The sequence below is a fragment of the Idiomarina sp. PL1-037 genome, from assembly GCF_034422975.1.
Taxonomy (GTDB): domain Bacteria; phylum Pseudomonadota; class Gammaproteobacteria; order Enterobacterales; family Alteromonadaceae; genus Idiomarina.
This window is the reverse complement of sequence record NZ_CP139873.1, coordinates 1,721,245-1,778,036: the sequence shown is the minus strand read 5'-3', so window position 1 is coordinate 1,778,036 and position 56,792 is coordinate 1,721,245. Positions and strand designations below refer to the sequence as shown.

General features: G+C 45.8%; 58 protein-coding genes (2 of these 58 only partly in view). 33 read left to right on the top strand and 25 right to left on the bottom strand.

The features are described 5' to 3' along the window. Together U0358_RS08325 and cydB are read left to right on the top strand one after the other, a co-directional pair. A protein-coding gene (locus U0358_RS08325; RefSeq protein ID WP_322405985.1) for a cytochrome ubiquinol oxidase subunit I crosses the window boundary here: on the top strand, positions 1–1,174 show its 3' portion. It extends 215 nt beyond the left edge of the window; 1,174 of the gene's 1,389 nt are visible here — the last part of the coding sequence; its start codon lies off the left edge, out of view; it ends in the stop codon at positions 1,172–1,174. A gap of 3 nt (positions 1,175–1,177) precedes the next feature. Beyond that, positions 1,178–2,179, top strand: coding sequence for a cytochrome d ubiquinol oxidase subunit II (cydB, locus tag U0358_RS08320; RefSeq protein WP_322405983.1), 1,002 nt, complete (start codon positions 1,178–1,180; stop codon positions 2,177–2,179). Positions 2,180–2,265: 86 nt separating this feature from the next. Here the strand turns inward: cydB and U0358_RS08315 are convergent, their stop codons facing one another. Both U0358_RS08315 and U0358_RS08310 read right to left on the bottom strand, forming a co-directional pair. Then, complete coding sequence (locus tag U0358_RS08315) at positions 2,266–2,481, bottom strand: hypothetical protein (RefSeq protein WP_322405981.1); 216 nt, start codon at positions 2,479–2,481, stop codon at positions 2,266–2,268. 20 nt (positions 2,482–2,501) lie between these two features. Continuing rightward, the gene (locus U0358_RS08310; RefSeq protein ID WP_322405979.1) at positions 2,502–3,335 is read right to left on the bottom strand and encodes an acyl-CoA thioester hydrolase/BAAT C-terminal domain-containing protein; all 834 of its coding nucleotides are present in this window, start codon (positions 3,333–3,335) and stop codon (positions 2,502–2,504) included. A 185-nt stretch (positions 3,336–3,520) separates the two neighbouring features. On the opposite strand from U0358_RS08310, the gene U0358_RS08305 reads away from it, so the two are divergent. Both U0358_RS08305 and U0358_RS08300 read left to right on the top strand, forming a co-directional pair. Then, a complete protein-coding gene (locus U0358_RS08305; RefSeq protein WP_322405977.1) occupies positions 3,521–3,733 on the top strand; it encodes a DUF1653 domain-containing protein in 213 nt (70 codons plus the stop codon). A 12-nt stretch (positions 3,734–3,745) separates the two neighbouring features. After that, complete coding sequence (locus tag U0358_RS08300; protein WP_322405975.1) at positions 3,746–4,279, top strand: DUF1543 domain-containing protein; 534 nt, start codon at positions 3,746–3,748, stop codon at positions 4,277–4,279. A 183-nt stretch (positions 4,280–4,462) separates the two neighbouring features. Here the strand turns inward: U0358_RS08300 and U0358_RS08295 are convergent, their stop codons facing one another. Genes U0358_RS08295 through U0358_RS08285 form a run of 3 tightly spaced genes read right to left on the bottom strand, consistent with a single transcriptional unit; the run spans position 4,463 to position 6,619 of the window. Beyond that, positions 4,463–4,780, bottom strand: a complete 318-nt coding sequence (locus tag U0358_RS08295) for a DUF3325 family protein (RefSeq protein WP_322405973.1) — start codon at positions 4,778–4,780, stop codon at positions 4,463–4,465. Next, positions 4,777–5,118 (bottom strand): hypothetical protein, encoded by a 342-nt coding sequence (locus U0358_RS08290; protein WP_322405971.1) that lies wholly within the window; start codon positions 5,116–5,118, stop codon positions 4,777–4,779. Before U0358_RS08290 ends, U0358_RS08295 begins: the two co-directional genes overlap by 4 nt. Beyond that, positions 5,105–6,619 (bottom strand): PepSY-associated TM helix domain-containing protein, encoded by a 1,515-nt coding sequence (locus U0358_RS08285; protein WP_322405969.1) that lies wholly within the window; start codon positions 6,617–6,619, stop codon positions 5,105–5,107. Before U0358_RS08285 ends, U0358_RS08290 begins: the two co-directional genes overlap by 14 nt. 224 nt (positions 6,620–6,843) lie before the next feature. Between U0358_RS08285 and U0358_RS08280 the strand changes: the two genes are divergently transcribed. Next, entirely contained in the window at positions 6,844–8,895 is a 2,052-nt protein-coding gene (locus U0358_RS08280; protein ID WP_322405967.1) for a TonB-dependent receptor, read from the top strand. A 3-nt stretch (positions 8,896–8,898) separates the two neighbouring features. Here the strand turns inward: U0358_RS08280 and U0358_RS08275 are convergent, their stop codons facing one another. After that, the gene (locus U0358_RS08275; RefSeq protein WP_322405965.1) at positions 8,899–9,567 is read right to left on the bottom strand and encodes a haloacid dehalogenase type II; all 669 of its coding nucleotides are present in this window, start codon (positions 9,565–9,567) and stop codon (positions 8,899–8,901) included. 169 nt (positions 9,568–9,736) lie between these two features. On the opposite strand from U0358_RS08275, the gene U0358_RS08270 reads away from it, so the two are divergent. The 3 genes from U0358_RS08270 to U0358_RS08260 all read left to right on the top strand — a co-directional run bounded on the left by U0358_RS08270 (position 9,737) and on the right by U0358_RS08260 (position 16,422). Further along, positions 9,737–12,112 carry a TonB-dependent receptor domain-containing protein gene (locus U0358_RS08270; RefSeq protein ID WP_322405963.1) on the top strand — a complete coding sequence of 792 codons (2,376 nt, stop codon included), beginning with the start codon at positions 9,737–9,739 and terminating at the stop codon, positions 12,110–12,112. A 270-nt stretch (positions 12,113–12,382) separates the two neighbouring features. Further along, complete coding sequence (locus tag U0358_RS08265) at positions 12,383–14,698, top strand: hypothetical protein (RefSeq protein WP_322405961.1); 2,316 nt, start codon at positions 12,383–12,385, stop codon at positions 14,696–14,698. Further along, positions 14,698–16,422 carry a toxin-antitoxin system YwqK family antitoxin gene (locus tag U0358_RS08260; RefSeq protein WP_322405959.1) on the top strand — a complete coding sequence of 575 codons (1,725 nt, stop codon included), beginning with the start codon at positions 14,698–14,700 and terminating at the stop codon, positions 16,420–16,422. The genes U0358_RS08265 and U0358_RS08260 overlap by 1 nt, the downstream gene beginning before the upstream one ends. An 86-nt stretch (positions 16,423–16,508) precedes the next feature. Here the strand turns inward: U0358_RS08260 and U0358_RS08255 are convergent, their stop codons facing one another. After that, entirely contained in the window at positions 16,509–17,444 is a 936-nt protein-coding gene (locus U0358_RS08255; RefSeq protein ID WP_322405957.1) for a D-2-hydroxyacid dehydrogenase, read from the bottom strand. Between the two features lie 206 nt (positions 17,445–17,650). Here U0358_RS08255 and U0358_RS08250 point away from each other — a divergent pair, with 206 nt between their 5' ends. Together U0358_RS08250 and U0358_RS08245 are read left to right on the top strand one after the other, a co-directional pair. Continuing rightward, entirely contained in the window at positions 17,651–18,694 is a 1,044-nt protein-coding gene (locus tag U0358_RS08250) for a hypothetical protein (RefSeq protein ID WP_322405955.1), read from the top strand. A gap of 10 nt (positions 18,695–18,704) precedes the next feature. Then, positions 18,705–19,274: a LemA family protein gene (locus U0358_RS08245; protein ID WP_322405953.1), complete on the top strand. Its 570-nt coding sequence runs from the start codon at positions 18,705–18,707 to the stop codon at positions 19,272–19,274. Positions 19,275–19,346: 72 nt separating this feature from the next. On the opposite strand, the gene U0358_RS08240 is transcribed toward U0358_RS08245, so the two are convergent. Then, entirely contained in the window at positions 19,347–20,162 is an 816-nt protein-coding gene (locus tag U0358_RS08240; RefSeq protein ID WP_322405952.1) for an NAD-dependent protein deacetylase, read from the bottom strand. A 157-nt stretch (positions 20,163–20,319) separates the two neighbouring features. Here U0358_RS08240 and U0358_RS08235 point away from each other — a divergent pair, with 157 nt between their 5' ends. Further along, on the top strand, positions 20,320–20,946 hold the full coding sequence (locus U0358_RS08235) for a YiaD family glycine zipper/OmpA-like lipoprotein (RefSeq protein WP_322405950.1): 627 nt from the start codon (positions 20,320–20,322) through the stop codon (positions 20,944–20,946). A gap of 38 nt (positions 20,947–20,984) precedes the next feature. On the opposite strand, the gene U0358_RS08230 is transcribed toward U0358_RS08235, so the two are convergent. From U0358_RS08230 to U0358_RS08220, 3 genes are read right to left on the bottom strand one after another with little or no spacing between them, the layout of a single operon-like run. After that, on the bottom strand, positions 20,985–21,572 hold the full coding sequence (locus U0358_RS08230; RefSeq protein ID WP_322405948.1) for a DUF938 domain-containing protein: 588 nt from the start codon (positions 21,570–21,572) through the stop codon (positions 20,985–20,987). A 1-nt stretch (position 21,573) separates the two neighbouring features. Next, positions 21,574–23,082, bottom strand: a complete 1,509-nt coding sequence (locus tag U0358_RS08225; protein ID WP_322405947.1) for a PH domain-containing protein — start codon at positions 23,080–23,082, stop codon at positions 21,574–21,576. Further along, entirely contained in the window at positions 23,075–23,617 is a 543-nt protein-coding gene (locus U0358_RS08220) for a PH domain-containing protein (protein ID WP_317497166.1), read from the bottom strand. The genes U0358_RS08225 and U0358_RS08220 overlap by 8 nt, the downstream gene beginning before the upstream one ends. 107 nt (positions 23,618–23,724) lie before the next feature. On the opposite strand from U0358_RS08220, the gene U0358_RS08215 reads away from it, so the two are divergent. Continuing rightward, positions 23,725–24,930 carry an IS256 family transposase gene (locus U0358_RS08215; RefSeq protein WP_322405945.1) on the top strand — a complete coding sequence of 402 codons (1,206 nt, stop codon included), beginning with the start codon at positions 23,725–23,727 and terminating at the stop codon, positions 24,928–24,930. Positions 24,931–25,052: 122 nt separating this feature from the next. Here the strand turns inward: U0358_RS08215 and U0358_RS08210 are convergent, their stop codons facing one another. The 4 genes from U0358_RS08210 to U0358_RS08195 form a co-directional block, all read right to left on the bottom strand. Next, entirely contained in the window at positions 25,053–25,460 is a 408-nt protein-coding gene (locus U0358_RS08210; RefSeq protein ID WP_317497165.1) for a BON domain-containing protein, read from the bottom strand. A 73-nt stretch (positions 25,461–25,533) separates the two neighbouring features. Further along, entirely contained in the window at positions 25,534–25,830 is a 297-nt protein-coding gene (locus U0358_RS08205; protein ID WP_317497164.1) for a hypothetical protein, read from the bottom strand. Between the two features lie 11 nt (positions 25,831–25,841). Then, positions 25,842–26,213, bottom strand: coding sequence for a phage holin family protein (locus tag U0358_RS08200; protein ID WP_322405942.1), 372 nt, complete (start codon positions 26,211–26,213; stop codon positions 25,842–25,844). Then, complete coding sequence (locus tag U0358_RS08195; RefSeq protein ID WP_317497162.1) at positions 26,200–26,457, bottom strand: ElaB/YgaM/YqjD family protein; 258 nt, start codon at positions 26,455–26,457, stop codon at positions 26,200–26,202. The genes U0358_RS08200 and U0358_RS08195 overlap by 14 nt, the downstream gene beginning before the upstream one ends. 233 nt (positions 26,458–26,690) lie before the next feature. Here U0358_RS08195 and U0358_RS08190 point away from each other — a divergent pair, with 233 nt between their 5' ends. Next, a complete protein-coding gene (locus U0358_RS08190; protein WP_081423223.1) occupies positions 26,691–26,831 on the top strand; it encodes a DUF3149 domain-containing protein in 141 nt (46 codons plus the stop codon). A 16-nt stretch (positions 26,832–26,847) separates the two neighbouring features. Continuing rightward, complete coding sequence (locus U0358_RS08185) at positions 26,848–27,162, top strand: antibiotic biosynthesis monooxygenase family protein (protein ID WP_317497161.1); 315 nt, start codon at positions 26,848–26,850, stop codon at positions 27,160–27,162. Here the strand turns inward: U0358_RS08185 and U0358_RS08180 are convergent. Next, positions 27,159–28,154: a branched-chain amino acid aminotransferase gene (locus U0358_RS08180; RefSeq protein WP_322405940.1), complete on the bottom strand. Its 996-nt coding sequence runs from the start codon at positions 28,152–28,154 to the stop codon at positions 27,159–27,161. The genes U0358_RS08185 and U0358_RS08180 overlap by 4 nt on opposite strands. A 104-nt stretch (positions 28,155–28,258) precedes the next feature. On the opposite strand from U0358_RS08180, the gene U0358_RS08175 reads away from it, so the two are divergent. Both U0358_RS08175 and arfB read left to right on the top strand, forming a co-directional pair. After that, positions 28,259–28,558, top strand: coding sequence for a baseplate wedge protein 53 (locus U0358_RS08175; RefSeq protein ID WP_317497159.1), 300 nt, complete (start codon positions 28,259–28,261; stop codon positions 28,556–28,558). Positions 28,559–28,600: 42 nt separating this feature from the next. Then, complete coding sequence (gene arfB, locus U0358_RS08170) at positions 28,601–29,011, top strand: alternative ribosome rescue aminoacyl-tRNA hydrolase ArfB (RefSeq protein WP_317497158.1); 411 nt, start codon at positions 28,601–28,603, stop codon at positions 29,009–29,011. Here the strand turns inward: arfB and U0358_RS08165 are convergent. Next, complete coding sequence (locus U0358_RS08165; protein ID WP_011234794.1) at positions 29,008–29,202, bottom strand: hypothetical protein; 195 nt, start codon at positions 29,200–29,202, stop codon at positions 29,008–29,010. The two genes, arfB and U0358_RS08165, sit on opposite strands and share 4 nt — an antisense overlap. Beyond that, complete coding sequence (locus U0358_RS08160; protein ID WP_322405939.1) at positions 29,183–29,602, bottom strand: hypothetical protein; 420 nt, start codon at positions 29,600–29,602, stop codon at positions 29,183–29,185. Before U0358_RS08160 ends, U0358_RS08165 begins: the two co-directional genes overlap by 20 nt. A 133-nt stretch (positions 29,603–29,735) precedes the next feature. On the opposite strand from U0358_RS08160, the gene U0358_RS08155 reads away from it, so the two are divergent. Beyond that, the gene (locus U0358_RS08155) at positions 29,736–30,392 is read left to right on the top strand and encodes a flavin reductase family protein (RefSeq protein WP_317497156.1); all 657 of its coding nucleotides are present in this window, start codon (positions 29,736–29,738) and stop codon (positions 30,390–30,392) included. On the opposite strand, the gene U0358_RS08150 is transcribed toward U0358_RS08155, so the two are convergent. Then, positions 30,382–31,563 carry an MFS transporter gene (locus U0358_RS08150; protein ID WP_317497155.1) on the bottom strand — a complete coding sequence of 394 codons (1,182 nt, stop codon included), beginning with the start codon at positions 31,561–31,563 and terminating at the stop codon, positions 30,382–30,384. The genes U0358_RS08155 and U0358_RS08150 overlap by 11 nt on opposite strands. A gap of 135 nt (positions 31,564–31,698) precedes the next feature. On the opposite strand from U0358_RS08150, the gene U0358_RS08145 reads away from it, so the two are divergent. Further along, the gene (locus U0358_RS08145) at positions 31,699–32,013 is read left to right on the top strand and encodes a YebG family protein (RefSeq protein WP_322405938.1); all 315 of its coding nucleotides are present in this window, start codon (positions 31,699–31,701) and stop codon (positions 32,011–32,013) included. A 76-nt stretch (positions 32,014–32,089) separates the two neighbouring features. Continuing rightward, positions 32,090–33,001, top strand: coding sequence for a M14 family metallopeptidase (locus U0358_RS08140; RefSeq protein ID WP_322405937.1), 912 nt, complete (start codon positions 32,090–32,092; stop codon positions 32,999–33,001). A gap of 28 nt (positions 33,002–33,029) precedes the next feature. Here U0358_RS08140 and U0358_RS08135 read toward each other — a convergent pair whose 3' ends face one another. Then, positions 33,030–34,280 (bottom strand): DEAD/DEAH box helicase, encoded by a 1,251-nt coding sequence (locus U0358_RS08135; RefSeq protein ID WP_322405936.1) that lies wholly within the window; start codon positions 34,278–34,280, stop codon positions 33,030–33,032. 188 nt (positions 34,281–34,468) lie between these two features. Between U0358_RS08135 and U0358_RS08130 the strand changes: the two genes are divergently transcribed. Genes U0358_RS08130 through U0358_RS08120 form a run of 3 tightly spaced genes read left to right on the top strand, consistent with a single transcriptional unit; the run spans position 34,469 to position 37,428 of the window. After that, positions 34,469–35,968, top strand: a complete 1,500-nt coding sequence (locus U0358_RS08130) for a methyl-accepting chemotaxis protein (RefSeq protein ID WP_322405935.1) — start codon at positions 34,469–34,471, stop codon at positions 35,966–35,968. After that, positions 35,955–36,497, top strand: a complete 543-nt coding sequence (locus U0358_RS08125) for a DUF6436 domain-containing protein (RefSeq protein WP_322405934.1) — start codon at positions 35,955–35,957, stop codon at positions 36,495–36,497. The genes U0358_RS08130 and U0358_RS08125 overlap by 14 nt, the downstream gene beginning before the upstream one ends. 28 nt (positions 36,498–36,525) lie before the next feature. Next, the gene (locus tag U0358_RS08120; protein WP_322405933.1) at positions 36,526–37,428 is read left to right on the top strand and encodes a sensor domain-containing diguanylate cyclase; all 903 of its coding nucleotides are present in this window, start codon (positions 36,526–36,528) and stop codon (positions 37,426–37,428) included. Positions 37,429–37,501: 73 nt separating this feature from the next. Here U0358_RS08120 and U0358_RS08115 read toward each other — a convergent pair whose 3' ends face one another. Next, positions 37,502–39,181, bottom strand: coding sequence for an isovaleryl-CoA dehydrogenase (locus U0358_RS08115; RefSeq protein WP_322405932.1), 1,680 nt, complete (start codon positions 39,179–39,181; stop codon positions 37,502–37,504). Positions 39,182–39,314: 133 nt separating this feature from the next. Between U0358_RS08115 and U0358_RS08110 the strand changes: the two genes are divergently transcribed. From U0358_RS08110 to U0358_RS08095, 4 genes are all read left to right on the top strand, one after another. After that, positions 39,315–40,673 carry an MBL fold metallo-hydrolase RNA specificity domain-containing protein gene (locus tag U0358_RS08110; RefSeq protein ID WP_322405931.1) on the top strand — a complete coding sequence of 453 codons (1,359 nt, stop codon included), beginning with the start codon at positions 39,315–39,317 and terminating at the stop codon, positions 40,671–40,673. A 54-nt stretch (positions 40,674–40,727) separates the two neighbouring features. Continuing rightward, the gene (locus tag U0358_RS08105; RefSeq protein WP_317497146.1) at positions 40,728–41,246 is read left to right on the top strand and encodes a porin family protein; all 519 of its coding nucleotides are present in this window, start codon (positions 40,728–40,730) and stop codon (positions 41,244–41,246) included. Positions 41,247–41,345: 99 nt separating this feature from the next. Beyond that, positions 41,346–42,935, top strand: a complete 1,590-nt coding sequence (locus U0358_RS08100; RefSeq protein WP_322405930.1) for an EAL domain-containing protein — start codon at positions 41,346–41,348, stop codon at positions 42,933–42,935. Between the two features lie 46 nt (positions 42,936–42,981). Beyond that, complete coding sequence (locus tag U0358_RS08095; protein WP_322405929.1) at positions 42,982–43,677, top strand: 2OG-Fe(II) oxygenase; 696 nt, start codon at positions 42,982–42,984, stop codon at positions 43,675–43,677. Positions 43,678–43,715: 38 nt separating this feature from the next. Here the strand turns inward: U0358_RS08095 and U0358_RS08090 are convergent, their stop codons facing one another. Beyond that, entirely contained in the window at positions 43,716–46,490 is a 2,775-nt protein-coding gene (locus U0358_RS08090; protein WP_322405928.1) for a M16 family metallopeptidase, read from the bottom strand. Positions 46,491–46,705: 215 nt separating this feature from the next. Between U0358_RS08090 and udk the strand changes: the two genes are divergently transcribed. Next, complete coding sequence (gene udk / locus U0358_RS08085; RefSeq protein WP_286822964.1) at positions 46,706–47,338, top strand: uridine kinase; 633 nt, start codon at positions 46,706–46,708, stop codon at positions 47,336–47,338. A gap of 1 nt (position 47,339) precedes the next feature. Next, positions 47,340–48,560, top strand: coding sequence for a NupC/NupG family nucleoside CNT transporter (locus U0358_RS08080; protein WP_404398994.1), 1,221 nt, complete (start codon positions 47,340–47,342; stop codon positions 48,558–48,560). Positions 48,561–48,598: 38 nt separating this feature from the next. Here the strand turns inward: U0358_RS08080 and tesB are convergent, their stop codons facing one another. Further along, a complete protein-coding gene (tesB, locus tag U0358_RS08075) occupies positions 48,599–49,459 on the bottom strand; it encodes an acyl-CoA thioesterase II (protein WP_322405927.1) in 861 nt (286 codons plus the stop codon). 259 nt (positions 49,460–49,718) lie between these two features. On the opposite strand from tesB, the gene acnA reads away from it, so the two are divergent. After that, positions 49,719–52,388: an aconitate hydratase AcnA gene (gene acnA, locus U0358_RS08070; protein ID WP_317497199.1), complete on the top strand. Its 2,670-nt coding sequence runs from the start codon at positions 49,719–49,721 to the stop codon at positions 52,386–52,388. A gap of 45 nt (positions 52,389–52,433) precedes the next feature. Here the strand turns inward: acnA and U0358_RS08065 are convergent, their stop codons facing one another. Both U0358_RS08065 and folK read right to left on the bottom strand, forming a co-directional pair. After that, entirely contained in the window at positions 52,434–53,141 is a 708-nt protein-coding gene (locus U0358_RS08065) for an SDR family NAD(P)-dependent oxidoreductase (RefSeq protein ID WP_317497140.1), read from the bottom strand. Next, the gene (gene folK / locus U0358_RS08060; RefSeq protein WP_317497139.1) at positions 53,138–53,509 is read right to left on the bottom strand and encodes a 2-amino-4-hydroxy-6-hydroxymethyldihydropteridine diphosphokinase; all 372 of its coding nucleotides are present in this window, start codon (positions 53,507–53,509) and stop codon (positions 53,138–53,140) included. Before folK ends, U0358_RS08065 begins: the two co-directional genes overlap by 4 nt. Positions 53,510–53,654: 145 nt before the next feature. Here folK and U0358_RS08055 point away from each other — a divergent pair, with 145 nt between their 5' ends. The 4 genes from U0358_RS08055 to asnB form a co-directional block, all read left to right on the top strand. After that, complete coding sequence (locus tag U0358_RS08055) at positions 53,655–54,143, top strand: hypothetical protein (RefSeq protein ID WP_322405926.1); 489 nt, start codon at positions 53,655–53,657, stop codon at positions 54,141–54,143. After that, complete coding sequence (locus U0358_RS08050; RefSeq protein ID WP_317497137.1) at positions 54,136–55,572, top strand: sodium:solute symporter family protein; 1,437 nt, start codon at positions 54,136–54,138, stop codon at positions 55,570–55,572. Before U0358_RS08055 ends, U0358_RS08050 begins: the two co-directional genes overlap by 8 nt. Before the next feature lie 113 nt (positions 55,573–55,685). Next, complete coding sequence (locus tag U0358_RS08045) at positions 55,686–56,753, top strand: aspartate/ornithine carbamoyltransferase family protein (protein WP_317497136.1); 1,068 nt, start codon at positions 55,686–55,688, stop codon at positions 56,751–56,753. An 18-nt stretch (positions 56,754–56,771) separates the two neighbouring features. Then, positions 56,772–56,792, top strand: partial view of an asparagine synthase (glutamine-hydrolyzing) gene (gene asnB, locus U0358_RS08040; protein WP_322405925.1) — the 5' portion only. Its footprint extends 1,995 nt past the window's final position; the window shows 21 of its 2,016 coding nt (coding positions 1–21); the start codon lies at positions 56,772–56,774; the stop codon falls past the right edge of the window.

Sequence of the window (56,792 nt, the reverse complement as noted above, 5' to 3'; positions counted from 1 at the left end):
CGGCATTGTGATGGGTTATCAGATTGGTACCAACTGGTCGGTATTTTCCGATAAAGCCGGCCCGGTTATCGGCCCGCTAATGGGTTACGAAGTGCTGACGGCCTTTTTTCTTGAAGCTGGTTTTCTTGGCATTATGTTATTTGGCATGAATAAGGTCGGCGAGAAGCTGCACTTCTTTGCCACCCTGATGGTGGCGGTGGGCACGGCTATTTCAGCCTTCTGGATCTTATCAGCAAACAGCTGGATGCAGACGCCCGCTGGTTACATCATGAATGACGTCGGTCAGTTTGCTGCGAAGGACTGGTTTGAGGTGGTGTTTAACCCGTCCTTCCCTTATCGGCTGGCGCACATGCTGCTGGCAGCCTACCTGACCGTGGCCTTTGTAGTCGGTGCGGTGGGTGCCTGGCATTTGCTGAAAGACAAAACCAACGCCGCAGCCCGTAAAATGTTCTCCATGGCCATGTGGATGGCACTCATTGTGGCTCCGCTGCAGGTTCTTGTCGGAGACTTCCACGGACTGAATACGCAGGAGCATCAACCGGCGAAAGTGGCGGCAATGGAAGGGCACTTCCATACCGAAGCCCGGGCACCGCTGTATTTATTCGGGATGCCGAACCAGGAAACTGCGGAAGTAGACTACGCCCTGAAAGTGCCCGGTCTTGCCAGCATTATTCTTAAGCACGACATAGACGCAGAAGTAACCGGTCTTGACCAGTTCCCGCGGGAAGACTGGCCGCCGGTGGCTACCGTATTCTGGGCCTTCCGGATAATGGTCGGCGTGGGCATTCTGATGGTGCTTGCCGGACTCTGGTCAGGCTTCCAGCGCCTGCGCGGCAAACTGTACGACAATAAAACCTTGCTGCGCTTCAGTCTATTCATGGGACCCATGGGCTTTGTGGCGGTCATTGCCGGCTGGATAGTCACCGAAGTGGGGCGTCAGCCCTGGGTGGTCTATGGCCTGCTGCGCACCGCCGATGCGGCCTCGCCCATTGATAAAGCTGGTGTGGCAGGCAGCCTGATAGCCTTTATTGTGGTGTACTTCCTCGTTTTTGGTGCGGGCACCTTCTACATTCTGCGCAAAATGGCGGGGAACCCTGAACAGGTCACCATTCCTGACTACGCGAAGCATAAGCCGACCATGGCCGCTGAGCGCATCTACGATGAGGAGGTGTAAGCTATGGATTACGCACTGATTTGGGCCATATTAATTTCGGTCGCCGTATTTGCTTACGTCGCCCTCGATGGCTTTGACCTGGGGATAGCACTGCTGTTTCCCTGGTTCAAAAAAGAAGAAGACCGTGACGTGATGATGAACACCGTGGCGCCGGTCTGGGACGGTAACGAAACCTGGCTGGTGCTGGGCGGTGGTGGTCTGCTGGCGGTGTTCCCGCTGGCTTACTCGGTGCTGATGCCGGCGCTTTATATGCCGGTTATTGCTATGCTGCTGGGGCTTATTTTCCGCGGCGTGGCTTTTGAGTACCGCTTTAAAACCAAACGCGCCAAAGGCATCTGGGACTTATCCTTTATTACCGGCTCGCTGATAGCGGCCATGAGTCAGGGCATTATGCTGGGCGCTATGCTGCAGGGCATTCAGGTAACCGGACGGGAATACTCCGGCGGCTGGTTCGACTGGCTGACACCCTTTACTCTTTTCTGTGGCATGGCGGTGGTTATCGGCTACATGATGCTGGGTGCGACCTGGTTGGTGATGAAAACCCGCGGCGACCTGCAGCGTCAAAGCTACCGTGCCGGCTGGTACACCACGATATTGCTGGTGGCCTGCATTGCCTTTGTGAGCCTTTACTTACCTTATGTTGATATGTTTATTGCCGAGCGCTGGTTCACTTACCCGGCCTCCGTTGGCCTGTGGGCTTTGCCAATATTGCTGGCGGTGATGACCATTGGTTTACTGCGCTCGCTGCATAGAAAACAGGAAGGACGCCCCTACCTATGGGGTTTGGGCATGTTCCTGCTGGCTTACACCGGCTTCGCGGTCAGCATATTCCCGTATCTGGTACCCCGCAGCATTACCCTGTGGGAAGCCGCAGCACCGGACAACAGCCTGAAGTTTCTGTTGGTCGGTGCAATGTTCCTGCTCCCCACGATCTTCGCTTACACAGGTTATACTTATTGGGTCTTCCGGGGTAAGGTCGACCCGGACAGTGGATATCACGATTAGCAGATATAAGTTCTTTCAGGAAAACTCTTCTTAAACTCATGGGCGGCCGGAAAGCCGTCCATTATTTTAATTGCTGCCAGGGAGAGTCAAGATTGCTCATTTTTCGCTTTCTCTTTGCGCGCTTCCCACCAGTGATAAAGCGATGAAATAAGTAGTGCTATGAGAAAATCTTTAAACTCTGTACTGTGTAGAGTGAACTCACCCGCTTGAAAGGACTTGACGATGGTACCGCCCACATAGTAACCACCAATAATAACCAGCGCCAAGTATATGGTCGAAAGTATTTTATTATCTGTTTTCATATCTGCAACTCATAGCATTCTCAGTGTTTCTGAAACCATCCTCGCATGACAGCCAGTGCGGAGTCATCAATACTGTCGCCATTTTCTTTTCGTAGGCCGTGGTCAAGTTCTTCAAAGTACCGATAGCCAACGTTCTCCGTGCTACTCAGATTTTCTATCATCACCTGGGTTTTCTCTGGGTCTACTGAATCGTCCTGTCCCGATTGAACAATGAGCAGAGGTGTTTTTCCGCGTTCGATGATGTTGATTTGCTTAAGGGTAAGCATTTCTTTCCACCACTTGTAGCCATGCTGGCTTGAATTAACGGTAAAGGGCTCATTTGATGTTTTTATTTGTTCTGCAAACTCGCGAAACTCGGCAAGTACCGATGCTGTAACCTCTGCGGGTGTCGATGCTTTTATATTGTGCTCAATATCGTCCTGAAACGAATTACCGCCACCATTAAATGCGATAGTGGCGGTAATGCCGGGGAACGCTTCGCGCAGCATGACGGCAATAACGGCTCCCTCGCTGCCACCCAGAACGTAAATCGATTGATAACCTTTGTTTAGGTGTTCCAGCACCTGTTTAGCGTCACTGACCCGTTGTGAAGGTGAATCATTGTCGGTGTAGACTTGCGGGCATTCGCTGGTTTCTGGTGTCAGCCCCCATTTCTCAATGAGCAGAACATCGGCGTCGGGTCGCACTTTGGGTAAAACTTCATTAACAGAATTGTTTGTTAATGCGCTCCGGCAATCAGAACCTTGCAATATAAGCAGTAGGTTATTTGCTGGCTTTGTTCTTGAACCAAGGTGATAGGTGATTTTAGAGTCAGCTGGTGACGGGCGTTGCAGTGCCTGTGTTTCAAACGTCAATTCTGATGCAGCTATTGAATAGCCGCTGAAAATTAAAGATATAAGAGTGAGAAATAGATTAAAGCTGCGCATGAATTAAATACCGGTTAATTTTCCATTACAAAGGAGATTATCCGCTAAACGACAACTTTTGGTAACATGTTTTCAAAGTATTTTAGTAACCATAAGCATTGGAATAAACCCAAATGACCATAAAGCCGGGTATTTACAAACACTACAAAGGCGGACGTTACCGCGTTATTGATGTCGCTCGCCATAGCGAAACTGAGGAGTGGATGGTGCTTTATCAGCCCCTTTACGGTGAGCAAAAGCTTTGGGTTCGACCCTTTGATATGTTCGTGGAAACGGTCAACATAGACGGCCATAACGTGCCCCGATTCTGTTTTATTGGCAATTAGTAAGGGAAGACAATGAACGAAACCGATAACAAACTCTTTTTAGTTTATGTGGGCGGCACGGCGCCTGGAGCCAACATTGAGTTGCATGACATTCGCTTTGTAGTAGGGCAGAGCATGGAAGAGACTTATCCGGCTATTCGAAAAGGCTGGTTCGGCACGCAAAAAGGACTGCACCTGGACAGCTTTGTTCATTTGCACCATGTGGATGGCTATCGCATTCAGCTTACCTCTAAAGCGCCTGAGAAACCTGCGGAAAAACGCTTGTATTTCGTTAACTTCGGTGGTTATTTTCCGAACAAGCTGGCCGAGTATCATGACTTTACAGTAGTGGTCGCAGACTCACCGCAATCCGCAAAGCAACTGGCTCGCGCACAAGTTTCCAAAGCTGGCTTAGCGGACGCTGAGCAGATTCATAAAGACGACTTACTGGCGGTGGACGACTGCTTGTGCGTTGATTTGGTAGATAACCACTATGTGACGCTTGAGTTTGACGGTGAACAACAGCCGTTGGTACCGGACTGGAAAGGGTATCAGCCACTGCCATAAACTGTCGATATATGAAGCGAAATGATGTCCTGGTTCAGAACGCACTGGGAATAATATGTTGCGGTAGCAGGGCTATTTGCCGGTTGTGTGTTTTACTAACGCACAACCGGAACATAAAGCCTGTTTGTCACTACGCTGTCACCGTTAACAACAACCTGAAATAAGTCACCGTAGTCATCTTCTTCAAGTGTTTTGGCGGTTCCGCCTGCGGCTTTTATTAACTCCGAGACCGTGTTGCTGTTGAACCGCTAATAGCGCGGAAATAAGCAGTGAGGCGAAAGTCAGAATACCAAACCAGACCAGTATTCCGTCTACAGGGTTTGGCATTAAGCTTGTGCCGGCCAGTGCAAGACCGAGCAACATAAAGCCTACAACTTTATAGAGCCGCTCGGCACGCTGGCTTAATGGTTTCAAATGAAATAGCTTTCGGTGCCGGGCTGTGACAATACACAATAACCAAAATCCCGTAATGCTCAGAAGCCAAAGGATAATCGATATCATGATGTCACCTCTGTTGAGGTTGGCTGGTTTGAATTATGTGACTGCAGTTGCGTAAAGCCAATAGTCAGAGCAATGCCACACAGCAACAGTATGAGACTTGTTTTCAGTAACTTGCGAGTAGCAATAATCCACATAACCAGACCGCAGTAGACGCCAAAGCTCAGTAGCATCATCCACATTAAGCTTGTGGCTTTATTCCAGCCAAAAGCCCATAAAAACAGTTCAGGCGTGAAGACTGTAACAATAAGCGTAAAAATAAACCCACCGACTGTTGCTAGCAGAACTCGATAACTTACGGACAGTTTAGACGGCGCATTTGCTATTTTATCTTTCAACATTATTTTGCGTCTCCTTTGAATTCCATTTGCGAAACAGATACCAGGTAAGCCCTAAAAACGCGATTGCGGTTATAATGAAACTGATATCCATGCCAAATAAAGGCCAGTCGCGCGGGTACTGATAATTCAGAAGGTGCCGGTCGACAGTAATAAAGCTGATAAAGGGCAAGCTTAGGTAGGCAAGAGCATTAAGGAGTGCGCCGTCTCGCCAGGTTTTTTTGGCGCCGCGAAGCAGCGGATAGCAGACCATTAACAACCAGCCAAAGAAGAACCAGGCAATTTCAAGTTCAGCCCGGTTATCGGCCGCTACTGGCAGTAACCGATTACTCAGAAAGTAGGTGGCAACGGCAAGGGGAAGGCCCATAATAAAACCTGCATTTAACCCGCTTACTAAGTAATGACCGAATGACAGGTTGCCACTGGCTTGCAGTTTCTTTTTGCGTTTTTCAAACCATAAGACCAGACCGGTGGCTATCATTAAGGTGCCCATAATTCCTGAGAAGAAATACAGCCAACGCAGCTGAGTATCGGCAAAGCGACCGGCGTGTAGGCTTATCATGGTACGCCGTGTAAGCTCCGCACTATTCTCAACGCGCTGGACATGCAATTGCTCACCCGTTACGGCTGAATAAGTCAGCCTCGTATAGTCTGACATAAGCGATTGGGTACGCGCTTCGTGAAAAGTGACGGTGGCATTCGTATCTCCGGGATAATTCACTCGAACTAAACGAATGGGGTTACCCTTTATATGTTCCCGCGCTTTAAAATAAAGCTCCTGCAAGTTATTCAAATCTGCGCTTTCGCCACTAGCCTGTAGCTTAGAAGGCTGAGACTGTAAGGCGTCAAAAAACTCACTTCTGTCGCTATAGCTTAATGACACGGCCGAGGACATATACATCAGCATTAATGTCACTAAGCCGGTGTAGGTGATCATAATATGAAAAGGTAAAGCGAATACCGACGTAATAGTATGCCCGTCGAGCCAGCTGCGCGGACCTTTAGCTGGCTTAAAGGTGAAAAAGTTTTTGAAGATCTTTTTATGTATGACTACGCCGGTAATTATAGCTATCAGCATAAGCATGGCGCATAGGCCGACCAGCCAACGGGCAATATATACCGGCATATAGTGAAGATCGAAGTGAAAACGATAAAGGAAGTTGCCGCCGCGGGTTTCACGTTGCTCAATTTTTTTACCATCGCCGTCAAGAACGGCGAACTCAAAACCACGGCCATTACTGGAGTTCGGGTCACGCCAGAATACTTTCGTGGCGGTGGAGCGCTCGTCGGGCAAAGTAATAGACCAGCCTGGCGAGTCAGCGGCTTGCTCTTCAAGGTAGTCTTGTGCTTGTGCAACTGCTTTTTCGGGCGTTGCATGTTGCTTTACATCGGGAAGCATCCATTGTGTAATCTCGAACTGAAAATAGGCTAATGTTCCGGTCAGAAAAACCGCAAACAGTATCCAGCCTACAACTAATCCAGCCCACGTATGGAGCCAGGTCATACTGTCTCTGAATCGTGCTTTCATGATGGTAAAAGTGTTTTTTTAGTTTTTGTCAGAGCAGTATTAAACCATAAAATACATAGTAATGAAAATCATTATCATTTGTATTGTTACTGATTGGCTTAACTTTGTCGCCAGATTCAGTCTTTTGCTCTCAAATTTTCACCGCGAGCGCTTTCTGTAAGGTAAACTGCGAAAAATTTTGAGAAGGGATAATTCCGTCAATGAAGACTTTCAAGCTCGCGTTTCTTTCTGTGGTTGTTTCAGGTGCTTTGTTTAACTCCGCGCAGGTAGCTGCGCACGATGGTATTGAACGAATATTAGTTTCAGGGCATCAGGCGAATTTGCTGGGGCAGGCCATGTCGGCTTCTGAAGGTGTGCTGGGGCAACCTGAAATAGAAATTCGGCCTATGTTGCGCACCGGCGAGTTAATGGAACTGATTCCGGGAATGAGTGCAACTCAGCACAGTGGCAGCGGCAAAGCGAACCAGTACTTTTTACGTGGCTTCAACCTCGACCACGGCACTGATTTCGCCACTTATATTGATGGTATGCCAGTTAATATGCCAACTCATGGACACGGTCACGGCTATACCGATATTAACTTTCTGATTCCTGAGCTGATTGAACAGGTGACCTATCAGAAAGGTTCTTATCACGGCGACGTGGGTGATTTTTCCAGTGCCGGCAGCGTGGGTTTTAGTACCCAGATGAAGCGGAAAAAAGGCCTTGCAAAAGTGAGCCTGGGTGAAGACGCTTACCAGCGAGTTTTGCTGGCTGACAGTGTTGCTCAGAACAGTACTAGTACAACTTTATACGGGCTTGAGTATCAGACTTATGATGGCCCCTGGACGGATATTGACGAGGACGTTGATAAAATTAATGCGGTCGTACGTCACAGCATCCGTACTTCTGAGGGCGTGCTTACCTTTGGAGCTATGGGTTACGAGAATGAGTGGAACAGTGCTGACCAAATTCCTTCCCGGGCGGTTAGTCAGGGCATTATTGATGAGCTGGGTTCTATTGATGACGCTCTAGGCGGCAAAACTCACCGCTACAGCGTCAATGCCATTTACACAACGGCTGACTACGCGCTAACCGCCTATGTTATCGACTACGAGTTATCGTTATTCTCAAACTTTACGTATTACCTTGATGATCCTGTGCTGGGCGACCAGTTTGAGCAAGTTGATGACAGAAAAATTTACGGGGCATCAGGTAGTTGGCATCCGGACAATAATCTTACTCTGGGTTTTTCAACCCGCTACGACGATATTGGCGAAGTCGGTTTGCACAAGTCGCAACAACGGGAGCGACTGGGTACGGTAAGAAGCGACAAGGTAAAAGAATGGAGCACCGGCGTTTATGCCAGCTACGACTATCAGTGGACCAGCAGGCTGAGAACGAACCTGTCATTGCGTTATGACTACTTTGATTTTGACGTTAACTCCATAGTTGATACGAATATCTATAACGTAGCTCTTGCTCCGAACAACGGTGAAACTTCGGATGACCTCTGGTCTTTTAAAGGAAGTGCCAACTATTTATTAACTGACGACGCGGAGCTGTATTTGTCAGCGGGGCAGGGCTTTCATTCCAACGATGCACGAGGCACGGTGACAAGTGTTGACCCGAATAATGGCGACGCCGTTGATGCGGTTGATCCATTGGTCAGAACCTTTGGTTATGAAGTTGGTGTGCGCTGGCGACCTAGTGCGAAATTTAACAGTTCACTGGCACTGTGGTCATTAGAACAAGACAGCGAATTATTGTTTGTGGGAGACGCTGGTAATACAGAAGCCAGCCGTTCATCAAAACGGCAGGGCATCGAATTGGCTGCCTATTACAATTACAGTGACCAGCTAAGCTTTGATCTTGAATACGCTTATACCGATGCTGAATTTGATGACAGCAAGGTACTTGAACAGGAAATACCCGGTGCGATGGAAGACATTCTTCAACTGGGCGTGACAAAACGCTTTGATGATAACTGGTTTGCAACGGTTCGTCTGCGCTATTTGGGAGAGCGCCCCTTGGTTGAAGATAACTCAGAGCGTTCCGACAGCTCGACGGTTGTAAACTTTATGCTGGGTAAAAAGTGGAACGCATGGGCGATGAACTTACAGGTTCTTAATGTGTTTGACAGCAATGATCATGATATAGACTACTTTTATGCATCCCGGTTGCCGGGCGAGCCAGCAACCGGTGTGGAAGACTTGCATTATCACGTAATGGAGCCAAGAACCGTTCGCTTTGAACTGTCGTACGAGTTTTAAACCTTATTTTATATTTTCAATCAGCTGCGAAAGCGAGCTTACGGTAATGGTAGGCTCGATTCCCCAAGGGTCAAACTGAGCCTCTTTAGTCCGCTTTACCCAGGCGGTTTTCCAGCCAGCGGCGTTAGCCCCGATAATGTCAAAACTGTTACTGGAGATAAGCCAGGTGCTCTCGGCCTGACTGCCCGTTTTATCAAGAAAATGTTGATAGACTTCCGGGTCAGGCTTGAAGCTTTTAATGTCTCTGCAGCTTATAACGTCTTTAAAATAGCTGCTCAATTCGGCTTTCTCCAGTAACCCGGAAACGGCCTCCTGGCTGCCATTGGAAAAAGCAAAGCAACCCATACCCGATAAGCTCAACTTGCTAAGCGCCGTCCTGGCATCATCAAATGCAGGCAGACGCGTATAGGTATCAAGCAAGTCTTCTTTTTGCTCTTCATTTAAAGGCGAGCCGTATTCGTTGTTGGTAAATTCGAGGGCTTCTTTAGTGCAAACGGCAAAATCCTGATATTGCCGCATAAGTCCGCGACGAAATGAATATTCTAATTGCTTATCACGCCAACGACTCGAAAAACTCTCTGCTTTGTCTGTGCCAAGGTATGAACTTAAAGTTGAAACCACACCTTGCGCGTCGATAAGCGTGCCATAAACGTCAAAAGCCAAATTCGTCAAAACTACACTCCAGCTACTTAAAATACAGGTTCTTCTTCTACGAAAAAAACGATGATTTAGCTCGCTACTTGTTTTGCTAATACGAATTATTGTTATTTGTATTTACATTTGTAAATAGCATGGGTAGCATACGCAACCGCTTAACTCACAAAATTAAGGATAAACAGAAATGGACAAACTTGTACCCAGCTCACTGGCAATACTTATTGCATCGGCTCTAGGAAGTAGTGTCTTAGCAGACGAATACACGGTTCCTGACGATATTGAGCGTATTGTCGTAACAGCCGCTGGATTTGAGCAGAAAATTACCGAAGCACCTGCAAGTATTTCTGTTATCTCAAATGAAGAAATACGCTCGCGCTCGTTCACTTCATTGCTCGATGCGGTGAAGTATCAGGAAGGTATCGACATAGGAACCAGCCGCGACAAAACCGGCCAGGGCAGTATCAGCATGCGCGGTTTAACCGGCGACTACACCTTAATTCTGGTGGACGGTATACGACAAAACAATCATGGTGATATTTATCCGAATAATTTCGGTGGCAATGCCTTTAACCATATTCCTCCACTGGAAACCATTGACCGAATTGAAGTTATCCGTGGTCCGGCTTCCACCTTATATGGCGCCGATGCGCTTGGTGGTGTCATTAACGTCATTACTAAAAAACACACGGAAGACTGGTCAGGTGCTGTAACCTTCGGGCGTAGCATGCAAACTAACGAAAACTTTGGTGATGATTTTACAACGGATTTCAGTGCCACAGGTCCGTTAATTAAGAATGTTTTAAGTCTGGGAGTCCGTGGAAGCCTGTATGACCAGCAAGCGTCTTCGCCAGAATTTGAGCCGGCAGTTGACCCAAATGGCACGGTACATGTTCGTCAGCTGGGTTTTGGCAGTGGCGGGCGTACTGTTGACAACAAAGACGAGCACTATGGGTTTTCATTGTCATACACGCCAGCAAAGAACCATCACATAAAGTTCGATTACGATGACTCACATCAGTCTTACGACAACACGCCTTCTTATGATGTAGAAAACGACACCATTACCTACCCCTTGGGCACAAAAGACAGTATTGAGTCTCTTTGGCAGACGCGTGGGGGAAATGTAAACCCTCGTGCAGGCTACGCGGCGGATCAGACTTTTGATCGAACCTGGTGGTCATTAGCACATGATGCTGACTGGTCGTTTGGTACCAGCATGATTTCTTTATCCTATGTAGACACACAAAATAATGGCAGAACCTTGCCGTTAAGCGTGGATGAGCGTTTATTGCTGCAGGAAATGTACGATGGCACGGGTGAATATGCTGGTTTGGACGAAGATGAGCGACGCTCAATTGCGGAGGAAACTTTTTTACCAAGACCTGCTCGCCAACTAGACAGCAGTCAATATACCGTTGATGCACGACTGGACATTCCTGTTTCAGGCTTTGCGGGGCATCATAACCTGGTTATTGGTGGTCAGCTTATTGATGGCGAACTGGAAGACGGTGTATTTGGTTTAGAGGAGGGAAATGCTGGCGCCATTCAAGAACAGAAAATGTACTCCCTGTTTGTGGAAGATAACTGGATGCCAATTGCCGACTTCACGTTGACCGGCGGTGTTCGTTACGACGACCATGATGTTTTTGGCAGCCAGGTATCGCCGCGTCTATACGCAGTTTATAACCTGAGCCCTGCATGGACGCTCAAAGGTGGCGTTAGCACCGGTTATAAAACGCCAAAAACTACCGACTTGTATGATGGTATCGTTGGGTTCGGTGGACAGGGAACTATGCCTTTTGCCGGTAACCCGGAGCTGGAGCCTGAAACCAGCATAAATTCTGAAATTGCACTTTACTGGAACTCAGACAACGGTGACCATAACTTTAACATCACTTACTTTAATACGCGCTTCGAGGATAAAATTGCTTATGGTGATGCAGTCGTTAGTTGTGAAAAAACTGGTGGTGAGCGTCCCTGCGTCAACTTAGGTGAATATAACAAACTGGGCTATGACACCTGGTATCAGCGTATCAATATTGACGAAGTGGATGTACAGGGCGTTGAAGTGGCTGGTCACTATACTATTAATGAGACGTGGTCAGTACGAGGTAACTACACTTGGACCGACAGCGAGCAGAAAAGCGGTAGCCAGATTGGTCAGCCTTTAACGAATACAGCTGAGCACATGGCCAATGTATGGCTGAACTGGAGCGCTTCAGATAACCTTGCCATCTATTTACAGGGGGAGTTCCGCTCAGATCGTTACCGCGGTTATGACAGTGTTACCGATAAACAACTGTACTTCGAAAACTACAGCTTGTTTAACCTGGGTGCTAACTACAAGTTAACCGAGTCGGTAGATTTGAATCTGCGCATCAATAATTTATTTGACCGAGATTTCACAACCTACTCAACAACTTATACGGACCTTAACGGTGATGGTGAATTTGAGTATGTCACCGGACGAGGCGCCGTTAGCGAAGTTGTTTTCACGGATGATTACAATGTGAAAGATAAAGCCAGAAACTTCTGGTTTGGTGTTACCGTTAGCTTCTAAGTTACCAACAGGTAAGGCCTTATTACTCAGAGCCTTACCTGTTTTTCTGCGGCTTTCACCGGCATTCATGTCGATAATCACGTTCTGGTACCCGCTGGAAGCATCACATCGTTTAAATTGAAAGCCACAGTCAGGAAAATTCTGTTACGTGCGATATTGAGTTATCAGTGTAAAGAACTTGTTAAGGTGCAAGGGCTGTGTTGAGCCAGGATTTAATACTGCTTATCATATGACTTTATTCATATTTGTTTATAAATTTTAAGGAAGCTTATGTTAGGGCGCCTATCATTCGTGGCTTTTTCGGCTCTGCTCGTTGTCGCTTGTTCAGAAAGTGGTCCTCCAACGACCTTATCCTTTAAACCGGAGGACGGTGAACAGCGGCGTTACCAACTGTACTCAGATACCAATATCAAAGTTGAGAGCAGTTACGGTAAACGTTCAGAAAGACTCAAAACTATGATGTTACTGGACTATGAAGTGTCCGATAAATCCGATGTCTACAGCATAAGCATGAAGCCTCAGTTTATGCGAATGGAATTTCCGCAAGGAGATTTTACGAGCTTTGAAGATGATAATCGCGGAAGTTCTGGTGATAGCATTCGGAAAATGATGGATGCCGGATTCACGGTTGATATTGATAAAGACACTAGCGCAATGGTGGATTTTATCATTCATGAGGAGCCGGAAAACTTTGGTAAGCAGGGGTTGGATCCTTTACAAGAAATATTAAACGACGAGTTCGGACGTCCGGGGTTTATTACTGGCTTAAAAGTTGAAAAAGGCGCGACGCAGTTAGTTGAATTAAAAAGTCCTTTACCTGAAATGACCTTTAAGGTTGAAGATTTTACCAACAGCACTGTGACACTGTCTGCTACTGGTGACAATAATGAAGCGCGTGTTTTTGGTTATGTCATTTTAGATCGCGCGACCGGCTGGACTGAGCGCTTAACCATGATTATGGATATGCCGCTTCCCGAAGAATTGCCTGTATCCAACGGCTCAATGCGAATGGTAACTTCGATGTTTCCGGAAGACTGGTTGTACGGCCAGGATCTCGAGCACCTGCGTTACTTAGAACCTTTTGAAATAGACAATACAGATTTTAGTGAATTGAACCCAAATGATAGAGCCAGTGATGCTGAGGTGTTTGCGAATAATGCCGGGCAGTTAGAGTTATATAGCGGCCGGGTTTCTATGAGATATATTCACCCGGGGGTGAGTTTTGAACAAATGGGGTCAATGTCGATTAAAGTGAAAGAGCTTACAGCCAAGGATCATGACGGTAATCCGCTGGATATTGACTTGTACGAAAGCGCTATTTTCACCTACGCGGATATCAATAATGAGAAAACAGAGACGACAATACACGCGCTTCCTCTGGGGTGGACAGATGTCGTTGACAACCTTGGGCAAATGACATCAATAGAAGCGACTCTGGAACGCTACGAGACAAGTTATGAAATTGTTGACTTCCCGATAGGAAAAGAAGGCTCGAGCATTAATATGGAGGGGGCTGAAGCTATCTTGGTACCGACCGAAGACGATAACGTTTTCGAATTAACATTAACGTCAACTAACGATGCTTACTTCGATAGTCAGGTAAATGGCGTTAGTGGTGCTGTATTGTCAACTTTTTCAAAAGATGAAAGCTCTCCGCAGTGGGTTTCCGATGCTGAAAGCCGGGCTTTGGCTATTACGAGAAGCGGCCGTTACTCAGTGAAGATGCAACTGACCTTTGAGAATGAGCTGCCTGAAACAATTGAGCTTAAATTTAACCATGTTACAGACAATAAAATTTCTGAGAAGAAAGTTATTTTTTATGATGAAGAAACGCTCCGAAGTGATACGACGATAGCGCCGGTTGATACCGTTCCTTTGTTCAAATCCGATGAGATGGAATTTTCGATTAACGATCAGGAGCTTAAATTCTCTATGTCTGCGCTGGATGAATTAGAGCCCACCAGTTTTGACCGCCCCCAGTTGTATTTAACTTTAAGTCCAGAACAGGCGGCTGTTTGTAAACTGAACGCAAAAGCCCGGAGTGAGGGCAATAAAAGTGAGTTGGTGATGAGAGAAAACGCTGATCCCAACAGACGTAATGTTGTTTCGCATTTAAAAATGCCGAAAAAAGTGGTCTATCAATTAATGACAGACGACGGTGTACAGCGTTTTATCTATGATACTGACATTGCCTTAAAACTTCGTTGTGACGGCCAGCCGGAATGGCAGTCAGTCGATATCGCTTTAGGTGAAAAAAGCTGGATGATTCCGGTTGAATCTTTGCTGGGTGAAGATTGGGAAGAACAGCATGCAGAAGTGGCTATGAGTGAATTCTTAAGAAAGTATCGTTTTTTGAACGTCAACGGGAAGGCGTTAGCCGTCCTGCCACAGAACGATGAAGGCTATTCTGTCGACTACTTGAATACAGAGTTTAGCGACTTTGTGTCCGATGATGGTTTTTTACGTATTGGTGGGCGAGTAGAGAAAGTTGAGCAACTTATTGCTAAAGGTGCTCCGGTAAAAAAAGAATGGATTCACCAACTGCCCCCTATGCCTGATTTTGAATCTTTGCAGGAGGCTAACTAATGACTTTCAGTAAAGTACTTTTTGCCATAGCTTCCAGTTTCATCGTGTCTAATGCCTTTGCATTTTCTGCTGAGCAAAGTGGTCGGGATAACGAAGCGCCAAAAACAGTGGCTGAAGCCGAGAGACAAATAAAATGGCTGGACGATGAATTACAACCTACCGATGACAGAAGTGAAGCCAGGTATTTATTAGATAAAGTCGAAAAGACAGACGATGGTTTTCGTCTTTTTATTAACTACGTTGATGGCGGCCCCTATTATGAATCCGGTGCTGATTCCCTTAATTTTGCTGAGGCGATAGCGATCGGACCGTATAAAACCTACTTTGAATCTGGTGGTTTAAGGTCAGAAGGTTATCGGGATACGAGCGGTGAGCAGCAAGGTAAAGCCACTGTTTATGCGGAAAACGGCAGTAAAATACGAGAGATGACCTATAAAGACGGTGAGCTCAATGGACCTTATAGAAATTATGCATCGACTGGTTATTTGCTGACCGAGCAAACCATGAAAGATGGTGAACGTAATGGTTTAAAACGCCATTATTATGAAAATGGTCAGGTTAAGTATGAAGCGGAATACAAAGATGATGTGCAACAGGGAATAGGGAAACGCTGGGATTCCGACGGCAACCTGGTCAAGAAGTCGTCTTATGTCGATGGTGTGCTTAATGGTTTATCGACTGACTACTTTGAAAATGGCTCAGTTAAACGAACACAAGAATATAAAAACCGTAAACGGATAGGTGAAACTAAGCTGTATTACGAAAATGGTGAGTTAAGGCACTATGAAGAGCGCAACGACGATGGAAAACTGCTTACGTCCCGCAGTTATGATGAAAATGGTCAGTTAACCCGCTCACGGGAACATATTGAAACCTCAGAGCACGGTCTTGTTGATGAGCGTAAGCGGTACAATGATTCTGGACAATTAACCCGGTTAAGCCGCCAGGCGGTTGATAACAGCTGGCGGTTAAATGAGAGTTATGACGAAGATGGAAACGTGAGAGACCGTCGGGAGTTTAAAGGATACGATTTGCATGGCCTTTATATTTCCAGATATGGGAATGGTCTGGAAAAAGTTTGTTTCGTTGAAGGTAAGCGACATGGACCCTATACAATAACCGATAAAGAGGGAAAGGTTACGACCTCCGGTGAATACGATCACGGAAAGAAAGTTGGTGAGTGGGTTTCAGAAGATAGTTACGGTGTGATAAACGAGCATTACGACGACGAGGGTCAGCTTGATGGTGTCCGTGAAGTTTATGGTGAAAATGGTGATTTGCGTTTACGCGAGCACTATAAAGATGACTTGTTAGATGGGACTTACCAGGAATACGCCGACGGTGAAATCGTTGTCGAAGGCGAGTATGTCGAGGGTAAACGCGAAGGAGAGTGGCAAGTTGCCCTCGGCTATGCGCCTTATGAAATATCCCGGGGAAGCTATGAAAACGGCGTTAAAGTAGGGGAGTGGCGTACTTATTCTCCACAAGGCTACTTGCGTGGTATTGAGTCATTCGACAATGAGGGCTACCTGGACGGTATTGTTGTCAACTTCACTGACCAAGGCGCATTATACAATATCAGCGAGTATAAAAGAGACCGGCGACATGGAAAAAGCTGGTCTTATACAGAATCGGGGCAGCCGTTTTCAATCTCGGTTTACGACGATGGCAGGTTGAAAGAGGAGCGCTTTGAGGATGAATTTGAACTGAGTGAATTCCCTTAATCGGACACTCATTAACCCTGACTAATGCGTGTTGGCAGAGTGGAAGCGGCTGCCAACACGTTAATATTTAAAAGTTAAACCTAATGTTAGTTATTTCCCTGAACACTCTGAATATTTTCGGCAGTAAGCTTCACAATACGCTGCCGCGCTTCAGGTGATGTCCAGGCGTTGTGAGGCGTGACAATCAGGTTTAATCCCTCGTCCATCGCATCCAGCAAGGGGTTACCATCTTTTGGTGGTTCCTGAGGCAGAACATCAGCGGCAACACCACCAATTTCTCCCATTCGTAGCGCCTCGGTAACATCCTGCTCATTGATAACACCACCTCGGGCATTATTAATTATGAGTGCGTCTTTTTTACAAAGTTTGAGGTTATCTGCGTTAAGTGAGTTTTTGGTGTCATCTGTTAACGGACAATGAAAAGAGATAACGTCAGCCGAAGGTAGTAGCTCATTTAGCGTTGACCGCGGGTCATCTTTCTTTCCGGGGCGTGCTGAGAACTCAACCTTCATACCCAAAGCTTCCGCCTGAGTTTTCACTTCCTGGCCGAGCTCGCCAGAACCGACAATAACTAACTTTTTGCCGGCCAGTTGAATAATGGATGGGTCTAACAGGCAAAACATGGACGAATGCTGCCAGTCGCCGGCTGCAACACGTTTTTGCATAACGGGTTGCTTAGTGGCCAGCGAAAGCATCATCATCAAAGTGTGTTGAACCACGCTTTCTGTACCGTAAGCTTCAACATTTTTAACCGGAATATTCAGTTTTTTTGCTGCAGCCAAGTCAATATTGTTCATTCCGGTGGCTAACACGCAAATTAGCTTTAACTGCCCAGCCGACTCAATGGTCTGTTCATTAATGACGACTTTATTCGTTATAACAATTTCAGCATCGCTAATCCGCTCATTAACCTGCTCGGCCGTTGTTGAATCATATAAAACCAGCTCGTCGACGGACTTTTCGATGGCGGAAAGATCAATACCCTTGCCCAGGGTTTCTGCATCGAGTATGACAGCTTTCATTAATTACCCCTTAATGGCGTCTTTATTTGCACAGGAGTAAGCATCTTACCAGAAATTATAAAAACACATTTAGTTAGGATGAACTTCGTCTTTTAGTACCATTTAGAGTCATAAAATCAGTTCGTTATGGGAATAGTTTTACAAATATTGACTGGTATCGAAAAGACCGAAGCATTAAACTGGCTACTTATTTTTAACTAATTTTTATGTTGATTGCCGTGTTCTATCAGAAAAACAACAAAGCCCTTATTGAATTGCTAAAGCACACTGAAACGCAGGCGCTTAACAGTCGCACCAGAGAAAATCTCGACGCGGTTATTGATGACCTGAAAGCCTTTTCCGGAAGCTACCAGTTTAATATGAAAGCTTACTGGATAGCCTTTACTGTTCTTCTGTTGGCAACCGCCGCATTAACATACTGGGGCTGGTCTCAGTGGCAACGTTTTCAGCAAAGTACCTGGATTATTCTGGCTGTAGGTAGTGTTTTAACTTTGGTTGCCGGAATTACCGCTTTTTACCCGGGCAGGCTTATGGCCAAAGCGTCGCATGCTTTACTGCAACGTGATGGTTTACTGGATAATGACTTGTCGCCTGCTGTATTCGAGAGCAGAACCGCGTCAAATGAATTCCAGCAGCGCTTCAGTGACTTTAATCGGGGGAATTACAAACGTGAAATTCACGCGCTTTACGATGGAAGCTACAGCGGCAGTGAGTACTCTTTTAAGTACCAGTATTACCACTTTCATTATGTTGACGAACGTATCGTTACAGAGACATACACTGACAGTAGAGGCAATGTAAAAACCCGCAAAAAGAAAGTGTACGATCATTATGATCGTTACGGGCTTATTTTGCCTTTCGGCTTGTTACGCAATGTTGCTGTTGTAGGTTTTGGCCTTCCTGGGGCAGGAAAAGCCACCTATAAGCCAGCCTCCAACCGGTTTAACAAAGAGTTTAAAGTGGTAGCCGCCAGTGAATTAGAAGCTGCAAAAGCGATGAAACCAACCGTGGTTATCGCTTTTGAAGAGTTTTCTGAAGTACTATCGCAAATGAACTTCGAGGTGAATGACGCCGGTGATTTGTGTCTTTCGCTTGCAGACAAAGACCTTATTGCAACAACTAAAGACGCCAAGATATGCGACTATGAAACCTTTATTGAGGCCTTAGAAGGCGAACAGGAATTTGCAAAGTTAAAGGCATCGCTTGATTTTATCCACTATGTAATGACCAAACTGGACAGTAACTTTTAGGAGTAAAACAATGACAGGAACATGGATAGCTATTGGCATAGCCGCTGTTTTAGTAATAGCCATTATTGCTATTTATAACGCTATTATTAGCCGTGCAAACGCAGTTGAAAGAGCATGGGCTAACGTTATTACACAAGAGCGTCAGAAAAATAAAATTATTCCGCACTTAGAAGATGTCGTGAAAGACTATAAAGAGTTCGAGCAGGGCACTCTGACTAAAGTGACCGAACTGCGCAGCGCTCTGCAGGGTCTGGATAGTGGTAAGGTCGATACGGCAAAACTTGAGCAGGCGGAAGCCAGAACTGGTGAGCTGCTTAAAAGCCTTAACGTTACCGTCGAGAACTACCCGGAACTGAAGGCTTCAGAAACTTATCAGAAATTGATGAGAGAAATTACCGACCAGCAGGAAAACATTGGTGCGGCAATTCGCATCTTTAATCAGAACGTAGAAGACTTTAACAACGGTATTGAAGTGTTTCCAAATTCATTGGTTAACGCCATGCTGAACCATAAAGAGAAAATAAAAACCTTCTCTGACTCTCAGGCTGAGGAAGGTTTTGAGTATAAGCCGAATATTTAATACTCTTGCTTCCCCCAAAGCCCGTTAATGGCATAACGGGCGCTTAAGCTCGAAAGAATAACCGTCGCTGGTTCACGCCAGTACGTCCTTTATAGAGCAGTTCAGTTTTAGTGTTGCCAGGTCATCGGCGCGTGTTTTTCCCAGAGTTAACAGCGCGACAGGTTGATTACTTTGGTAAGCCTGGCGGGCAAAGCGATAACCGGAAAAGACCATAAGTGAGGTACCAATAGCCAGCAGGGCGTTGCTGTCTTTTATAGCCTTTTGTGCTTCCTCAACCCTTGGGCGAGGCACGTTGTCACCAAAGTAGACGACATCGGGTTTTAGAATACCACCACAGCTTTGGCAGGCGGCGACTTTGAATTGTTCAAAGTCAGCCTCAAGGTCAGCATCACCGTCCGGTGCGGCGGTTGCCTCTAAAGCGGCAAAGTCCGGGTTCAATTTAAGGCTGCGTTCATGCATCTCCAACCGTGGGGTTATTTCCCGACAGCTCATGCAGACCATATCGTTAGCGTATCCATGTAAATTAATGACACGAGTGGCTCCGGCTTTTTGGTGCAGGCCGTCGACATTCTGTGTAATAACGCAGTCAATAAGTCCGTGCTGCTGCAATTCGGCTATTGCGTAATGCGCTGAGTTAGGCTTAGCGTGATAAAGCACCGGCCAGCCAAATAAACTTCGGGCCCAGTATCTTTTTCGTACCGCTTCGCTGCGCATGTAATCCTGATGCTGAACCGGAGGCGTTCGCTTCCATTCGCCTTTATTATCACGATAGTCGGGGATTCCCGAGTCTGTACTTATGCCAGCGCCGGTAATGACGGTTACGGGAGCATTGTCCCGTAAGAATGTCATTAGAGCCTTACGAGCCTCGGTAGGGTCAGTTATTATCATATTGATGGAAACGCGTATATCAGCTATTACTTTTTATAAGGTACCACTGTTGGACATTAAGAAAAAAGAGTCATGTAAAAAATCCGAAAATCTCATCAGTGACTACACTAAAGCATGCTAGTTTTCAGGGCATTCGTTGTTTTGATGGAGTTAGAGTATGAAAAAGCTAGTTTTGACTATGATGTTTTCTTCGTTAGCACTTGTTGGTTGTGAAAATATGACTAACACCCAGAAAGGCGCGTCTATTGGTGCTGTCACCGGTGCTTTGCTGGGTAAAGGCACGGGCGATCATGATAAAAGCCGTTATGTCTGGGGTGCGGCGGTAGGCGCGTTGGCCGGAGGTGCCATTGGTAACTACATGGATAAGCAGGAAGAAGCGTTTCGCGAAGAGCTGGCTGACAGTGGTGTGAAGGTAATACGTGACGGCGATAACCTTCGTTTGCAGTTACCTAGTAACATTACGTTTGCTACCGGCAGTGCAAATATTTCTCAAAGCTTCAATCCAGTACTCGATGATGTTGCGCGAGTACTGAAAAAGTATGAAAAAACTACCATGCTGATAGAAGGCCACACCGACAGTAGAGGTTCTGCTGAATACAATCAGCAACTGTCGTTAAATCGTGCTAATGCCGTACGCAATAATTTAGTAGGTAACGGCGTGGACTCACGCAGGGTCACAACCGAAGGCTATGGAGAAAGTATGCCTGTTGCTGATAACGATACCGAAAGCGGGCGTCAGTTAAACCGTCGGGTAGAATTACGTATTGTTCCTAATACTCAATAACGGGTTTTCGTCTTCGTTAGCCCTTGACTGATAAAGGGCTAACGTTGAAATTCCAGCAACTGGTTATTGGCTGGCAAAGTGTGCATCTTTTTCAGCTCAAAGCCTTGCTGATTGGCCAGCTCCGCAATCCATTGCCAATCACGTATTCCCATGTCGCTGTTACGCGATTGCAGCGACTGGTGAAAGCGGCGATTACTGTCGCTGGTAAAATGACCGTTATCGTTAAAAGGTCCGTAAATACATAAACGCTCCACACTGCTAAGGTCGCCTCCCAAATGCTCAAAAAGCCTTTCAACCCCTTCTTCGGGCATAATATGGCAGGTGTTTGCGGTGAAAAGAGCGTTGAAAACTCCATTCGGCGCGTCTGCGAATACATTAAACTCAACCGGTAATGGCTGGTTAGTTACACCTTCCCGTTTTATCCGGGCCGTTACTCCCGGTAGGTACTCTGCTTGATCACTGGCTTGCCAATGAATATTAGGGAGTTGGCTGGCAAAGTACACGGCATGTTGTCCTGTACCACTACCTACTTCCAGAACACGAGTACAGTCTGAAAACGCTATTTTAAGAACCCGAAGTATCGGGTCTTTGTTGTTTTCACAGGCTTGCGAGAAAGGTAATTCCATATCACATCCAGGATTTTTTTAATGCTTCCACCTGATAAAGGCAGGAGTCTATGAGCTCTTCACCAATTCGAGCGTTAATAAAAGGTAGCGTTTGCACGCCTGAAGCCAGTACAAACTTTACTGAACATAACTGAAAACGGCGCATAAACCAGCTTTGCGAGAAGGTTGTTTGTTGAACTTTATGAATAGGGAAGCAGCGATAACTCACTCCAATAAGGCCCATTCTGAGATAAATAAAGTTATTGTCAATTGCATAGCCGCGGCGTTTCCAAGCCAGAATGATAAAGGCCGTAGACAGCACTAAAGCAGCAATTGAAGCTGTTGCCAGTTCTGTTTTTTCAAAATAAGTAAGCACGGAGGCAAGAGGGACAAACAGCCAAAAGGCGATGAGCGTGTTTCTAATAGCGAGTCGCTTGCTGACCGGATTATAGTTTATTGTACTTAACTGATTATTGGGCCAGGTTTCCGTTGCCAAGTTATGTGCCTCTTCGAGAGTAACCGACGGCACAATAATTTTTCCACCCGTAGTTCCGGCCGACTGGCGTTCAAAGTTGGCATTGAGTTGCTCGAATTTCAAGTTAACTCTTTGTAGCAAACGGTCAAGCCAGTTTTGCTGTAAAGCAATCATTTGCAACCGCGACAACTTCATAACGACTTCGTGGCGGGTAAAAAATCCATTGCGACGAATATAACGATCGTCGCTGCGAGTTAACTTAAAGTCGTAGAAGGTAATTACAGAGCCTAAGACGGAAATTAATGCTATTAGAGCAATAATTACAAAAGCGATAGAAAAGAAAAATAGTATGTACTGCCAGAATGCGTATTGTGAAGAGGCCATAAGCGCATCAACATCCACCCCAAAGCTTTCTATGCGCTCGATAAACTGTTCTGAAAGTGAGTTAAAGAAAGGGGCTAAAGCACCTAGCACAATCCAAATACGGTTGCTGGCAAGACCATGAATAACTAAGTCTTGTAAGGAGCGTGAATTTAGAAGCTGTTCCTGATGAGTTTGAGGTTCGTGGTCATTTTCTGTCTGGGTGCCCTCGGTTTTATAAGCAAGTATTTTTTGCTTTAGAGATTCAGCTATGTTTTTGGGTAAAGCAATAATTTTTGCTTCGAGTTTATTGGAACCAGCGGTGTCCAGAAGCATACAGACATGATTTGCCGGGCGGTAAAAAATAGGCTGTTCAAAACGGACATTCTGTATGCGCTCGAAGGGAAGGTCGATATGCGTTTTCTGAAACACGCCGGAATGGATCTGAACTCGACCTTCACTCAACCGGTATTGATAGAAATAAAATTTGAGCAAAGCGGAGATGCCAACAAGGACTAACAGAGCGCCAAGTCCCGATACTAATATTATGGCATTTTCAGAAAACTGGTTGTAGCCAACAAAAATCGCCGGCAGTAAATAAAATAAATTGTTACCAATGGTTTTGATGAACTGAACAGCGAAATAAATAATCGCCACGGGTGATAGCTTCAGCCATTGGTTCTGGGAACTAGTCATTTGCTGCGACATCGCTATGGGTTAGTACGTAGGAACGGATTTCGCGAGCTTTTTCTTCTGGTAATCCCGGTATTGCGAAAGTGTGCATGGCACCGCCGGCGCTAAAAATCTCCAAACTGGCCAATCCAAAGTGGCGGTCAATGGGGCCATGTTTTAATTCAACATGCTGAATACGTAAAATGGGCTGACTGACTACTGACTGGAATATAACACCACTGCGATAGCTAAAGTCGTGCTCACGTATTGCATAACCTTTGTTTTTGTCAGCTAAGATGCCATAAGCCGAACTTAATAAGCCAAGCCCTCCGGCTGCTAACTGTATCTGAGGCAAATAAAGCTCGAGCAGCGTGGGAAGGTCAACCCAAGGTTGCCAATAAAGAATTAATAAGGCACTCACCACCATCAACCAAAAAACTAAGCGACACATTAAATTGACCTTAATATAGGTGTTACTTAGTGGTGTAAAGGACTGAGAATTGACTTGCGGAAGGTTTTCAGGTGTTACGACGTTATTGCTAAATGCATTTTCGGACATAGTTAGGATTCTTATTTTTGTTCTGCCGTAAAGTTATCAGTAATCTAGAGAGTGTAAAAATATCTGTGTAAATGGCATTCTTACCAATATCGCAGAAGGATATCAGAATGCCAATATCAGACAAACTCATCGATCAGCTGCTTGATGGCTGTGACTCGCCAGAAGACATTTTAGGTGAAGCTGGGCTGCTCAAGCAGCTTACCAAGAAAGTCGCTGAACGCGCTTTAGAAGCCGAGATGCAAGCCCATTTAGGCTACGCCCCAAATGATGCGGCCGGCAATAACAGCGGTAACTCCCGCAACGGTAAAACCAAGAAGGCTGTTCGTAGCACTAACGGTGACGTCGAGCTGGATATTCCCCGTGATCGCAACGGTAGCTTTGAGCCTAAATTAGTCCGCAAGGGCGAACGCCAGCTTAACGGATTCGATGAGCGCATCGTCGCGCTCTATGCCAGAGGCATGACTACTCGGGATATCCAGGCTTACCTCGAAGAAGCCTACGGTGTTGAAGTATCCCCCACATTCATATCTCAGGTTACAAACGAGGTGATGGAGGAAGTAAAGGCCTGGCAACATCGACCACTGGCAAAGCTTTACCCGGTCGTATACCTCGATTGCCTGGTGGTTCGCAGCCGTGACTCTGGCGTTGTTCAAAATAAGTCAGTCTACCTGGCGCTTGGCATTAACACCGACGGTGAAAAAGAGCTCCTTGGCCTGTGGATGGCGCAAACCGAAGGCGCTAAATTCTGGTTATCTGTGATGAACGAGCTTAAAAATCGCGGCGTCGATGATATCTTTATCGCTTGTTGCGATGGCCTTAAAGGCTTCCCTGAAGCCATTGAAGCGGTTTACCCGAAAACTCAGGTGCAACTGTGCATCGTGCATCAAATTCGCCACTCGTTGCGTTACGTGAACTGGAAGCAACGCAAGACTATCGCAGCTGACTTAAAGCTAATTTATGGCGCTGCCACCCGCGCTGCAGCAGAGCAGGCGCTGGAAGAGTTCGCTGAAAAGTGGGATGAAGAGCATCCGACCATAAGCCGCTCATGGCGGGCAAACTGGGAACGCTTAAGCGTATTCTTCGAATACCCGGCGGAGATACGTAAGGCTATCTACACCACTAACGCCATCGAATCGCTGAACGCGTCATTGCGTAAAATTACCAAGACTCGCCGGTCGTTCCCAAATGATGAGGCTATCATGAAGGTATTGTACTTAGCCTTGCATCAGGCATCGAAAAAGTGGACGATGCCCATACGCAACTGGAAACCGGCCATGGCGCAATTCGAGATTATGTACCAGGACCGGATTTAACAGTGCAGTCAGCCATTTACACAAAATCTTTTACAGTCTCGTAATCTACTTTGCGTTCTAGTTTTAAGAGCATAAAAAAAGCGGCTGAAAAGCCGCTTTTTATCAGGGAATATTGAAAAATATCAATCTTCTTCGCGAACCTGAATATCGTTTTCGATGTCTTTAACACCTTTCACTGTAGCCGCCAAGTTTTCTGCGGTATCGATATCGGCATCGTTTTCAACGAAACCTGACAATTGAACAATTCCGTTGTTCGTTTCAACATTGATATCCATGCTGTTCAGGTTATCGTCTTCGAAGATAACAGCTTTGACTTTAGTGGTGATGACCGCATCATCAACATATTCACCGGCATCTTCAGCTTTTTCCTCAGTGTAGCTTTTGGCTTCCTGAGCTTTGTCTTCAGTCTCTTGCATCGCCTTTTCAGCTTTTGATTCCGCTTTTTCGGTTTCAGCGTCACTGCAGCCCGAAAGAGTCAGCATTGAAATTGCGATTAAACTTGCTGGTAGTGCCATTTTAAAGTTTTTCATGGGTAACCTCCTGTTATTAAAAAATCATTACCACACCCACTATATCTGTAACTGTGAGACTTTACGGTCATCTTTACAGATGTTTTGCAAAACTGCTGGCACTTTGTACGCCAGCGATAAGTCTCAATACTTTAATAACCGTATTTGTGGCAGATTTTTTCTCGCCGGAAGACTCTGTCTGCTCTTTCGGTCTATCCGACATTTCTCCGATTAAAAAGCCTGCACCAACGGCAACACAAAGCGCCGTGGGAGAGGCCAATTTGTCATGAGTTGTTGAAATAACGTCCTGTGAACGAACCTTAACAGCTAATTTCCGAAGCTGAAGTTCTTTTTTCGTTTGCGCTATTTGATAATCAAGGCTTGATGCCATAAGCCCTCCACCTAGAGACTGCTACTGGTTTCTGAAAAAAGCAGATCGCGACTTCTGCGTTTTATATGTCTAATAATATAAAAAGTCGCTACCAGATGAGCGGCGGCAACAACAACTAGTGCAGTTGTCAAAGACACTACACTACTGTTTACGACCGCTATTACAGCAGCTGTAACTAAAGCAGCCCAGGCTGTGAAAACTAAGCATGCTGCCAGCACCGCAAAGGCGACCATACGTACAAAGCTTTCCCCAGCTCTGCGGGTTTCCATACCCGCAAGCTGGAGCTGAGCTTTAACCACACCACGAACTTCGCTTTCCAGAGCCTGAACTTGTTTTAGCAGACTCTCCGTCTCGTTCGCATCAGCTTGCTTATGAACGGCCACTGAATAACCTACTTAATAAGTAACCGCTTGCAGCGGCGATGCCCAGAGATTTAATTGGGTTTTCCTTAACGTAGTCAGTTGCACTTGAGAGCCATTTTTCCTGAGTGGCTTTAATATCCTGCCCTTTTTCACCTAAGTTGTCCGAAGCGTCTTTTGCTGCATCTGCTACTTTATCGATGGTTTCGTGAGCTTTATTTGCCGACTTGTTTACTGCGTCTTCTGCTTTCGTTTGATTGTTACTCATAATACCCTCGGTTTTTAGTGAATTTCCCTATTAAGGAAAGACAAAAATTTGGATTGATGCAAGTTTTTATACACCTTTACTAACTGTAAAGATGAACATTTTCTGGCACTTAATAGTAACAAACTAAAAAGCCCTTAAAAAAATCAGTGTTATTCCTGTTGTTGATTGGGATCAATAACGTCACTGTCAAGTTTGAATAAACTGTCAGCAAGAATTCAAACAGGGGAATAACTATGAGTTTATGGCAAGAATTTTTTAAAGATCCGGTCATCTTTTTTTCTTTTACAGGCTTAGCTATTGTTATTGGTATGTGTGTTTTTTACGCTATTTTCTTTTACTTAAAAATGGTTAAGTCAGAGAACAAACGGAAATAGTGCCAGAAGAGGGTCTATGAAGTATATTTTCCAAGTTCGTATTAAAGAAGGCCATACGGCAGAGGAATACGCAGAAGCCTGGGTAAAAGCCAGTAAAATTATTCAGCAAGCGCCAGGAGCCCGAGGTACGGAGCTGCACCGCAAAGTCGGTGATGACAAAACGTTAATAGCCATAGCGTCGTGGGATAGCAAAGAAAAACGCGACGCTATGGAAGGGCAACATAACTCCGAGGTGGCTAATATTATTCGCAGTGCTGCCCCATTCTGTGAAATAACACCTTTAGGCGAATTTGAAGACCCTGAATGGGTGGTATTGCCGCCTAAAGGTTAGATTTTAGTTAGCCAGCCGTGTTTATCTTCCGCTTTGCCCCACTGAATATCGTTCAGTGCTTTACGTAATTTCAGGGTGGTAGCACCTGAGTTGCCGTTACCGACGGGGAACTCTTTTCCGTTATGAATTAATGTACCAACTGGGGCAAGTACCGCTGCGGTGCCGGATAATGCCGCTTCGCTATCGGGTTTTGAGGCACGTTCCAGCAATTCATCTACGCTAAGTTCGCGTTCAGACACCGTCATTCCCATATCGCGCGCAATGGTAAGAATAGAGTCTCGGGTTACGCCATGCAGAAAGCTAGTGTCCAATGCTTTGGTGATTATTTCATTGCCGTCAATAAGCAAGAAGTTGGCGGCACCAGTTTCCTGTACATCGCCATTAGGGCAGAACAACACTTGATCTGCATTCACGGATTCCCGCGCCTGAAGAATGGGCTGTAACGCACTGGCGTAATTGCCGCCACTTTTAACCATACCCATGTGAGCTGCGCAACGCGAACCGTCTTCTTCGAGCAACAAGCGTAGGGTTTTATCGTCGCCCGAAAAATAATCGCCGACAGGCGATAACAATACATAAAGCATTGAGGAGCTGGTTGGCGAAGCGGCCTTGCCTATTGCCGCTTCAGTGCCAATGTGAGTAGGGCGTATGTACATTGACCCCGGTGGTTTTGGAACCTCGTCACTAAAGTGCTTCACAACATCTATAATCATTTTTTGCAGCAAGCTGACATCAAATGCCGGTAATGAAAGCAGACGGCTGCTTTGTTGCATGCGCTTAATGTTGCTATCCATACGAAACAGATTGATAGAGCCATTGTCATGTCGAAACGCCTTTAACCCCTCAAAACACGTGCTGGCGTAATGCAGAACATGGGCTCCGGGGTGTAACTGTATTGCGTCAGAAGAGACTAATTCAGGCTTACTCCAACCTGAATTTTCGAAAGTTGCCATTGTCATTTGTGGCATGAATACGGTGCCAAAGGCTGCCATAGGGTTGTCCTGATCTAGAAAATAATGCGCAGTAATATAGCATAATTTTTAACATTCGTATGACTCTGCGGGATGTGCTGAAAGCTCTATAAAAATCCCTCAGGATGAGCCGAACAGTGTTAGACTGTTACCACCATACGGACGTATACAGAGACTTTATTATGAATGAAGAACAGCAAGTAACTCAAAGCAAACATACCCAACAGTACAGTAATGACGGTAAAAATGTAGAAATCGATATTTATCGTACCGAAGACAGTGGCTGGATTCTGGAAATTGTTGATGAGAATAATAATTCAACACTTTGGGAAGACGCGTTTGAGAACGAAGATGATGCGCTTGCTGAAGCCCTCGATGCCCTGAAAGAAGAAGGTATAGATAACTTTATCCAGCCTGCTGAGTGATGTGGGTAACATTGTTTAATTCTGTCGGTTATAAAGAGAAAGATGATTCAGATTTCCCAACGAGTCGAGTTAGCAGATAGCGAAATTGAATGGCAATTTATCCGTTCCAGTGGAGCGGGTGGGCAGAACGTCAATAAAGTAGCAACTGCGGCTCAACTTATTTTTGATATCCAGGCCTCTTCGCTTCCCGACTTTTATAAATATCGATTACTGAAAAAATCTGATCATCGCATTACTCAAAGCGGGAAAGTGATTATAAAGTCTCAGGAAACTCGCAGTCAGGCACGTAATCGAGAATTGGCGCTTGAGCAACTGATTGATTTAATTCGCAGCGTATCGCAGATTCAGAAAAAACGTATTCCGACGAAACCCAGCCGCTCGGCTAAAGAAAGACGATTAACCACTAAAAAGCAGCAGGGACAGAAAAAAGCGCTTCGAAAAAAAGACTTCTAACCGTCGAAGTTCTGCAAAGAGCCAGAACAGTTTATTCTGGCACATTCAAGTATTAACTGTTTAAGCTCGCACTGACTGCAGTAATCACTACAACGAATGTCACTGGCTACTAACTTTTGCTCAAGCAGCAGCTTTTTAAGCTGCTCTTTACTCATTGAGAGTTGCAAGCGTTCAGGTTTGTTCATGCGCATAACCGGATTCCTCTAATTGTTGCATACAGTGCCCCAGGCAGCGAGAATGCTGACAACCAGTAATTAAGAGTTGATAGCAGTACCGACAAAGCTCTTGCAGTGGCTGAGTTGCAGCCTGACTAAGCCATGACGTCAGTTGCTCACCACTCTCTTGTTGAAACTCATATGCCTGTAGCTTTTGCTGGCGGCGAATATGGGTCGCAATTAACAAAATAGAACAGGTTGTGAAGCTTTGAATGGCATTACCCGACAGTACAGGTTCATTGAAGGCCTGTTTTGCGGATTCGCGTGCCTGGCTAAGGAATGTCGTTGCAGCGCAATAATCTTTTTGGTTGAGCAGTGAACTCGCTATTTTTAGCTTTTCCTGAGAGTTAAAGTACTCTTGATAGGCGTTCGTCATTATGCATCCTTTATTCTGGCTTTGATTAAACAAGCTAACGCAAATGATAATAGTTCGCAATAAGTTATTTGTAAACGATCGTATATGCAAAATAAAACGTATAGGTAGCCGACAAAAATAAACTGGAGCTTTAATGAAAACCTACAAACAGCAAGATTTAGCAAAAATGAATGACCGCGACCGTGCGCGTTTTGTAAATTGTTTATCGGGGTTTAAAAGTGCCAATGTTATTGGCACCCGAGACCGGCATCAGCAAAATAATTTAGCCATGATAAGTTCTGTTGTTCACCTGGGTAGTAACCCGCCTCTGTTGGGTTTTGTTATGCGTCCGCAGTCGGTTACCCGGCATACCTGGGAAAACATTGAAGAGAGTGGTGTTTATACTATTAACCAAGTTAACGAAAGTTTTTTTCGTCAAGCGCATCAGACCTCGGCGCGGTACCCCAGAGAAACTTCAGAGTTCGAAGCCTGTGGTTTGACGCCCGAATTTGTCGATGGTTTTCATGCTCCTTATGTAGCAGAGAGTTCGCTCAGAATTGGTATGCAGCAGGTTGAAATTATTCCGATACAACATAATGACACGGCGCTAATTGTTGGGGAAGTTCGCTGGGTTGAAGTGAAAGAAGAGGCGGTGAAAAACGATGGTTTTATCGATATAGAATCGCTTGGAGCAATGACTATTTCGGGGCTTGATGGGTATCATAGCACTCAGCGGGCTGCGCGTTTGTCTTACGCGAAACCGGATGAGGAGCTTAATGAGTTAGATGCAGAAGGTAAGCCTAAAGACTAACAATGTTGGGTGTTCTGCGGCTGTGTTTTTTAGTGATCCAAAATAATAGCAGGCCGGCCAGCGACAGCGCGCACCCAACCCAACCGGTTCCTTGCCAGCCAAGCGGTGAAATAATAGCAAGCCCCCCCAGCCAGGCACCTAAAGCATTTGCCGCATTAAAAGCGGAATGGTTTAACGATGCAGCTAAAGTCTGGGCTTCTCCTGCAACATCCATTAAACGTACCTGCAGAGCCGGAACTAGCGCGGCAGAGCTACCGAGTAATAACACCATAGGCATCACGGTCCAGAGACTTTGAAGTGTTAAGGGAAAAATGGCCAGTACAATTGCCGACCAGAACAGGGAACCGCCAATGGTTAATTTCAAGTTTCTGTCGGCGGCCCAGCCGCCGACCAAACTACCGGCCAACGAACCCAGTCCGTAGATAAATAAAGCAACGGGTATCCAGTGAGAATCTAATCCGGTGGCATTTATTAGTGTTGGAGCTATGTAGCTTAATACCGCAAACATTCCGCCGAAACCAATGGCTCCTATGGCCAATGTCAGCCAGACCTGAGGGTTTTGTAATGCCTGCATTTCGCCACGGGCTGAAGTTTTCTTTTCATTCGGATGCTTGGGGACCACAATGAAAATCATAACAAAAGCCAGTAACCCTAAAGCAGCTACCGTGTGGTATACGGTGCGCCAGTCGATAAGTTGACCTAACCAGGTAGCTAACGGATTTCCGACCAGGATAGCCACGGTTAGCCCCATCATTACCATAGTTACTGCCATACCGCGTTGATTTTTACGTACCATATCGGCCGCAACCAGACAGGCAATCCCGAAGTAAGCACCGTGAGGCAGGCCAGTTAAAAACCGTAATACCTGAAGTAATGTGTAACTTTCAGCTGAAGCACTGGCGAAGTTGCCCAGAGAAAATACCAGTATCAGTGCCAGTAACATAGGTTTACGCGGTAGCCTGGCAAACAAAATGGTAATAAGCGGAGCTCCGATAACGACACCGAGCGCATAAAGACTGATTAAGTGACCTGTTTCCCGAGTGTCGGTATTAAAGTCTGCGGCGACGTCTGGCAGCAGTCCCATAATGACAAACTCACCAATGCCAATGGCAAAGCTTCCAATTGCCATTGCAAAAATGGCCAGTAGAACTTGTATTTTTGAGAACTGCATAGGGCGGATTTACTTCCAGTTGTAACGAAAGCCTGTTCGGAGTGCGCAGTTTAGCGAATGCTACAACTATTGCAATCTATCTCACTTTACTGTACAAATAAACAGTATATTTACACATCAGCAAAGGACCACACCATGGCTGTAGTAACCCAATATGTAGTTATTCGCGACGGAGCCGAGAAAATGACCTTCACTTCAAAAGCCGAAGCCGATGCGCACGATAAAATTCTGGATATGGCGGAAGCCCTGAATCCATTAATTAAAAGTAGCGAACTGTTCACTGATGAGCAGCAGCTTGAGGATATGGCTCTGTTTTTAGCGAAAGAGCGTGAGAATGTACTCATTGCATTAGGGGCTAAAAAGCCCAAAAAACCTAAGACCGAAAAAACCTCGGCAGAAAAAGCAGAAGCGGCTAAGCCTACGGATAAAGAATCGACAAAAGCGGCTTAGTTATCGGTATTTCATTTGGTGCCGGTAAAGACTTTGCTAATATAGCCTCATTGTTTAAAGAGAATAGGATTAGAGTATGACGCAACAAACGATTTACCATATTGGAACACCGGGCACGCCCTGGGGAGCGACAGAAAAGGCTCAGTGGCTGGCCGAGCAAACCAAAAAACGCTCTTACTTCGATGATGTAGTTAGTAAGATTGAAACCTTTAAAAGCGATTTCGATGTAGACCAATACGGTGAACTTGCGTACGACAGCGCTACTTATCCTTTATTCGTGGTCAAAACAAAAAACTGGGATGATTCGAAGCCAACGGTTTTAATTACCGGCGGAGTACATGGTTATGAAACCAGTGGTGTCCATGGTGCGCTACGGTTTATTGAAACCAAAGCGAAAGGTTACCAGCCACACTTCAATGTGGTGGTGGCGCCATGTTTGAGCCCCTGGGGCTATGAAACCATTAACCGCTGGAATCCGGCGGCCATTGATCCTAACCGCTCTTTTGTCGCTGATTCACCAGCCGGGGAGTGCGCGCACATTATGAATTATGTTGCTGGCTTAGGCGTAGATATTCTGGCTCACATAGATTTACACGAAACAACGGATACCGATAACAGCGAGTTTCGTCCGGCCAAGGCGGCGATGGATGGACAAGTGAATACGAACTGGAATATTCCGGATGGGTTCTATTTGGTTGGAAATTCTGAAAAGCCTTATCCTGACTTTCAGAAGGCAGTGCTAGATTCGGTGGAAGAGGTCACTCATATTGCCGATGCCGACGACGAAAATAAGCTGATAGGCGAGGATATTGCTCAGCGTGGCGTTATTTTATTGCCAACAGCGGAAATGGGATTGTGCATTAGCTTTAGCAAAGCAGAGTACGCGACGACTACAGAAGTGTACCCCGACAGCCCGAAAGCAACGCCAGAACAGTGTATTCACGCTCAGGTTGCTGCGGTAACCGGAGGACTGGACTTCTTAAAGTAAAGTCCGGTCCTGCTGGTCAGCGGTATAATTAACGTCGTGTGTCCGGGCGCTTCTGGCGAGGCGCACGACGAGAGTTTTGAGGACGCCCCGTACGAGGCTTCTGAATCGGCTCCGGCTTTATGTTGGGGTCTGGTTCAAAACCCGGAATAACTTCCTTCGGTATCTCATTTTTAGTCAGTTTTTCTATATCGCGCAGCAATTTATGCTCATCAACACAGACTAAAGACGCCGCTTCACCTTCACTTCCTGCACGGCCGGTACGGCCAATACGGTGTACGTAGTCTTCAGCAACCTGAGGCAGTTCAAAGTTGATAACGTGCGGTAATTCATCAATATCAATGCCACGTGCAGCGATATCCGTTGCTACCAGAACCCGCAACTTACCGGCTTTAAATTGTGATAAAGCCTTCGTTCTTGCGCCCTGGCTTTTATTTCCGTGAATGGCCATAGCTGGTAAACCATCATCACTTAACTGTGTAGCCAACCTGTTGGCACCGTGTTTTGTACGGGTGAAAATCAATACCTGTCGCCAGTTACGGCTGCCGATTAAATAGCTTATTAACTCTCTTTTACGTTTTTTATCAACCGGGTAAACCCGCTGTTGTATAGTATCTGCTGCTGCATTCTGACGCGCAACTTCAACCAATTTTGGCTGTTGCATAAATTGTTGCGCTAATGCTTTTATCTCGCTTGAGAAGGTTGCAGAAAACAACAGCGTCTGGCGCTTTTCAGGAATGAGCTTCATGACTTTTTTAATGTCATGAATAAAGCCCATATCCAGCATGCGGTCAGCTTCGTCCAGAATCAGTACATCAATTTTACTTAAATCAACGGTTCCCTGACGGCTGTGATCCAGCAAACGGCCGGGTGTCGCAACAAGAATATCGACACCACGACGCAAGGCATCAATTTGTGGATTAATACCCACGCCACCAAAAATCACCAGGGACTTAAGACCGGTATATTTTGCGTAGGTATTCAAATTGTCTTCAACCTGTGCCGCCAGCTCTCTGGTTGGCGTGAGGATCAAGGCCTTAATAACAGGCTTTCCGTCAGCCTTCGTTTGCGACAACCTGTGCAGCAAAGGGAGCGTAAAACCCGCCGTTTTACCGGTTCCCGTTTGTGCTGCGGCTAATAAGTCGTGGCCGGCCATAACGGTCGGAATGGCTTGCTGTTGAATTGGTGTTGGGGTGGTGTAACCGCATTCACTAACGGCTCGTAAAATATCGTCGCTCAATCCGAGTGACTGGAATGAGGGTGAGTTTTGTTCTGTGGACATGAAGCTCCGGGAATTATGATAGTAGATGCCGCGCTAATGTGCGGCTTTTCTGCATTATATCACAAACGAGACTAAACCTTTATTTAGAAAAAAGCGTAATAGTGGAAGTTTTTCTTGATTTGCTGAAAAAGTGAGCGCATTATTCCTGCCGCTTTTAGCCCTCATTCAGCTTTTTTAGAGGAAATTACATGTTTTACCGTCCCTGGGTTAACTCGGCCAACCGAGTTTTCATCGGCGTCCTGATTGTTCAGTTCTTAATTACGCTCTTGATTGCCTCCTATACCAATGACTGGTTTTTACCCGTATTGCTTTCGTTACTTATTGTTGCTTTGCCTTTATTCTTAATTCGTATAGCCGGTCAAAGAAAGTTAACGCATCATGTTATTGCCGCGGCAGTTCAGCTAATAACTGCGGTTCATATCGATCAGACTATGGGTTTGGTCGAAATGCATTTTGAAATTTTTGTGGTGATGGCTTTTCTAATTTATTATCGCGATTGGACTATTGTGGTCACCAGCGTTGCTGTAGTTGCAGTGCATCATATCCTCTTCTTTATTCTGCAATCTAGCGGTGCAGACGTTTATATTTTTGCTGAAGGCTACGTCACTCTCGGTATTTTAGCTATCCATGCGGGATTTGCCATAGCCGAAGGCGCCGTGCTTTGTGTGATCGCTAAACAGAGTGACTCTGAAGCTAACAGCGCTCAGGTTTTGCGTGACAGTATTGATAATATTGTTAAAGAGTCTGACACGTTAGATTTATCTGTAGAAATTCAGGGTGAAACGAATGAAATTGTGGCTTTTCGAAAGCTTATCCAGCAATTTCGAAAAAATATCAGAAGTACCCGGAGTCTGGCGGAAGAAGTTCAGGGCGTTACAGGTAAACTTTCTCATCAAACGACAGAGTTAGTTGGTAGTCGAAAGCATACATCCCGTGAAGTGGATCGTATTGCGAGTGCCATTGAACAAATGACCGTAACGATAAGCCATATAGCCTCACAGACAGCGGAGGTGAAAACGTCAGCCGAAGAGTCTATAGGCGGTTCCGAGCATGCTGACAGCGTAGCTAGGACAGCAGCCGACGCTATTGGCTCATTAAAATCTAATGTTTTGGAAACCAATAAAAAGTTGAGCACTTTGGACAGCCAGTGTCATCAAATTTCAGATGTTGTTGAGGCGATAAATAATATTGCTAAGCAGACGAACTTACTGGCGCTTAATGCCGCAATTGAAGCTGCCAGAGCTGGGGAAGAAGGCCGTGGGTTTGCCGTGGTTGCCGACGAAGTCAGGTCGTTGGCAGCGACAACGGCAAAAAACGCAGAGGAGATTAGTCTCATAAGTCAAAGCATAATAGCCGAGGTTGCCGAGGCAGTAAATTCAATGGAAGCTTGTGTTAAGCAAATTGATGATGCGGTGCGATATTCTGATGAGTCGGGAGAATCGATGAGAGAAGTTGCCGAGCGTATAAAAGAGGTTTCTCAACAGGTTATTGCGATTGCCTCTGCAACTGAACAACAACGAAGCGCAAGTGAAGATATTTCGAAGTCTGCGCAAACAATGCGAGAATTGTCACAAGCAGAAACTCAATTGTTGCTTAGCGGCCAGGAAAACTCCGATTCGTTAAAAGCGGCTTCAGCGGAATTAGACTTGGAAGTAGGGCGCTTCATTGTCAGTCATGAAATCAGGTAAGGCTCGTTCCCGTTGGCTTATTGCCGTTGTTGTGGCCTGGTTTGGGCTGGTGCTTCTGGGGATCAGTTATTTACTTGAGCAGCGGCTGGTCTGGTTTGATGAAAAAGGTGAGTTACTGGAGCTTAGCAATAGCGAAAAGCTGGAACCGCAGCTATTGGCTGAGCTCACGCGTCTGGGTTACCCCCTTATTAGCAGCGTTTTTCACGTAACTTCTGAGGATTGCTCTTGTAACTGGCGCTCATCCGGACATATGGCCAGCGTAAAAAGAAAGGTTGCGGAATATGAAGGAGAAAACCGCCTTATTGATATCGATCAATATCCAACCTTAAAGGACTTCGTTCCGGCAACTCCAGCGATTATCATGTTCAATAAATCATCAAAGCTGATTTACATTGGTCCATACGCCGATGGTGCTTTTTGTACTACTGATAGTAGCTTTGTAGAAGAGCTGATACCTTCCGTTTCGGGTGAATCAGCGGCTCCTAAATGGGTTAATACCGTTGCAAAAGGGTGTTATTGCAAAGTTTAATGCGGCAGAACAGTGGAGCCACATAACAGTGAAAGTAAAACAAACCTTTATTGAGTTCCTTGAAGTCATACCGGACGGCGCAATAGTTATTAGCTCTCAAGGGCTCATAGTTGGTGTTAACCAGGCTGCCGCGACAATGTTTCGCTATTCCTCGTCATCTATGCTTGAACTGCATCTTAATGAACTGTTACCTGAAGGGATGCGTGAAAAGCATGACCAGCACTTAAAAACGTTTTTTAAGTACCCGGGCAGGCGCTCTATGGGGAATGGTTTGATTTTCCCCGCAATTCGCCGGGATGGTTCAACTTTTTATGTCGATATCATGCTGAATCAACTGGATATCGAGAGCCAGTTGTATGGTATCGCCGTAGTGCGGGATTACACTCTGCAAAAAAAAGCAGAAGATAAAATTCGTCTCGAACTGGAGTTTGAAAAGCGTCAGGCTCTTACCGATCACTTAACCGGAATAATGAACCGGCGAGCGTTTACTGCGCAATTACAAGATGAGATAAATCAGTTGGAAACTCATGGTACGCCCTTTGCTGTGAGTTTTATCGATTTGGACGACTTTAAAGAAATAAACGATGAACATGGGCATCACTTTGGTGACATCGTATTGCAAAAAATTGCCGAGTTAACTCGTTTACACAGTCGGCATACCGATTATGTTGCTCGTATTGGTGGTGACGAGTTCGCTACCATTCACCCTATGATTTCCGCTGAAGACGCCAGACTCATGATGCACCGTTTACGTTGCCAGTTAGTGAGTGGAATAGGGCATGCCGAGTTACCTGTCACGCTGTCTATCGGCCTTTGTCAATGCGATAAACCTTCAGAGCATTACACCATTGAAGGCATTATGGCCCGGGCAGACAAAGCCATGTATCAGGCAAAGAGCGAAGGTAAAAACGCGGTAGTGCTGACTAGTTAATGTAATGAAGACTAATTCACTTTTATTGTCGCCTAAGGTCTGCTCTAAAGAAGTTTAGGTGTAGCTTGCGAGTTTATTGTGCGTCTGCTGGTGAGGCCGTTTCGACAATTGCAGCACAATTAAGCCCTGTGGGTAATGTGCCGTAGTTAAGTCCGGTATTGGCTGCTAAACGGCTGGCACAAAACGCATCGGCAACGTCGGTGCTGGCATGTTGAACTAATAAAGCGGCTTGTAACCCAACGGCCATATTATCCGTTATAGAGCGTGCACGGTACTGGAGCATATTCCTGTCCGTAAACTCACTTTTCAACCGCATAATAAACTGATCGAGTCGTTTATCTGCACCTTGTGCCCGCTGTAGTTCGGCAAAATAAACATCGAGAACTTCTGGTTGTTTTTCTATTGCTCTGAGAACATCCAGACATTGAATATTACCGCTGCCTTCCCATATGGCGTTGACCGGCGACTCTCTGAACAGTCTCGGCATAATGTGGTTTTCCATAACGCCACTACCGCCAATCACTTCCATAGCCTCATAAGCATGATTCGGTGTGCGTTTACAAATCCAGTATTTGCCTATAGGCGTGGCAATACGGGATAACAGCTTTTCATGCTCGTCGTCCTGGTTATCCATCGCTCGCGCTATGCGCATCATGTAAGTCATGGCGGCTTCGCTTTCAATGGCTAAGTCCGCCAGCAAATTTTGCATTAGCGGCTGTTCACTTAATTTAGTGCCAAAAGCTTCGCGGTGGCTGGCGTGGTGAATGGCCTGAACCACGGCTTGTCGCATGCCGGAGGAGGAACCAATCATGCAGTCATAGCGGGTAGTTGCCACCATTTCTATAATAGTACGAACGCCTTTGCCTTCTTGACCTACCATCCAGGCCAGCGCACCTCTTAACTCAGTTTCGCTGGAGGCATTGGCCGCGTTCCCCATTTTTTTTTTCAGCTGTTGAATCTGAATTGGATTCTTTGAGCCTTCTGGCCGCCAGCGCGGCACCAGAAAGCAGGATAACCCGCTGGTTGTTTGAGCAAGCACCAGAAAAGCATCGCACATTGGTGCTGACACAAACCATTTGTGACCGACCAATTCGTAAGCCTGTCCTGAACCTTCTTTGTCTATTGGGTAAGCGCGGGTGCTATTCAGCCGGACATCAGAGCCCCCTTGTTTTTCGGTCATTGCCATACCAATGGTCACAGCATTTTTTTCGGTATGAGGAATGTTCCTGGGGTCGTAATGTCTGGCGGTAATTTTGGGTCCCCACTCTTTGAACAAATCGGGTTGGTGCCTTAGTGCGGGTATAGAGGCAAAGGTCATGGTAATAGGGCAGCCATGAGAGGCTTCTACCTGAGTGTGTAGATAGTATTTTGCCGCACGTGCAACATGAGCCCCTAATTTAGGTTCGCTCCAAGGGCTTGCATGTAGGCCATGCTCAATGGCTGTCGACATAAGCTGGTGATAGCTTGGGTGAAAATCGATGAGATCGATACGGTGTCCGTAACGGTCATGGGTTCTCAGTTCAGGCTGGTGATTGTTTGCCTGAAACCCCTGTTCGATACTGTCAGCCTTACCAGCCAGTTCGCCAAAGGCAATAAGATCGGAATAAGCCCAGCTGGCACCTTCGCGCTCAACGGCTTTTCGTAATGCTTTATCAGCCAGGTAAAGATTATAGTTTTCCAGCGCCGGTGGCTGATTCTCAACCTGGTGGGTGCTGGCCATAAACTGATCGGCTCGGGGGTATTTCTGAGTCATGTTCTTGCTCCTTGTCTCAATTGAGTGAAGCAAGATTATTCATGATCGTCAATGCACGAATAGTTGTCTTTCGTCTATTTTTCTACGACAGTGAAGTGAGATACTTTGTTGTCGGTTTAAATAAGGACACGCAATGAGAATCGTATTTTTAGGTGGTGCGGAAACGGTTACCGGTTCCAAATATTTAGTTGAAACAGAATCAACCCGAATTCTAATAGACTGCGGTCTTTTTCAAGGCTATAAGTGGTTGCGGCGGCGTAATTGGCAGCCTTTGCCAATGGGTATTAATCAGGTCGACGGTGTCGTATTGACTCATGCTCATCTTGATCATTCGGGGTTTGTTCCGGTGCTCTATAAAGAAGGGTTCCGGGGGCCTGTTTTCGCACATCATGCAACATCTGGTTTGTGCGATATCCTGTGGGCAGATAGCGGAAGAATTCAGGAAGAAGATGCGAAATACCTTGGCAAACATAAGCTAAGCCGCCATGAAAAACCAGAACCTTTGTATGATGAAGCAATGGCAAAGTCAGCCATACGGCTGCTTCAGGGCGTTGAGTTTCATCAGCAATTTGAGATTGGCGATATTAAAGTGACTTTGCAGCCAGTCGGTCATATTCTGGGGGCTTCAAGCGTTGTTATTGAAGCCGAAGGTAAGCGTGTTGGCTTTTCCGGTGATATCGGGCGTCCGCAGGATATTATGATGTATCCACCCGAACCGCTGCCGGATTTGGACTTGCTACTGCTTGAGTCAACTTATGGCAATCGGCTTCATGCTAAAACCGAAAATGCGGAAGAACAGCTGGCAGAAGTGGTCAATGAGACGGCTCAGTCCGGCGGTGTCTTGTTAATTCCGAGCTTTTCAGTCGGCAGAGCACAACTGCTGCAATATCTGTTAGTTAAATTGATGGATGAGGGGCGGGCACCTAAGCAACCTATCTATTTAGATTCTCCTATGGCTATTAACGTTTCAGGGCTTTACCAGCGTTTCCATAGTATTCACAAACTGACGGACTCAGATTGTTCCCGAACCTTTTCAAGAGTCGAGTACACACGTTCTGTCGATGAATCAAAAGCTATTGCGTCTCAGTCGGGGCCTCACATTATTATTGCAGGCAGCGGTATGGCGACAGGCGGAAGAATTCTGCACCACTTTAAACGCTGGTTGAGTGATCATCGTGCGACGGTTTTATTCAGCGGACACCAGGCCGGAGGGACTCGTGGTGCTAAAATGCTGCAGGGGGTGGAGTCGATAAAGCTGCATGGCCAATGGTTACCGGTAAAAGCTCGGGTCCGTTCTTTAGAAGGATTGTCAGGACATGCAGATTATCAAGAAATTGCTGGCTGGCTAGAACAATCCAGTTTAAAACCAAGTACTCCAATTCAATTGGTACATGGCGAGTTAGATGCACTGGAAACCTTCCGTGACTATTTAATGCAGAACACCACTTACAATGTCGATGTTGCTGATTACCAAGGGGTATATCACCTGTAACAGAGTCTGCTAAACTACCTTCACTCAGGATTATCAGATTAATAAGGAAGTCGCATGAAGTTTTTGAACGCTGTTTTATGTGGTAGTACGCTTTTATTTTTCAGTGTGTTTGCCCAGGCGCAGGACAGCGGCTATTACGGCGCTGCATCTCTAGCTCAGCTGAATGTTGATACCGAGCTTGAGGGCGCTCCGTCATTTACCCCTCATGTGATTAACCTGATGTTAGGCTACCGGTACAGCAACAGCCTTTCTGCAGAAGCACGCTACGGTTTCGGCGTACACAGCAGCAGTGATAACGGCATCAAATTTGAAACCGATTACACGGCCAGTATTTTGGCTAAACCTCGTTTATATTTGTCTCCTGATGTCGCTTTGTATCTTACCGGTGGCTTTTCGCGCGGGAAGTTTACGGTAGGGGGTGAAGATACAACGCTCAATAGTATCAGCTACGGCGGCGGGGTTCAGTACGATCATAACCCCAGAACAACTTACTTTATTGACTGGATAAAGTTGATTGATAAAGACGAATACACAATTAATGCATTAAACATAGGCGTAACCTACAGGTTTTGATGTAAATATCTGTTGTAACAGGCTGTCATTATCGGAATAGATTCGGTACATTACAAAAAAGTAACATTTAATTTGTTGACGTTGACTGAGCGGGCATTGATGCGTAATCCATTTTTATTAAAGCAGTATATAAATACGTTAGAGTCTGCTGCAATATGTGCACGCTTGTCGCCGGACGGTAATATTCGCTGGATGAGTGAATCTCTGCATAAATTGTTAGGGGTTCACTACCTAAAGCGCACAACCGCATTTTCTGAGTTTCTCCACATTGATAGCCGCAACGATGTAACTGGTGAGATAAACGAAGCTGCCGCTAATGGTGAAGTCTGGAATGGACGACTTTGCCTGACAAGTACCAATCGCAGGCGCTGGTGTCGCTGTATTGCAATTCCTTTATACGAAACGGATGGCCTTTTAGCTGAGCAAATATTGTTGTTTCAGGATATCTCACGAGAGATTCATCTGGATGAACTATTACAGGAAGCCCGCTTTGATCAGGTAACTGCTCTTCCTACCCGAATAGACTTGCTCAACGACCTTAAACAGGTAGGGGCTCAATGCCTGGCTGTACTGGATATCCGTAAGTTTCGAAGTTACGCCGACTTCTGCGGTTTAGAATTTGGTGATGCGTTACTGCGTGAATTTAGTGACTGGGCTTCGGCATTTTTGAAAACTAAACACATCAATATTTACCGTTTGCATGGCGATAAATTTGCGCTAATTCCAGATTTCAGAATGATCCCCAGTTTATTCGAGAGGCAATTACTTGGCTTTTACAAGGCTTTGTCATTACACAAGCTAAAAGTAGAAAATGGTGATGTCACTTTGGATGTTGCAATAGGCATGGGAGTGGGGCGTAAAAAACAGTTACAGCTTGCGGAAAGTGCTTTATCTAAAGCAAAAGCCATTTATTCCGGCTACAAGGTAGAAGTGGTTTATGAACGTGAGTTGCTGGACGAGAATAAAGTGAACTGGCTTCCAAAAATTCAGTCAGCGCTAGTTGATCATCGTTTTGTCAATTATTACCAGCCTATCCAAAGTACGAACAAAAGTCAGTCCAGCTACTACGAAGCGTTAGTCCGGTTAAGGGACGAAAATAAGGATTTAGCGCCGGGGCTTTTTTTAGACGAGGCAAAAACAACGCGTTATTACTGTGAAATTACCCGATCTGTGATTGAACAGGCGGTGCTAACATCAGAGAGATACCAAGTCGCAATATCCGTGAATGTCTCCATTGAAGATATTTTGAATGAAGAGACGGTCAGTTTTATTCATTATGTGCTCTTAGAACATAAAAAAGCGCAGCTTATTTTCGAAATTACGGAAACCGAATCCACAGAAGATTTTACCAAGGTTCAGGCTTTTGCCCGAGATGTCAGACGTTTAGGCGGGCAAATCGCGATAGATGATTTTGGTGTCGGTTATTCAAACTTCTCGCGGCTGATAAGTCTTCGTCCGGATTATTTGAAGATTGATGGCAGCATAGTGCAAAACGTATTACATGACCCGACAAGCGCCAGTATTCTGAATGGCTTAATCAGTATTTGTAAGGAATTACATATTCCTATCGTGGCTGAATTTGTTGAGAACGAAGAGGTGAATGCTTATCTTTGCGATCAGCAAATTGAGTATCTGCAGGGATACTATATTGGTAAACCATCCCCAGAATTAAATCGCGTATTAAATTAACCTCTCCGTTGATTTTTAAAAGACATAAGGCCATAAAGTCACTGTTATGAATGATTTCATTGAAACTTATGATAATGCGCTATCGAACGAACTATGCCAGCAACTCATTGATGTTTTTGAACAGTCTCCACACACGTTCGATGGCCGCACGGGTAGCGGGGTGGATACCACGAAAAAGGTCAGTACCGATTTATCGCTCAATGCTCATCCTGAATATCAGGAATTGTTGCTAAAAATCCAGCAGACAACAGCACGCCAGGCTCTGGAGTACTTTAAGAAATACCGGTTTGCTTTAATTGGGCCTGTCGCACTGACACTCCAGCACCCTAAAACGAAACAACCAGTTGCTTTGACTAATGATAACTTTGATGAAGTCGCAAAAGGCAACGAAATGGCAATTATGCAAAAGCTGTTTCGGGTTGGTGCAATACAAATGCAGCGTTATCGAAAAGGCAAAGGTAATTACAATTACTGGCATTGCGAAGCTTATCCACAAAAAGGCTCTACTGAACCACTGCACAGAGCTCTATTGTTTATGTATTACCTGAATGATGTGGATGATGGCGGAGAAACGGACTTTTATTATCAGGAGCGTTCGCTAAAGCCTAAAGCGGGTCAAATGGTGATAGCACCAGCGTATTTTACTCATACTCACAGGGGAAGAACGCCAGTTTCTAACGACAAATACATTCTTACCAGTTGGATCCTGCACAGTCGCGCAGAGCAATTATTTGGTCCATAAAAAAAGCCCCCAGCCTTCTCGGCCGGGGGCAGACATTATTATTTAATGTCGTCTTCACTTAGGATAGTTACTTCCCCAAGGTTAAGTTCACGGATCTTATCTTCAATCTCAGCTAAGTCGCCAACAATAACCCAGGTCATAGCGTCAGGTTTTAGAACCTTATCGGCACTTTCCTGGATATCGTCAAGGGTAATAGCGTTGATGCGCTGTCCATAAGCTTCCAGGTATTCAACGTCTTTGCCTTTATTGAAGGTACTGACCAAACCGCTAAGCAGGCTACCTTTAGTTTCATACGCACCAGGTAATTTAGCGGTTTTATTAGCCATCACTTTGGCGAGTTCGTCTTCTGTAGCAGGCTTGTTGCCTTCGTATTGAGTAAACTCTTTTATGATTTCCTCAACCGACTCTTTGGTTTTGTCAGTTTGCACTGGTGCCAAAGCCATTAACAAGCCCGGACCTTCGTTATCCAGCCAAATTGAACGAGCACCGTAAGACCAGCCTTTATCTTCACGTAAGTTCATGTTCAGACGGCTGGTAAAGCTACCACCAAGAATAGTATTCATAACATCGATGGTGTCGGCGTTATCAACTTGACCAGATGGTGCCAGCTGTCCGGCTATAATTAAAGACTGTGGATTCCCTGGTTTATCGATAAGGAAAACACGGTTGGTTTCAGAGGCCATTGAAGCATCAAGTGACTTCTCTGGCTTATCAGAAGCCGGAGCCTGCCAACTAGAGAACTGCTCTTCTAATAGTGACTGAGCTTGCTCAACGGTTGTATCACCGACGATAACCAATTTGGCGTTGTCGGGACGTAACCAGGTTTGCGCATGCTCGACCAAGTCTTCACGAGTTAAAGACTTGATAGACTCAACGGTACCTGAACCTGTTAACGGCTGACTATAAGCGTGCCCGTCACCGAACATCAAACCAGGAAGAACACGTAGAGCCTGAGTTTGAGGGCGTGCTTCTTCTTTGCGAATGCCTTCTATCCAGTTTGAACGCTTGCGCTCAATTTCTTCTTCAGAGAAGGCTGGATTTTGCAGAACGTCATTCATTAACGCCAGACTTTCAGCGAAGTTAACGCTGAGTGTGTCCATGCTAATGCGTGAACTATCCAGGCTGGCCGACGCATTTAAGTTGGTACCTAAAGACTCTAAACGTTCATTCAACTCTAGCGCGCTTAAGTTTCTTGTACCTTCTTTTAACATCGACATGGTGTAACTTGCAGTGCCGAGTTTACCGCCAGCATCTGAGGCATAACCGCTGTCAAACACCATGCTCATTTCAATGGTTGGAGTATCGCTACGCTGTGCCAGGTAAACTTCTAAGCCATTGGATAAAGTAAAGGTTTTAACTTCAGGCAATTCCAGCTGTGGCAAGTCGCCAACGTTAGGTAATTGTGAGCGATCGGCATTGGTTTCCTGAGTAGCATATTCAGGCTGTGGCACAACGTTAAGAACGAAGTCACCATGACTTAACCACTGCTCTGCGGCGTTTTGTAGATCGTTGGTTGAAGCTTGTTTGGTCCACTTCATTTCTTTTTCGTAAAAGCCTGGGTCATTATGATAGACCGCGCCAGATGCGAGTATGTCGGACTTGCCACCGAAACCACCAACTTTTTCAGCGCGACGAACAAAATCTGCCGTGGTGCTGAATTTAGTGCGTTGTAATTCTGCTGCTGTCGGGCCTTCTTGTATCAGGCGTGCAAGTTCTTCATCGATAATTTTTTCAATCTGTTCAAGTTCAACACCGGGCTTGGCGTCGGCAGTGATCATAAATTGACCGGCCAGTTTACGACCGTACTGGAATGCGCCCACTGAGCTGGCAATTTGTTCGTTATAAACTAGGCGCTCATAAAGTCGTGAGTTTTTACCGTTAGCCAAAATATCGGCCAGAAGGTTGAGGTACTCAGAGTCGGAAGTTCCCATCTGTGCGGTATTCCAAACCTTATAAATTCGTGGAGCCGGAACGCGATCTTCCATAGTTGAACGTTTTTGTTCGTCGCGTTTGGCAACCCAGGCTTCCTGCTTCTGAAGAGGCTTGCCAGGTTCAATATCGGCAAAGTATTTGGTGACTTTTTCTTTCGCGGTTTCAACATCTATATCGCCGGCCAAAACCAAGACTGCGTTGGCTGCGCCGTAGTAGTCCTCAAACCATTGGTGTACGTCGTCAAGAGAAGCGGCGTTTAAGTCTTCCATGGAGCCGATAACGGACCATGAGTAGGGATGTCCTTCTGGGAAGGTTTGTTCGGCGATATAACTCCAGGCCTTACCATAAGGCTGAGCTTCACCCTGACGTTTTTCATTTTGTACAACGCCGCGCTGTTCGTCGAGCTTGTCCTGAGTTACAGCTCCTAACAGGTGACCCATACGGTCAGATTCCATCCAAAGTGCCATATCAAGTGCTGGCGTAGGGACGTTCTCAAAGTAATTAGTACGATCATTGTTAGTCGTGCCGTTCATTTCTGTAGCGCCTGCACGCTCAAAAGGACCGAAGTATTCGTCATCGTAGTTTTCAGTGCCATTGAACATTAAGTGCTCAAATAAGTGAGCAAAGCCGGTTTGCCCGGTTTTTTCGTCTTTAGAGCCAACGGCGTACCAAACGTTTACCGAAACAATAGGGGCTTTGCGATCTTCGTGAACAACGACAGTTAAGCCGTTATCCAAGGTAAATGTCTCGTAGTTGACCTTTACTTCTGGAAATTGTGACTGACTGACAGCCTCTTGGTTACTAGCCGACTGGGTTGACTGGCAGCCACCTAGAAGGGCTGTCGCAACCGCAACAGCGGTGATAGTTTTCATCATTTTCATAGTGGTTCCTGGATTATTTTTTACTATTAGCAGACTTACTATACGAGAGGGCGGACTGACATGCATGTTGAAGTTCAGGCTAAATTGTAACGAAATTAAACAGATGAAAGATTATCGGTGAAAGTTATGACAATAAAGGTATCAGTCAAGTCTTTTAATTACACAGACAATCAAGGATAATTGCGCCGGTTTTCAGCAAATAGAAACGGAAGCTTGTGAGTAAAATAACAGTGATAGCGATAGCTGGCGCGTCAGCGTCGGGAAAAAGCCTGTTTGCCTCCACGGTGTATCAGGAGTTAGTGGCTGAATTAGGAACTGACGGCATTGCTATTCTGGCCGAAGACGCTTATTACCGTGACCAGAGTCATATGACCATGGAGCAACGGGTGCTAACTAACTATGATCAGCCTGCTGCTTTCGAACACGATTTGCTGATGCAACATTTGCGGCAGTTAAAAGCCGGTGAAGCGGTTGATATGCCGCAGTACAGCCATACTACACATACCCGCCTGGAAGAATCGATACGGGTTGCTCCGGCGAAAGTCGTAATGGTTGAAGGTATTTTGCTGTTAACTGATGAAAAGTTACGTGAGCAGTTTGATATCTCGGTATTTATGGACACGCCTTTGGATATATGTCTGCTGCGCCGTATTAAGCGCGATATTGAAGAGCGTGGACGTACGTTGCAGTCGGTTACTGAGCAATATGAGCAGTATGTTCGTCCCGCATTCTTTGACTTTATATTCCCGTCTAAGCAGTTTGCCGATCTCGTTGTCACTCGCGGTGGTCAAAACGAAATCGCCATTGATATTATAAAAACAAAAATACGTCAGTTGCTGGCGGAATAAAATTGGTTCTTTTATGAATAGTATTCTCGGCGTTGCCGTCATCTTTCTCGTTGCCTATTTAGCGTCAACGGATCGTAAAGCCATTCGCTGGCGAACGGTTCTCGGAGCATTCGGTATTCAAGTAGGGTTAGCATGTATTGTACTCTATACCACTATAGGGAAAGAGCTGCTACTGAGTTTTGCGGCCGGGATTTCCGAGGTCATTGGGTACACTCAGGCAGGCATCAACTTTTTATTTGGTGGATTGGCATCAGAAGAGTTTGGTCTTGTTTTTGCCATTCATGTTTTGTCGGTCATTGTTTTCTTCTCTTCTCTTATTTCCGTTTTGTACTATTTAGGCATTATGAAATGGATTATTCGCATTTTAGGCGGGGGGTTGCAAAAGCTGTTGGGTACGAGTCGCCCGGAATCGATGTCAGCAGCTGCCAATATTTTCGTGGGGCAAACCGAGGCGCCTATGATGGTCAGGCCATTTATCGGCACGATGACGCGCTCTGAGCTGTTTGCGGTTATGGTGGGCGGTATGGCCTCAGTATCTGGCTCTGTGCTTGCGGGGTTAGCCGAAGTCGGAATCGAGCTGAAGTATCTTATTGCGGCTAGCTTTATGGCTGCGCCCGGTGGATTCTTAATGGCTAAAATGATGATTCCTGAATCAGAAAAGCCACGTAACGATCTCAACGAAATTGAAGTAGAAGATAACTCTGCAAATGTCATTGACGCAGCAGCTCAAGGGGCTTCTAGTGGCCTGCAGTTAGCAATGAATGTTGGCGCTATGCTATTAGCCTTTGTTGCTTTGATCGCTTTAATTAATGGCGTTTTTGGCTGGGTCGGTGGTTGGTTTGGGTATTCTGAACTCACCTTACAACAAATTTTTGGTTATGTATTTCAGCCGGTTGCCTACGTACTAGGCGTAAGCTGGGATGAAGCGAATCTGGCGGGAAGCTTTATTGGCCAGAAGTTGGTTATTAACGAATTCGTTGCGTTCCTCGATTTTGTCAATTACAAAGATCAGCTAAGTGAAAACTCTCAGGTAATTATTACTTTCGTGCTTTGCGGATTTGCGAACTTTTCATCTATTGCCATTTTGCTTGGCGGGTTAGGCGGTATGGCGCCAAGTCGGCGCCATGACATTGCTCGTTTAGGCATGCGTGCTTTATTAGCAGCGACTTTAGCAAATATGATGAGTGCTGCAATTGCCGGTTTCTTTGTCTCCCTGACCTAATCAGTATACGTTAACACGCCCTGATACCGGGATCGCGTTTAACTGCGGTCCCGTATTACACCTTCCTGAATTGTTGACGCAACCAATACACCGTCACGTGTAAATATTTGCCCACGAACTAAACCACGCTGACCACTGGCGGAAGGACTGTCTATTGCGTAGAGCAGCCAGTCATCCATACGGAAATCGCGATGGAACCACATAGCATGATCAACAGTCGCAACCTGCATATGGGGTTGGGCAAAGCTGACGCCATGAGGCTGCAGTGCTGTTGGCAAAAAGTTGAAGTCTGACGCGTAAGCCAGCAAATATTTGTGCACGCGCTGATCGTCCGGCATGTTTCCGTTTGCTCTGAACCAGACATAACGGCGCGGTTCGTCTTTTTCAGGTTTGAATGGGTTATAAGGGGTAACAAAGCGCATCTCTATAGGCTTATCGCAAATGAACTTTTTGCGCAGTGGAGCCGGTATCAGCTCTTCGTGTTCGCGATAAATATCCAAATCTGAAACTAAACCTTCAGGGCCAGGCACTTCAGGCATGGTGTCTTGATGCTCATAGCCATTTTCCTGCTGCTGGAAAGATGCCGTCATGTAAAAAATGGGTTTACCATATTGTATGGCTTTGACTCTGCGTGCTGAAAAGCTTTTACCGTCACGTATGGTTTCAACGTCATAAACAATGGGCTTTTTGGCGTCCCCCGGACGTAAAAAGTAACTGTGAAACGAATGGCACACTCGTTCCTGAGGTAATGTTTCTTTAGCGGCCGAGAGTGCCTGTCCAATAACCTGACCACCAAAAACTGCGCCAAAGCCTAAATCCTGACTTTGCCCACGGTAAAGACCGTCCTCAATGCTTTCCAGGGTTAGCAGGTCGAGTAAATCATCGAGTACCTGACTCATCCAATATATCCTTACTTAATTCGCTAAGACTGATGTCTGATTGATCTTAAACACTTTTTACAGACTATGTAATATAAACACAATTTATAATAAAAATAGTTGCTTAACTGCGCACTTAATCAGCAATTAATTGGAACAAACTTTTGATTTATGTTTTCATCAAAGCACATATTTGATGGCTGAAACGGTTCTGTTTGTCTATATTTAAAAGACCGTTTAGTTCACAATGACGCTTTGGAAGCGAATGGGAGAGAATCGTATGTCAGGCAAAGACAGTCTGAAAACCTTAAGTTCGTTAGATGTTAAAGGGAAAACCTTTCATTATTTTAGCCTGCCTAAAGCAGAAGAAGCCTTAGGAGACATTTCTAAACTTCCTGCTTCAATGAAGGTTTTACTCGAAAACTTATTGCGTAATGAAGATGGCGAAACCGTCACGAAAGACGATTTGCAAGCCATGGTCGACTGGTCGAAAAAGAAGAAAATTGACCGCGAGATTCAGTACCGTCCTGCGCGGGTTCTGATGCAGGACTTCACCGGTGTTCCGGGCATTGTCGATTTAGCCGCAATGCGAGACGCTGTGGCGAAGGCCGGGCATGACCCTGAAGTCATTAACCCATTGTCCCCTGTCGATCTGGTTATTGACCACTCGGTAATGGTAGACAAATACGCAACCGAAGGTGCTTTTAAAGAGAACGTCCGCTTCGAGATGGAACGTAACAAAGAGCGTTACGAGTTCCTGAAGTGGGGGCAGGGTGCCTTTGAAAACTTCCGCGTAGTACCACCGGGTACCGGTATTTGTCACCAGGTGAACCTGGAGTACTTAGGTAAGAGTGTCTGGACGAAAGAAGAAGACGGCAAAACCTTTGCTTACCCTGACACTTTGGTTGGTACCGACTCGCACACCACTATGATCAACGGTATCGGCGTATTAGGCTGGGGCGTTGGCGGTATTGAAGCTGAAGCGGCAATGCTGGGGCAGCCGGTTTCCATGTTAATACCAGAAGTTGTCGGCTTCCGTATGACCGGCGCGCTGAAAGAAGGTGTAACCGCGACAGACTTAGTCTTAACCGTGACCCAAATGCTGCGCGAAAAAGGCGTAGTCGGTAAATTTGTTGAGTTTTACGGTCCGGGACTGGACAACTTACCCTTAGCTGACCGCGCAACGATTTCGAACATGTCGCCTGAATACGGCGCGACCTGTGGTTTCTTCCCGGTCGATGACGAAACCTTGCGTTATTTCCGTCTGTCAGGTCGTGATGAAGAAACCATTGAGTTGGTTGAGAAATACTCTAAAGCACAGGGTTTGTGGCGCGACAATGACAATGAACCGGAGTTCACTGACACGCTGGAGCTGGATTTAAGTACTGTAACGGCTTCATTGGCTGGTCCGAAACGTCCTCAGGACCGGGTGGATATGGAGCAGCTTGGCAGTAATTTCGACCTGATACTGGAAACTAACGGTAAATCGGGTGAGAAAGACAAAGAAGTCCAAGTGAAAGGTAAGGATTATTCCTTATCGCACGGTGATGTTGTTATTGCGGCTATTACGTCTTGTACGAATACATCAAACCCGAGTGTCATGATGGCGGCTGGTTTGGTTGCTAAGAAAGCCGTAGAGAAAGGTCTGACGCGTAAACCCTGGGTTAAATCCTCGCTGGCACCGGGCTCTAAAGTGGTTACTGACTACTTCGAAAAAGCCGGTTTAGATGAATACTTAGATAAGCTTGGTTTTAACTTAGTGGGCTACGGATGTACCACTTGTATTGGTAATTCCGGTCCGCTGGATGATGAAATAACACAGGCCATTAATGAAGGTGGCTTGACGGTATCTTCTGTGTTGTCAGGCAACCGGAACTTTGAAGGCAGAGTGCATCCGGAAGTCCAGGCTAACTGGCTGGCGTCACCACCGCTAGTGGTTGCCTATGCGCTGTCAGGTACAACACGTACCGATTTGAGTAAAGATCCTTTAGGTAAAGATTCAGACGGTAATGATGTGTTCTTGAAGGACATCTGGCCTAGCAGTTCAGAAATTGCTGAAGCTGTGAAAATGGTTGATAACGAGATGTTCGGCAAAGAATATGGCGAAGTCTTCGAAGGTGATGAAGAATGGCAGTCAATTAGTGTTGCTGAAGGCAATACCTATAACTGGCAGGACGACTCTACCTACGTTAAAAATCCGCCGTTCTTTGAAGGTATTGATAAGCCATTGCAAGCACCGAGCGACATTAAAGACGCTAACGTGCTGGCGGTATTTGCTGACTCAATTACTACCGACCACATTTCACCGGCAGGCTCTATCAAACCGGATTCACCGGCAGGTAAGTATCTGCAGGAAAATGGCGTCGAAATTAAAGACTTTAACTCTTATGGTTCGCGTCGTGGTAACCACGAAGTCATGATGCGCGGTACTTTTGCCAATATTCGTATTAAAAACCAGATGCTGGATGATGTTGAAGGTGGTTACACCAAGTACATTCCAACGGGCGAGCAAATGGCCATTTACGATGCCGCCATGAAGTACATGGAAAATGACACGCCGTTGGTTGTATTAGCTGGTAAAGAGTACGGGACCGGTTCAAGCCGCGACTGGGCAGCAAAAGGTACAACGCTGTTAGGGGTTAAGGCCGTATTGGCTGAGAGCTATGAACGTATTCACCGTTCTAATCTGGTGGGTATGGGCGTTCTGCCGCTACAATTTGCTGAAGGTGAAGGTGTTAAAGAACACAAGCTGACCGGCGAAGAGCAGATATCGATTTTAGGTCTTGATGATAATCTCAAGCCTGGACAGATGCTGAAAGTTGTTGCTAAACGCAAAGACGGAAGCGAAGTTGAGTTTGAGGTTAAGTGCCGTATCGATACCGGCAATGAAATGAGCTACTACAAAAGTGGTGGTATCTTACATTACGTATTGCGCGGAATGCTTAAATAAGAGTCGCTACAGTGAATTGAAACCCGGCCATTGCGCCGGGTTTTTTTATATCATCAAGCCACGACCGCCGTCGACTTTAATGGATTCGCCCGTAATAAATGGGTTGTCACGTAAAAAGCGAACGGTTTCTATCATGGGCTCTAAACCACCTTCGACCCTCAATGGTGTCTCATCCATAACCTGCATCCGATGTTCTTTATCGTGCTCTGGTAAAAACAGAATAGGACCTGGCTGAATGGCGTTGACTCTTACTGACGGCGCTAAGCTTTTAGCAAAAGCCTGGGTCATGTTAGCGAGTCCGGCTTTCGCTGCGCAATAAGCGATGTAATCGGTAGACGGGCGGTCAGCGTATATGTCCGTAATATTAACAATCAGACCATTCTCTGAATGGCTTAATTGCCGTTGCAAGCCGCTTATGAGCAGGTATGGCGCCATCCCGTGTACCTGGAATACCGCAGCTAATGCGTTATTGTCGTTATCAACGGTCTCGTTGTCGAAAAAACAGGAAGCGTTGTTAACCAATAGATCGACAGAGTCCGTAGCGCTGCTAATAGTACGCACCATGGCCTGAATACTGTCTATGTTGGTGAAGTCTGCTTGTACGCCCTGAGCGCCTAGTGCTTCCAGTTCGTCAATACCGTCACGCGAGCTGTTGTAGTGAGCAAATAACTGGTACCCCTCAGTTAGCAGTGCTTTGGCCAGTTCAAAACCAAAGCGTCGTCCGGCGCCTGTAATAACTGCTGTTTTTTTCATGAGTTGAGTCCTAAGTCTGGTAATACAGAGGTTAAATATTCCGGTACCTGAGGGTTTTCTTCAAGCCTGCCCAGGATATCTATATCTATAGTGCGATCTTTAAAGCTTTTTTGAGGGTCAGAACGGTCGCGGCCCATAGCCTCTTCGATAGCATTAAACTCTTGCTTGAGTTCATTAGCAGACATAGGCGTGCGAATAATAAATAAAGCGTTCAAAAAGTCGTTATTCGTATCCATATCGACTGGTGAAGTCGGTATGTTTCGTGAAAAACGTATATCGTCGGATAAAGCTTTAAGGGCCTTTTGTGCCTGAGGAAAATGTGTTTCAGGCTCTATGTTTGAACCAAGACTGCATAAATACTCTTGCATTGGATAACTGACCACTAAACGTAAATGATATGTTGTACTGACTACGGGCAAAAACAGTAAACAGATGACTATGTTAAACAGTTGAAATTAAAAAATTCTGCTGCTAGCCTGAGATTTCAACTAATGCTACTGAGCAGAAGTTTTAATGACAGCGCAGAAACACGGCTTTAACTATTGCTATATTTTGTTTGCTTTATGTTTGTTGGTAATGTTGCCAACAACTGCACATGCGAGCTCGTTAAAGCTGAGCGGTCCGGACTCCGTTGTAAAAGAAGGTTACTTCACTGTTTCTGTCAGCGGCCCGAACTTTGACGAGCTTAACAGAGTTACTATTGAAGTTGCCAGCAATTCAGAGTTTGCCAAGAGCACTCGTCAGTTTCCCACGTTAGGTGATTTCCAGGATATTTCACTTACCGGTTTTAGCAACGGAACTTATTATTTGCGCGCTCGAGCCGAAGGTCCTGATAACGAAGTTCTCACCAGCAATACTATTGAGATAACAGTACAACATTATCCGCTCTGGCAATCTCTGACTTTATTCTTCGTCGGCCTGGTTATTTTCATTACTCTGGTAGCAACCTTATTACTGCTTCATCGGCAATGGATTCACTCCAGACAAGAGCGCCATGACTGAGTTCGCACTGGATACGGGTACCGGCATCACGATTATCCTCCTGTTTGGGGTGTTTTGGGTAGCCTTTGGTTATTGGCTGGGACGGAAGAACCGCAGTCACGAGGACTTTGCTCTGGCAGGTCGGAATGTTGGTTTTGCTTTTGCCGCGGCAACAGCTATGGCAACCTGGGTGACCAGTAACACCACGCTGGTTGCACCTCAGCTAACCTATCAATTCGGCATTTGGGGCATGGTAGGGTATTCCTTTGCCGCTCTGGGCTTAGTGCTGTTTGCACCTATGGCTAAACGCATTAAGGAACTTCTGCCTAATGGTTATACATCGGGCGACTTTGTGCGGTTGCGTTACGGCAACCTGGCCTGGCTTGTCTTTATCATCATTTCTGTGGTTTATGCTTTTGGCTGGTTAATTAGCCTCGGAATGGCCGGTGGTATTTTGCTTGAGTCACTCAGTGGCCTTGATTATCACATTGGCATGACCACCATACTGGTAATTTGTGTCGGCTATACGCTCTTTGGCGGAATGCGGGCGGTTATTGCTACCGACTTTATTCAGGCTTTAATTATCATTGTTGGTGTCAGTTTTATCGCTTACTGGATAATTGATAATGTTGGCCTGGAAAGCATTCACAGCAACCTGACAAGCGAACACCCGCAACTGCTGGATTTACTGTTTCCTGCAGCTGTTATGTTTTTGTTCAATAATATTTTCTTTGGGCTTGGCGAGATTTTCCACTCCAATGTCTGGTGGTCACGGGCTCTGTCTTTTAAAAAGAATGTGGCCTACAAGGCGTATTTAACCGGTGGCTTATTATGGTTGCCTATTCCTATTGTTACCGGGTTCATCGCCTTAGCAGCACCGCAGCTGGGAATTTTCCCGGCAAGCCCCGATATGATTGGCCCTACCGTTGCCGCGGCTGTACTTGGTAAAGCCGGAGCCATTATTGTTTTTATTGTTATTTTTTCTGCGTTGGCGTCCAGCCTGGACTCGTTACTCGCAGCTACCTCAGACTTAGTCACACAGGATATTTTCCATAAAAAACTAAAACCTAAAGCCAGCGACAAAACATTAATGCGCTTTAATCGCAGCTGTATTCTGGGCTTAGGAGTCGTTACCTGGTTATTGTGTTTGCCGCGTATTGCGACTTTAGGCGCTTTATTGAATTTTGCCGGAGCTTTTGTTGCCAGCACCATCTGGCCAATAGTACTGGGGCTGTATCATCGTCGGCTGACGGGAACCTACGCGGCGTGCGCTATGGCGTTCGGTACGGCGTTTGGTATGCTGAGTTACTTTGTTGTCGGCTTCTATGTCGCCGCTTTAGTGTCATGTGCAGTTTCCGGTCTAATATGTTTAGTGGGTATTTTACGTAGTAGCGAAAAGTTTGACTGGGACACACTAAATGAGAAGGAGCCGTCAAATGCTAATCAGTGAACTGGCTTTTGAGTGGTTAATTTCTTTGGCGCTAATAATGACTTGCTTAGCTCCTGTTTTGTTACTGGGGCTTTTTATTAAAGATTTTATTTCTAAAACCATATGGTAATTGTATGACTATAAAGGATGTCTCCTTTGAACGAGAGCGGCCCGATGTTTGCGGCGATGCTCATCCAAAGGCGTTATTAAAAGCAATTCAGGAAGATGGTGATTACTTGCTGAATTTGTCGAATCAGCATGTTGTGTCTGCTGATCAATTTTCGCAGTTAGGGATGCTGCAATTGTTCCGACTTGCGGCCAAATACGAAGCTAACCCTCGTCGTTTTAGTACCTCATTACAGGGAAAAATTTTAATCAGCGCGTTTTATGAACCAAGCACTCGTACTCGTTTGTCATTTGAAAGTGCCTGGCACCGCCTGGGCGGTGATATCATGTCAATTACTGACCGTTCTACTACCGGCATAGCCAAAGGTGAGCGTTTAGCCGATGTGGCTGAAATGTTTAATAACTATGGCGACTGTGTCGTGTTGAGGGATAATAATGAAACCTCACTGGAAGAGATGATCGATTCACTGCGAATTCCCATTATTAATGCGGGTAATGGTTCAGATGAACATCCAACTCAGGCGCTTACGGATATGTACGCACTGTTTAAATGGCGCCCCGATTTAGTGACGGAAGAAGCCGATAAAGCACCAATAAAAATTGGCATTATTGGTGTGCCAAATAAAATGCGTACTGTGCGTAGCTTTATTAAATGTTTAGTAAAGTTTCCAAAAGCAATTGATGAAATTGTCATTATTCATGACGAGGAATCGTCGACTCAGCTGTTCGGAAGTGAGCAACGAGAACAAATTGAACAAGCCGGAATAAAGATTCGTACGACCCGGAATTTAGAGCAGGTACTACCAGAGCTTGACGTGGTTTATATCAACGCTATTTCGTGGGAAGGTGATACCTTTAGTACTTATGGCAGTGAGTTTCACTTAACGGCTCAGTCACCGCTAAAAGACAGCGCTATTATTTTACATCCATTAGCGCGCGGTGAAGAATTATCCGCCGATCTCGACCATACGCCTCATAACTGGTATTTCAGCCAGGCACGGGGCGCGGTGTTTTTACGTATGGCGCTACTGACCTGTATGGTGCAGCGAGCTGAACGCGTCATTGATGTCGTCTGATACGAGGAAAAGCAAAGAATGTGTGGAATTGCTGGCGTT

Bases quoted from the DNA above. Each gene is read 5' to 3' on its own strand.
- cydB (WP_322405983.1), top strand. From the start codon at position 1,178: ATGGATTACGCACTGATTTGGGCCATATTAATTTCGGTCGCCGTATTT.
- U0358_RS08315 (WP_322405981.1), bottom strand. From the start codon at position 2,481: ATGAAAACAGATAATAAAATACTTTCGACCATATACTTGGCGCTGGTT.
- U0358_RS08305 (WP_322405977.1), top strand. From the start codon at position 3,521: ATGACCATAAAGCCGGGTATTTACAAACACTACAAAGGCGGACGTTAC.
- U0358_RS08300 (WP_322405975.1), top strand. From the start codon at position 3,746: ATGAACGAAACCGATAACAAACTCTTTTTAGTTTATGTGGGCGGCACG.
- U0358_RS08295 (WP_322405973.1), bottom strand. From the start codon at position 4,780: ATGATATCGATTATCCTTTGGCTTCTGAGCATTACGGGATTTTGGTTA.
- U0358_RS08290 (WP_322405971.1), bottom strand. From the start codon at position 5,118: ATGTTGAAAGATAAAATAGCAAATGCGCCGTCTAAACTGTCCGTAAGT.
- U0358_RS08285 (WP_322405969.1), bottom strand. From the start codon at position 6,619: ATGACCTGGCTCCATACGTGGGCTGGATTAGTTGTAGGCTGGATACTG.
- U0358_RS08280 (WP_322405967.1), top strand. From the start codon at position 6,844: ATGAAGACTTTCAAGCTCGCGTTTCTTTCTGTGGTTGTTTCAGGTGCT.
- U0358_RS08270 (WP_322405963.1), top strand. From the start codon at position 9,737: ATGGACAAACTTGTACCCAGCTCACTGGCAATACTTATTGCATCGGCT.
- U0358_RS08265 (WP_322405961.1), top strand. From the start codon at position 12,383: ATGTTAGGGCGCCTATCATTCGTGGCTTTTTCGGCTCTGCTCGTTGTC.
- U0358_RS08260 (WP_322405959.1), top strand. From the start codon at position 14,698: ATGACTTTCAGTAAAGTACTTTTTGCCATAGCTTCCAGTTTCATCGTG.
- U0358_RS08255 (WP_322405957.1), bottom strand. From the start codon at position 17,444: ATGAAAGCTGTCATACTCGATGCAGAAACCCTGGGCAAGGGTATTGAT.
- U0358_RS08250 (WP_322405955.1), top strand. From the start codon at position 17,651: ATGTTGATTGCCGTGTTCTATCAGAAAAACAACAAAGCCCTTATTGAA.
- U0358_RS08245 (WP_322405953.1), top strand. From the start codon at position 18,705: ATGACAGGAACATGGATAGCTATTGGCATAGCCGCTGTTTTAGTAATA.
- U0358_RS08240 (WP_322405952.1), bottom strand. From the start codon at position 20,162: ATGATAATAACTGACCCTACCGAGGCTCGTAAGGCTCTAATGACATTC.
- U0358_RS08235 (WP_322405950.1), top strand. From the start codon at position 20,320: ATGAAAAAGCTAGTTTTGACTATGATGTTTTCTTCGTTAGCACTTGTT.
- U0358_RS08230 (WP_322405948.1), bottom strand. From the start codon at position 21,572: ATGGAATTACCTTTCTCGCAAGCCTGTGAAAACAACAAAGACCCGATA.
- U0358_RS08225 (WP_322405947.1), bottom strand. From the start codon at position 23,082: ATGACTAGTTCCCAGAACCAATGGCTGAAGCTATCACCCGTGGCGATT.
- U0358_RS08220 (WP_317497166.1), bottom strand. From the start codon at position 23,617: ATGTCCGAAAATGCATTTAGCAATAACGTCGTAACACCTGAAAACCTT.
- U0358_RS08215 (WP_322405945.1), top strand. From the start codon at position 23,725: ATGCCAATATCAGACAAACTCATCGATCAGCTGCTTGATGGCTGTGAC.
- U0358_RS08210 (WP_317497165.1), bottom strand. From the start codon at position 25,460: ATGAAAAACTTTAAAATGGCACTACCAGCAAGTTTAATCGCAATTTCA.
- U0358_RS08205 (WP_317497164.1), bottom strand. From the start codon at position 25,830: ATGGCATCAAGCCTTGATTATCAAATAGCGCAAACGAAAAAAGAACTT.
- U0358_RS08195 (WP_317497162.1), bottom strand. From the start codon at position 26,457: ATGAGTAACAATCAAACGAAAGCAGAAGACGCAGTAAACAAGTCGGCA.
- U0358_RS08190 (WP_081423223.1), top strand. From the start codon at position 26,691: ATGAGTTTATGGCAAGAATTTTTTAAAGATCCGGTCATCTTTTTTTCT.
- U0358_RS08185 (WP_317497161.1), top strand. From the start codon at position 26,848: ATGAAGTATATTTTCCAAGTTCGTATTAAAGAAGGCCATACGGCAGAG.
- U0358_RS08180 (WP_322405940.1), bottom strand. From the start codon at position 28,154: ATGGCAGCCTTTGGCACCGTATTCATGCCACAAATGACAATGGCAACT.
- U0358_RS08175 (WP_317497159.1), top strand. From the start codon at position 28,259: ATGAGCCGAACAGTGTTAGACTGTTACCACCATACGGACGTATACAGA.
- arfB (WP_317497158.1), top strand. From the start codon at position 28,601: ATGATTCAGATTTCCCAACGAGTCGAGTTAGCAGATAGCGAAATTGAA.
- U0358_RS08165 (WP_011234794.1), bottom strand. From the start codon at position 29,202: ATGCGCATGAACAAACCTGAACGCTTGCAACTCTCAATGAGTAAAGAG.
- U0358_RS08160 (WP_322405939.1), bottom strand. From the start codon at position 29,602: ATGACGAACGCCTATCAAGAGTACTTTAACTCTCAGGAAAAGCTAAAA.
- U0358_RS08155 (WP_317497156.1), top strand. From the start codon at position 29,736: ATGAAAACCTACAAACAGCAAGATTTAGCAAAAATGAATGACCGCGAC.
- U0358_RS08150 (WP_317497155.1), bottom strand. From the start codon at position 31,563: ATGCAGTTCTCAAAAATACAAGTTCTACTGGCCATTTTTGCAATGGCA.
- U0358_RS08145 (WP_322405938.1), top strand. From the start codon at position 31,699: ATGGCTGTAGTAACCCAATATGTAGTTATTCGCGACGGAGCCGAGAAA.
- U0358_RS08140 (WP_322405937.1), top strand. From the start codon at position 32,090: ATGACGCAACAAACGATTTACCATATTGGAACACCGGGCACGCCCTGG.
- U0358_RS08135 (WP_322405936.1), bottom strand. From the start codon at position 34,280: ATGTCCACAGAACAAAACTCACCCTCATTCCAGTCACTCGGATTGAGC.
- U0358_RS08130 (WP_322405935.1), top strand. From the start codon at position 34,469: ATGTTTTACCGTCCCTGGGTTAACTCGGCCAACCGAGTTTTCATCGGC.
- U0358_RS08125 (WP_322405934.1), top strand. From the start codon at position 35,955: ATGAAATCAGGTAAGGCTCGTTCCCGTTGGCTTATTGCCGTTGTTGTG.
- U0358_RS08115 (WP_322405932.1), bottom strand. From the start codon at position 39,181: ATGACTCAGAAATACCCCCGAGCCGATCAGTTTATGGCCAGCACCCAC.
- U0358_RS08110 (WP_322405931.1), top strand. From the start codon at position 39,315: ATGAGAATCGTATTTTTAGGTGGTGCGGAAACGGTTACCGGTTCCAAA.
- U0358_RS08105 (WP_317497146.1), top strand. From the start codon at position 40,728: ATGAAGTTTTTGAACGCTGTTTTATGTGGTAGTACGCTTTTATTTTTC.
- U0358_RS08100 (WP_322405930.1), top strand. From the start codon at position 41,346: ATGCGTAATCCATTTTTATTAAAGCAGTATATAAATACGTTAGAGTCT.
- U0358_RS08095 (WP_322405929.1), top strand. From the start codon at position 42,982: ATGAATGATTTCATTGAAACTTATGATAATGCGCTATCGAACGAACTA.
- U0358_RS08090 (WP_322405928.1), bottom strand. From the start codon at position 46,490: ATGAAAATGATGAAAACTATCACCGCTGTTGCGGTTGCGACAGCCCTT.
- tesB (WP_322405927.1), bottom strand. From the start codon at position 49,459: ATGAGTCAGGTACTCGATGATTTACTCGACCTGCTAACCCTGGAAAGC.
- acnA (WP_317497199.1), top strand. From the start codon at position 49,719: ATGTCAGGCAAAGACAGTCTGAAAACCTTAAGTTCGTTAGATGTTAAA.
- U0358_RS08065 (WP_317497140.1), bottom strand. From the start codon at position 53,141: ATGAAAAAAACAGCAGTTATTACAGGCGCCGGACGACGCTTTGGTTTT.
- folK (WP_317497139.1), bottom strand. From the start codon at position 53,509: ATGCAAGAGTATTTATGCAGTCTTGGTTCAAACATAGAGCCTGAAACA.
- U0358_RS08055 (WP_322405926.1), top strand. From the start codon at position 53,655: ATGACAGCGCAGAAACACGGCTTTAACTATTGCTATATTTTGTTTGCT.
- U0358_RS08050 (WP_317497137.1), top strand. From the start codon at position 54,136: ATGACTGAGTTCGCACTGGATACGGGTACCGGCATCACGATTATCCTC.
- U0358_RS08045 (WP_317497136.1), top strand. From the start codon at position 55,686: ATGACTATAAAGGATGTCTCCTTTGAACGAGAGCGGCCCGATGTTTGC.